The organism is Cuniculiplasma thermophilum, assembly GCF_052315355.1.
GTDB lineage: Archaea > Thermoplasmatota > Thermoplasmata > Thermoplasmatales > Thermoplasmataceae > Cuniculiplasma.
Genome location: NZ_JBLSDF010000012.1, coordinates 1 through 44,506, shown reverse-complemented (window position 1 = coordinate 44,506; position 44,506 = coordinate 1). Strand labels below are relative to the sequence as shown.

Annotated in this window: 43 protein-coding genes and 1 tRNA gene; 22 read left to right on the top strand and 22 right to left on the bottom strand. The window is 38.1% G+C overall.

The window, feature by feature from the left end; all coding sequences use genetic code 11:
• Nucleotides 1-1,068: 1,068 nt before the first annotated feature.
• The 3 genes from ACNF42_RS03240 to acs all read right to left on the bottom strand — a co-directional run bounded on the left by ACNF42_RS03240 (nt 1,069) and on the right by acs (nt 6,086).
• Nucleotides 1,069-2,013 carry a restriction endonuclease gene (locus ACNF42_RS03240; RefSeq protein ID WP_443338932.1) on the bottom strand — a complete coding sequence of 315 codons (945 nt, stop codon included), beginning with the start codon at nt 2,011-2,013 and terminating at the stop codon, nt 1,069-1,071.
• A gap of 883 nt (nt 2,014-2,896) precedes the next feature.
• Nucleotides 2,897-4,045 carry an MFS transporter gene (locus ACNF42_RS03235; RefSeq protein WP_443338929.1) on the bottom strand — a complete coding sequence of 383 codons (1,149 nt, stop codon included), beginning with the start codon at nt 4,043-4,045 and terminating at the stop codon, nt 2,897-2,899.
• Between the two features lie 91 nt (nt 4,046-4,136).
• Nucleotides 4,137-6,086 carry an acetate--CoA ligase gene (acs, locus tag ACNF42_RS03230; protein WP_443338927.1) on the bottom strand — a complete coding sequence of 650 codons (1,950 nt, stop codon included), beginning with the start codon at nt 6,084-6,086 and terminating at the stop codon, nt 4,137-4,139.
• Nucleotides 6,087-6,201: 115 nt separating this feature from the next.
• On the opposite strand from acs, the gene ACNF42_RS03225 reads away from it, so the two are divergent.
• Together ACNF42_RS03225 and ACNF42_RS03220 are read left to right on the top strand one after the other, a co-directional pair.
• A complete protein-coding gene (locus ACNF42_RS03225; protein ID WP_443338924.1) occupies nt 6,202-6,813 on the top strand; it encodes an acetate uptake transporter in 612 nt (203 codons plus the stop codon).
• Nucleotides 6,814-7,075: 262 nt separating this feature from the next.
• Nucleotides 7,076-7,468, top strand: a complete 393-nt coding sequence (locus ACNF42_RS03220) for a hypothetical protein (RefSeq protein WP_443338921.1) — start codon at nt 7,076-7,078, stop codon at nt 7,466-7,468.
• A gap of 67 nt (nt 7,469-7,535) precedes the next feature.
• Here ACNF42_RS03220 and ACNF42_RS03215 read toward each other — a convergent pair whose 3' ends face one another.
• On the bottom strand, nt 7,536-8,405 hold the full coding sequence (locus ACNF42_RS03215; protein WP_443338919.1) for a hypothetical protein: 870 nt from the start codon (nt 8,403-8,405) through the stop codon (nt 7,536-7,538).
• Nucleotides 8,406-8,572: 167 nt separating this feature from the next.
• Between ACNF42_RS03215 and ACNF42_RS03210 the strand changes: the two genes are divergently transcribed.
• The 10 genes from ACNF42_RS03210 (at nt 8,573) to ACNF42_RS03165 (ending at nt 20,072) form a co-directional block, all read left to right on the top strand.
• Nucleotides 8,573-8,902, top strand: a complete 330-nt coding sequence (locus tag ACNF42_RS03210; RefSeq protein WP_443338937.1) for a YidH family protein — start codon at nt 8,573-8,575, stop codon at nt 8,900-8,902.
• A gap of 242 nt (nt 8,903-9,144) precedes the next feature.
• The gene (locus tag ACNF42_RS03205) at nt 9,145-10,974 is read left to right on the top strand and encodes an ABC transporter substrate-binding protein (RefSeq protein ID WP_443338916.1); all 1,830 of its coding nucleotides are present in this window, start codon (nt 9,145-9,147) and stop codon (nt 10,972-10,974) included.
• A gap of 12 nt (nt 10,975-10,986) precedes the next feature.
• Nucleotides 10,987-11,991 carry an ABC transporter permease gene (locus ACNF42_RS03200; protein WP_443338914.1) on the top strand — a complete coding sequence of 335 codons (1,005 nt, stop codon included), beginning with the start codon at nt 10,987-10,989 and terminating at the stop codon, nt 11,989-11,991.
• 1 nt (nt 11,992) lies between these two features.
• Nucleotides 11,993-12,964 (top strand): ABC transporter permease, encoded by a 972-nt coding sequence (locus ACNF42_RS03195; protein WP_443338912.1) that lies wholly within the window; start codon nt 11,993-11,995, stop codon nt 12,962-12,964.
• Nucleotides 12,942-13,733 (top strand): ABC transporter ATP-binding protein, encoded by a 792-nt coding sequence (locus tag ACNF42_RS03190; protein ID WP_443338909.1) that lies wholly within the window; start codon nt 12,942-12,944, stop codon nt 13,731-13,733. Before ACNF42_RS03195 ends, ACNF42_RS03190 begins: the two co-directional genes overlap by 23 nt.
• 9 nt (nt 13,734-13,742) lie before the next feature.
• Nucleotides 13,743-14,735 (top strand): ABC transporter ATP-binding protein, encoded by a 993-nt coding sequence (locus tag ACNF42_RS03185; RefSeq protein WP_443338907.1) that lies wholly within the window; start codon nt 13,743-13,745, stop codon nt 14,733-14,735.
• 36 nt (nt 14,736-14,771) lie between these two features.
• A complete protein-coding gene (locus tag ACNF42_RS03180) occupies nt 14,772-15,803 on the top strand; it encodes a TrmB family transcriptional regulator (RefSeq protein ID WP_443338905.1) in 1,032 nt (343 codons plus the stop codon).
• A gap of 82 nt (nt 15,804-15,885) precedes the next feature.
• A complete protein-coding gene (gene bgaS / locus ACNF42_RS03175) occupies nt 15,886-17,346 on the top strand; it encodes a beta-galactosidase BgaS (protein ID WP_443338902.1) in 1,461 nt (486 codons plus the stop codon).
• Between the two features lie 195 nt (nt 17,347-17,541).
• Complete coding sequence (gene vat, locus ACNF42_RS03170) at nt 17,542-19,788, top strand: VCP-like ATPase (RefSeq protein WP_443338900.1); 2,247 nt, start codon at nt 17,542-17,544, stop codon at nt 19,786-19,788.
• 29 nt (nt 19,789-19,817) lie between these two features.
• Nucleotides 19,818-20,072 carry a PRC-barrel domain-containing protein gene (locus ACNF42_RS03165; protein WP_443338898.1) on the top strand — a complete coding sequence of 85 codons (255 nt, stop codon included), beginning with the start codon at nt 19,818-19,820 and terminating at the stop codon, nt 20,070-20,072.
• Here ACNF42_RS03165 and prf1 read toward each other — a convergent pair.
• The gene (gene prf1 / locus ACNF42_RS03160) at nt 20,064-21,308 is read right to left on the bottom strand and encodes a peptide chain release factor aRF-1 (protein WP_443338895.1); all 1,245 of its coding nucleotides are present in this window, start codon (nt 21,306-21,308) and stop codon (nt 20,064-20,066) included. The two genes, ACNF42_RS03165 and prf1, sit on opposite strands and share 9 nt — an antisense overlap.
• 46 nt (nt 21,309-21,354) lie before the next feature.
• Between prf1 and pyrH the strand changes: the two genes are divergently transcribed.
• Nucleotides 21,355-22,035: a UMP kinase gene (gene pyrH, locus ACNF42_RS03155; RefSeq protein WP_443338892.1), complete on the top strand. Its 681-nt coding sequence runs from the start codon at nt 21,355-21,357 to the stop codon at nt 22,033-22,035.
• On the opposite strand, the gene ACNF42_RS03150 is transcribed toward pyrH, so the two are convergent.
• The 4 genes from ACNF42_RS03150 to ACNF42_RS03135 all read right to left on the bottom strand — a co-directional run bounded on the left by ACNF42_RS03150 (nt 22,032) and on the right by ACNF42_RS03135 (nt 25,875).
• Nucleotides 22,032-22,958 (bottom strand): 2-oxoacid:ferredoxin oxidoreductase subunit beta, encoded by a 927-nt coding sequence (locus tag ACNF42_RS03150; RefSeq protein WP_443338890.1) that lies wholly within the window; start codon nt 22,956-22,958, stop codon nt 22,032-22,034. The genes pyrH and ACNF42_RS03150 overlap by 4 nt on opposite strands.
• A complete protein-coding gene (locus ACNF42_RS03145) occupies nt 22,948-24,852 on the bottom strand; it encodes a 2-oxoacid:ferredoxin oxidoreductase subunit alpha (protein WP_443338887.1) in 1,905 nt (634 codons plus the stop codon). Before ACNF42_RS03145 ends, ACNF42_RS03150 begins: the two co-directional genes overlap by 11 nt.
• Nucleotides 24,853-25,310: 458 nt before the next feature.
• A complete protein-coding gene (locus ACNF42_RS03140) occupies nt 25,311-25,487 on the bottom strand; it encodes a hypothetical protein (RefSeq protein ID WP_443338885.1) in 177 nt (58 codons plus the stop codon).
• A gap of 61 nt (nt 25,488-25,548) precedes the next feature.
• A complete protein-coding gene (locus tag ACNF42_RS03135) occupies nt 25,549-25,875 on the bottom strand; it encodes a hypothetical protein (protein ID WP_443338883.1) in 327 nt (108 codons plus the stop codon).
• Between the two features lie 180 nt (nt 25,876-26,055).
• Between ACNF42_RS03135 and ACNF42_RS03130 the strand changes: the two genes are divergently transcribed.
• Nucleotides 26,056-26,292, top strand: a complete 237-nt coding sequence (locus tag ACNF42_RS03130; protein WP_443338881.1) for a hypothetical protein — start codon at nt 26,056-26,058, stop codon at nt 26,290-26,292.
• Entirely contained in the window at nt 26,282-26,716 is a 435-nt protein-coding gene (locus tag ACNF42_RS03125; RefSeq protein WP_443338878.1) for a PIN domain-containing protein, read from the top strand. Before ACNF42_RS03130 ends, ACNF42_RS03125 begins: the two co-directional genes overlap by 11 nt.
• A 675-nt stretch (nt 26,717-27,391) precedes the next feature.
• Here ACNF42_RS03125 and ACNF42_RS03120 read toward each other — a convergent pair.
• Nucleotides 27,392-27,463, bottom strand: a tRNA-Cys gene (locus ACNF42_RS03120).
• A gap of 137 nt (nt 27,464-27,600) precedes the next feature.
• On the opposite strand from ACNF42_RS03120, the gene ACNF42_RS03115 reads away from it, so the two are divergent.
• Nucleotides 27,601-28,146, top strand: a complete 546-nt coding sequence (locus ACNF42_RS03115; protein WP_443338875.1) for an AAA family ATPase — start codon at nt 27,601-27,603, stop codon at nt 28,144-28,146.
• On the opposite strand, the gene purQ is transcribed toward ACNF42_RS03115, so the two are convergent.
• The 5 genes from purQ to fbp all read right to left on the bottom strand — a co-directional run bounded on the left by purQ (nt 28,143) and on the right by fbp (nt 31,555).
• Nucleotides 28,143-28,931 (bottom strand): phosphoribosylformylglycinamidine synthase subunit PurQ, encoded by a 789-nt coding sequence (gene purQ / locus ACNF42_RS03110; RefSeq protein ID WP_443338873.1) that lies wholly within the window; start codon nt 28,929-28,931, stop codon nt 28,143-28,145. The genes ACNF42_RS03115 and purQ overlap by 4 nt on opposite strands.
• Before the next feature lie 6 nt (nt 28,932-28,937).
• Nucleotides 28,938-29,087: a 50S ribosomal protein L40e gene (locus tag ACNF42_RS03105; RefSeq protein ID WP_443338871.1), complete on the bottom strand. Its 150-nt coding sequence runs from the start codon at nt 29,085-29,087 to the stop codon at nt 28,938-28,940.
• 128 nt (nt 29,088-29,215) lie between these two features.
• Nucleotides 29,216-29,881, bottom strand: coding sequence for a DedA family protein (locus ACNF42_RS03100; protein ID WP_443338869.1), 666 nt, complete (start codon nt 29,879-29,881; stop codon nt 29,216-29,218).
• Between the two features lie 6 nt (nt 29,882-29,887).
• Complete coding sequence (locus ACNF42_RS03095; protein WP_443338866.1) at nt 29,888-30,388, bottom strand: deoxycytidylate deaminase; 501 nt, start codon at nt 30,386-30,388, stop codon at nt 29,888-29,890.
• A gap of 9 nt (nt 30,389-30,397) precedes the next feature.
• Nucleotides 30,398-31,555, bottom strand: coding sequence for a fructose-1,6-bisphosphate aldolase/phosphatase (fbp, locus tag ACNF42_RS03090; protein WP_443338935.1), 1,158 nt, complete (start codon nt 31,553-31,555; stop codon nt 30,398-30,400).
• Nucleotides 31,556-31,689: 134 nt separating this feature from the next.
• On the opposite strand from fbp, the gene ACNF42_RS03085 reads away from it, so the two are divergent.
• From ACNF42_RS03085 to ACNF42_RS03075, 3 genes are all read left to right on the top strand, one after another.
• Nucleotides 31,690-33,252 carry a site-2 protease family protein gene (locus tag ACNF42_RS03085; protein WP_443338864.1) on the top strand — a complete coding sequence of 521 codons (1,563 nt, stop codon included), beginning with the start codon at nt 31,690-31,692 and terminating at the stop codon, nt 33,250-33,252.
• Between the two features lie 187 nt (nt 33,253-33,439).
• The gene (gene hsp20, locus ACNF42_RS03080; RefSeq protein ID WP_443338862.1) at nt 33,440-33,994 is read left to right on the top strand and encodes an archaeal heat shock protein Hsp20; all 555 of its coding nucleotides are present in this window, start codon (nt 33,440-33,442) and stop codon (nt 33,992-33,994) included.
• Between the two features lies 1 nt (nt 33,995).
• Complete coding sequence (locus tag ACNF42_RS03075; protein WP_443338860.1) at nt 33,996-34,577, top strand: ArsR/SmtB family transcription factor; 582 nt, start codon at nt 33,996-33,998, stop codon at nt 34,575-34,577.
• A 90-nt stretch (nt 34,578-34,667) separates the two neighbouring features.
• Here ACNF42_RS03075 and ACNF42_RS03070 read toward each other — a convergent pair whose 3' ends face one another.
• From ACNF42_RS03070 to ACNF42_RS03060, 3 genes are all read right to left on the bottom strand, one after another.
• Nucleotides 34,668-35,633, bottom strand: coding sequence for a methyltransferase domain-containing protein (locus ACNF42_RS03070; RefSeq protein WP_443338858.1), 966 nt, complete (start codon nt 35,631-35,633; stop codon nt 34,668-34,670).
• Between the two features lie 15 nt (nt 35,634-35,648).
• Entirely contained in the window at nt 35,649-35,969 is a 321-nt protein-coding gene (locus tag ACNF42_RS03065; protein WP_443338856.1) for a DNA-directed RNA polymerase subunit L, read from the bottom strand.
• 104 nt (nt 35,970-36,073) lie between these two features.
• Entirely contained in the window at nt 36,074-36,769 is a 696-nt protein-coding gene (locus ACNF42_RS03060) for a S49 family peptidase (protein WP_443338854.1), read from the bottom strand.
• Nucleotides 36,770-36,957: 188 nt separating this feature from the next.
• Here ACNF42_RS03060 and ACNF42_RS03055 point away from each other — a divergent pair, with 188 nt between their 5' ends.
• Genes ACNF42_RS03055 through ACNF42_RS03045 form a run of 3 tightly spaced genes read left to right on the top strand, consistent with a single transcriptional unit; the run spans nt 36,958 to nt 39,029 of the window.
• Nucleotides 36,958-38,100, top strand: a complete 1,143-nt coding sequence (locus ACNF42_RS03055) for an NAD(P)/FAD-dependent oxidoreductase (RefSeq protein ID WP_443338851.1) — start codon at nt 36,958-36,960, stop codon at nt 38,098-38,100.
• 9 nt (nt 38,101-38,109) lie between these two features.
• Nucleotides 38,110-38,598 (top strand): DUF1641 domain-containing protein, encoded by a 489-nt coding sequence (locus ACNF42_RS03050; protein WP_443338848.1) that lies wholly within the window; start codon nt 38,110-38,112, stop codon nt 38,596-38,598.
• Nucleotides 38,595-39,029, top strand: a complete 435-nt coding sequence (locus ACNF42_RS03045; protein WP_443338845.1) for an OsmC family protein — start codon at nt 38,595-38,597, stop codon at nt 39,027-39,029. The genes ACNF42_RS03050 and ACNF42_RS03045 overlap by 4 nt, the downstream gene beginning before the upstream one ends.
• On the opposite strand, the gene ACNF42_RS03040 is transcribed toward ACNF42_RS03045, so the two are convergent.
• From ACNF42_RS03040 to tuf, 4 genes are read right to left on the bottom strand one after another with little or no spacing between them, the layout of a single operon-like run.
• Nucleotides 39,026-40,057, bottom strand: coding sequence for a pyridoxal-phosphate dependent enzyme (locus ACNF42_RS03040; RefSeq protein ID WP_443338843.1), 1,032 nt, complete (start codon nt 40,055-40,057; stop codon nt 39,026-39,028). The genes ACNF42_RS03045 and ACNF42_RS03040 overlap by 4 nt on opposite strands.
• Nucleotides 40,058-40,086: 29 nt before the next feature.
• On the bottom strand, nt 40,087-42,288 hold the full coding sequence (locus tag ACNF42_RS03035; RefSeq protein ID WP_443338841.1) for an elongation factor EF-2: 2,202 nt from the start codon (nt 42,286-42,288) through the stop codon (nt 40,087-40,089).
• A gap of 31 nt (nt 42,289-42,319) precedes the next feature.
• Complete coding sequence (gene rpsJ, locus ACNF42_RS03030) at nt 42,320-42,634, bottom strand: 30S ribosomal protein S10 (RefSeq protein ID WP_443338839.1); 315 nt, start codon at nt 42,632-42,634, stop codon at nt 42,320-42,322.
• A gap of 11 nt (nt 42,635-42,645) precedes the next feature.
• Nucleotides 42,646-43,920, bottom strand: a complete 1,275-nt coding sequence (gene tuf / locus ACNF42_RS03025) for a translation elongation factor EF-1 subunit alpha (RefSeq protein WP_443338837.1) — start codon at nt 43,918-43,920, stop codon at nt 42,646-42,648.
• Between the last annotated feature and the right edge of the window lie 586 nt (nt 43,921-44,506).

The window sequence follows — 44,506 nt, the reverse complement described above, 5'->3', positions numbered from 1 at the left end:
TCTCCATTGTCCTTCCTTCCAACATATTTGTAGTGGTAGCTTGTATTCTTGATTCTGGGATTGTAGTATGGCACCCTCTCATAGACGTATATCTTTCCGTTGACAGTTTTTTCAATTACCTGATTCTTTGATGTAATGGTGAGAAATACCACCATTATTAATAAGCTTTCTCCCTGTTCATGAACCAGTAATAAAGCCGCAAATCAGAAATTAATGGTGGTAAAGATTCGGAAAGTCAGGTTATATCCGCATGTTCCTTCTTATGGTTTCAATGGATAATTAAAGATTCTTTACAGGTCGATCCATTGTTATGTCACGATCCTTTTGCTGTTGATACAATATAGCATCTTATTAATGGAACAGGAATGCTATCATCAGCAATTTTGAGTATTCTGTATTAGGGAATGTTTCATTGTTTTTTGGTGAATGAAACATCCTTTGATCTTCTTGTTTTTCCGTCTCATCCCGGTTCATCACGCTTCACATGTCCAGGATATGATATGATGAATGTTGCATTCTTTGCAGATCCCCTCTTAACTTTGATATTTTTGATTCAAGATGTCTCTGCAACTCATTCCATATGATTCGATCTCTCCTGTTTTTGATAATCTTTCACGGAATAACTATATGGTTCTTGCATCCGGGTACTGATCAGGATAATCATTAAAGTTTATGAAGGATATCCTGTCATAAATCTCATTCTCAGCCTATTCATCTGTTGGGTTGTAAAGGCTCTGAAGGTAGAGAACCTTAACCACGGTTTCACGGGAATGTTTGACATTTTTCCCCTATCCGCATCATTATGACATAGATCATTAAGAAGCGGAGGAAAGGAATCCCGGTCTAATTTTTCCTTTGTAAATGCAAGTGGACCATTTACAAAATACCATCTTTATTTCCCCCTGAGAACTTCGTCAAAGGGGTCACTCATACTGTAACATGGGTGTTTCATGAATAAATGATACGGTGTTTAATGAGGGGGTTATTAGAAATCCTCTTTAAGGTTCTTTTAAAATAACTATTATAATTTTTTGTGAGAATATGTTCATGCATATTCTATACCTTTCCCTACAAAGATTCAAAATAACTTTTGTCTATTTCTCTTAGGGAATATTTTTGAATTTCTCTGATCCCTACCAAACTCTCAATCATTATAGATGCCAATTCATTACCGTCTATTAATTTAAGACTATGGTCAGTATCCCTTTTGGCAGTGTCAATGGCCTCCTTGGTGAATTTAGCTGTAGTTATCAATACTCCCTTTTTGGCATGTTTAGTAGTCAAAGCGCCTATAAAATCTCTAATCTTGTCAGGGCCAACATTATCTTTGCCATAACGCTTTGCCTGAAGATATATCTTATCAAATCCAAGTTTATCTTGTGAGATTTCACCGTCTACTCCTTGATCATTTGGTTGACCAAGAACTTTTGCCAATTCCTCATAGTTCTTTCCATAACCCAGAGCGAGCATCACGTCAATTACAATTCTCTCAAAATCTGCAGGTTTTACGGTTTTCAAAGTGCCTAATAAATCATTCTCTAACATTTTGTTCCTTTTTTCAAATATTTTTTCAATTTCCTCGTCAGGAGTATCGTTCGGAGAGATTTCAAAGTCTTCTTCTATATCTTTATCAATTGATTTAACCTTTATCTTTCGATGTCTAACTTCCTTGAACTCCTTAAAAGGTGGGAATTTTTCTAAATAAGTCCATTTTATTTTTTTAGGTAAAATTTCTGCTACTTCTTTTCCAGTTTCTGAGATTTCGAATTTGGAACGATCTGTCCTTACTAATAGACCAGCTTGAACTAGGTATGTTATAGCCCAAGATATCCTTTCATACATATAAGTTCTTTTTCCGTTCGGCATTAAAAGGCCAATTTGCTCTTTACTTAAATTGAATTGTTTGGACATTTCTTCTAAAGTCTCTGATAATTCGTGTTCCTTGCCATCAAGAGAATATCTAAGGATAGGGGCCAAAAATTCATCAAATTTCGGTAAATCTATTTCTGTCATTAATTCTTCACCTTTTCCCTTTTATAAAGTTTAATGTTTTTACCTCTTTAATCTTTTTCTTTTGTTACCATAGCGTTGATCTGTTTATCTTCAAATATTTCCGTTTATAAGGTTCAATTCCCATTACTCTGTCCTTGGTATTAGTAGTATCATTTCTTGATATCATAATATCGGGTATTTTAAACTCAAGTTCTTTGACCTTTCATAATAAGTATCTACCAAATTCTCTGACATTCTCAAACATTATGTTCTCAAGATTGTGCCGTTTATTCCTGAATTCATAACTCCTATTGCTTATGTCTGTAATTTTCTCAATCATTATCTTTGCATTTTCAGGTTTCATTCTTATGTGCTTAATTTCATTGTCTCAAACAAGTATCATCACTTTCACCTTAGTTTTTCATAAAATTTTATCCCTTAGTTATTTTCTGGCATTTCCCGATTATACCTAACTAATTGCTCTTTATAGAATATATAGCACTACTTTTTTTAACAGTATAATTTCGCTAACCTAGAATGATAGGAGAGTTCTTCATAAACTTAATAAGATTACAAGTCGAAAAGTCCTATGGCCAAAGTATAATCTGCAGCAATCCTCTTAAAAATTAGGATTACCCGATTTCTTGAATTAGAATTTTTTATCATAACCCGCATTCTATTTTTACTATCAGTGGAGTATTTTTTCCTTTCACGCATAGCCTCGGTAAGAGTCTCCAAAAGTAGGCATGATCACTACCCATTAACACTTTTGACTATATCAATCTGTTTCCTTTATCTGAGAGATCGGTTCACATCCTTTACACATTTATCTGTTTTCACTAATAATCAATGTATCTTTGTGTTCTCGCTTTTTTTACCCTCTGGTTTATGGTATATCATAAAGTTATGTTGCAAACCAAGAGTATTTCTTGTATAAAATCAGATCATACAGAGCCTTAATTCCACCAGTTATAAATATGAGTGAAGATGGCATCAATTCTAAGGCAATTCCTCCAAATAGAGGCCCAGGAATCTGTGATGCAGATCTTGCAGAGGTAAAATGGGAGTTAGCTGCAATTCTGGCTTCCTTTGGAATGAATGTATTAATGAAACTGTCCCTCGCAGGAACATCCATTTGGCTTGTAGTCTGTCTAAGATATAGAAACATTTCACTCCAAATAAGGTTGTGTAATACGGGCATAAGGAGAAGAAAACCGTTACTTATTAGGTGTGTAAACACCATAGTTCTTATGAGTCCAATGCGTGTTTGTATCTTTGACGATATGAGTATTGAGAACGCTGTTAGAATGTTTACTATCAGAAATATGTATCCTGCAGTTGACAAGTCAACCTTATAGACGACTTTGAACCATAGGGTAAGCATTGAGGTTGTAATCAATCCTCCACCTATTGAATCCATGGAAAAAAGGGCGGTTAGTGTGAAAACATGACCTCTCATATTCTCTGGAACTCTGGATTTTTCTTTCTTATTTTCCAAATTTGGAAAATTAACGAAAAGATATATAATAAATTGCAAGACAGATAGACCTAGATTTATCATAAATATGTTGGTAAAGGAAATATTGGATCCTGATAGGAACAGTAAGAGTGTTCCAATGGAGGCAGCAGCATAGGATCCAAAATTGTAAATTGAAAATGCCTGGTTTTTTGAGTGCTGATCAGTTTCATAGTGGCTTATGGTAAACTGTTCGATAGGCTGATAAGCAGACAGATCCCTTCCATTGAGCGAAATACCACCAATAATAATTCCAATCACATAGAAAATGGGGTTAGGGAAGATTATGAGCATTGTAAACCCCACGATCAAAAGAGAGGAAAGCAGCATAGAACGAAATCGTAATGAGGCTCTACTCCTCCCATAGATTGCAACAAATATGCTTGATGAGAAAATACTAAGAAAAAGAACTGTACCTATTTCAAAGGCATTGAAGTTGAACTTCGAGAGGAAGTATGGCGAACTGATTGCCATAGTAATAAAGATAAAGGATCTTAGGGATTTTGTAACTGTAAGAAGTGAGGATTCCTTGACCATTTAGTCCTATTGTAAAAAGATATAAAATATTTAGATGTGCGACTTTTTCTATGTTGTCAAATTAAGACTTTACAAGTTGTTTACAGCGACCCTATTTGGACGTTTCTTTTCTGAATTTCTCCATTTCTGACTTAATTTCGTCAACGGAGGCTGAACTTTCCAGTGTACTTATATCCCCAGGTACATCACCAAGAAATACTGCCTTAACGACTCTTCTCATTATCTTTCCGCTCCTTGTTTTGGGAAGGGTATCTACGATGTGAATCTCCTCAGGAACATATATTGGTCCCAGTTCTTCCCTTATTCTCTTCCTCAATGTGGAAACTATTTCGTTGTTTCCTTTGAATTGGTCCTTAATCACTACAAAGGCTACAATAGATTCTCCTTTTGTTTCATCCGGTTTACCAAAAACCGCAGCCTCAGCCACTTCATGGGAAGAAATAAGCGCATCTTCGATTTCTATGGTGCCCAGTCTGTGGCCAGCGACCTTCAGCACTTCGTCTGCCCTGCCAAGTAGCCAGTAGTATCCTTCAGAATCCTTCACAGCATAGTCTCCACAGTAATACATTCCATTGAACTTCTCAAAATATACTTTTTTGAATCGTTCAGGATCATTATTCAGTGTGAGGAACATCCCCGGCCAGGGTCTTCTATAGGCTATGTAACCCTTTTCTCCTGGCGGGACTTCCTTTCCATTTTCATCAAGGATGACTGGATCAACTCCCGGCATCGGAAATGTTGCTGATCCAGGTTTTAATGGGGGAAGCCCAAGTCCATTGGCCGGGGCAATTACGAATCCTCCTGTCTCAGTTTGCCAGTAAGTATCAATTATTGGGCATTTCGATCCCCCAATATTCTCATAGTACCACTTCCAGGCAGCTGGATTTATAGGCTCACCCACAGTACCCAGAACCTTAAGGGTTGAAAGATCGTGCATTTTTGGATATTTCTCTCCAAAACGCATAAGCGTCCTTATGGCAGTAGGTGAAGTATAAAGAATATTAACCCTATACCTTTCAATGATTTCCCACAACCTGTCTGGCTCAGGGTATGTTATAGATCCTTCATACATTATGGACGTGAGTCCAAGTATCAAAGGTGCAAAAACAATATAGCTATGTCCTGTTACCCAGCCAATATCTGCTGCGCACCACCATCTGTCATCCTCATCAGGATTAAAAGCCCATTTTAATGTATTTGCGACCCAAACCGAATAGCCACCATTTCCGTGGACAACTCCCTTTGGCTTTCCTGTTGTTCCAGACGTGTAAAGTATGTAAAGTGGGTCATTTGAATCCATTGGTACAGGCTTTACATAGGTCATGTTGTCCCCAACTATATCGTGGTACCAGATGTCTCTGTCTTCTTCCATTAGCACATTATGGCCGGTCCTTTTAACAACTATAACATTTTTCACACTGGATGTTTGTTCCAATGCCTCATCCATTATTTTTTTAAGTTCAACAATCTTTCCGTTTCTGAAACCTCCGTCGGCCGTTATTACAATCTTTGCCTTTGCATCTTCTATTCTTTCGGCAATTGCAGACGCTCCAAATCCAGCAAAAACAAATGAAAAGGTAGCCCCTATTCTTGCTGCCGCAAGCATTGCAACGGGTGCTTCAAGAATCATGGGTAGATAAATTAGGATTCTGTCTCCCTTTTTGATTCCGAGATTGAGCAGGGCGGATGCAAGATTATTTATCCTTCTGTAAAGGCCATCATAAGTGATTATCTTCTCCTCCCCCTTCTCTCCAATCCATATGTAGGCCGCCTTATTTCTCCTGTGAGAGATAACGTGCCTGTCCACCGCATTGTATGACACATTCAGTTTCCCGTTCACAAACCACTTATAGAAAGGTTTGTTGGTGTCATCAAGAACTCTGTCCCATTTTCTATCCCATTCCACAATAGTAGCAGATCGAGACCAAAATTCATCTGGGTTTTCTAAGGATTCCCTGTAAGCCTTTTCATAAGAGCCAACTCCTGGGTGAAACTTTTCTCCTGTTGGAAGAACTTCCCTTATTTCATCTTTTTCCGACATATACGATCATTAAGAAAATATTACAAATACTTTCCCAAGCTTAGAAAAAGGTTAAATATATTACCTCTTTATATTTTTATGAACACTATAATCCATATATTTGTGGGTGGGAAAAATGAGTGATACAATTGAGGACAATCCCTTCAGTAAAGCTCTGGCAGCAGATCCTGCTCCTCTTGGTTTAGCGGGTTTTGCATTTACCACATTTCTTCTGAGCTTTGTCAATGCTGGTCTAATCAGTTCTGGCGGTGTAAACGTTGTGGTTCCACTTGCTGTTGCCTATGGTGGTTTAGCTCAGCTTATCGCAGGATCCTGGGAGATGAGGCGTGGGAATACCTTTGGATTCACCGCCTTTACCAGTTATGGGGCATTTTGGGAATTTTATGCCCTTCTTAATATTCTTGCAGATATGCATGTTTTAACAGTATTACCTGCAAGCGCAATTGGATGGTCTCTAATACTTTGGGGAATATTCACATTGTATATGTGGTTCGGGGCCATAATGCTTAATACCACACTTAATCTTACATTCTTAACACTTTGGCTTGCCTTTATTACATTGGGTATTGGAGCCATATATTCAAGCAACACCTGGACACATCTTGGGGGCTATTTTGGCATACTTGCGGCATTCTTTGCAGCATACACAAGTTTCGCAATTGTAATAAACAGCATAAGACCAAACACAATTCCTGTTGGTCCTGGAATTAAATTAACTGGTAAATAAATAAATTTTTTTATTCTTTTCAATTACCTTATTCTTTTACTTAGGAATGTCATTTGGCAATCTATATTTTAAATCGCTCATATAATCAAGATAAAAATAATATAATTTTAGATGGGCTCAAAAGGTTGGGATCAAATAGTCAATGAGGAGTCTATGTTTGCAATTACTATAACTTTGGCTATTTGTATATATTTAATAATGTATTTCTTAGAAGTGGAATCTGTATAGAAATAATTAAATATAGATGTATATTTGAGCTTCAATGCAAGGCAAACCTGATCCCTTCTGGTTCATAATCCTATATTTATTGCCTATAATCGGGGCAATTGCAATGGCCATACTTTTCACAAATCTAGAAAGAAGAGATCGCTATCATATGTATCAGTCATCCGTTGAGGGTGTTGTTCTAATTATCCTTTTCATAATCCTCAGGGTTATATCGGCAATGGTTATGGACCAGGCTTTTTCAACGAGTACGTCCTTTAGCACAATAAGTTCAGCTGTTTCTCTAGTTCAAGCAATCGTTCTGATTATAGACCTCATCTCATTTCTGATATGGATATATGGAATATTTGTTGGTTTTAAGGCGAGTCAGGGATCAGATGTAAAAATGGTCTTTGTAGGAAATATAACAGACAAAATTATGGCAGCATGATTAAAATATATTAAATTTCTTTTATATTTTGTTATTGAAATAATTTTGTTAGTTTGTCATTAATTATTTAAAAGAGAAGACCATGAAATTTTCCTTCATTTACGGAATAAACGTGAAATTTTAAATTATAGTCTACTTTGAAAATGCCCCTTTTAATGTGCATTTCACCGTATTCGTCTATGTTACCTTCCCTTTTAATTATGTTGAGTAACTTTGAGGCATTTTCATCGTTACTAAAGAAGTATATCCTCATCCATGCTTCCTTGTATTTTTTTGCCAGGTTTTTTCCGTAAACATCGAGCAATCTGCTAGCCTTGGCAATCGTTTCACTTATTACATGTTCGTCAATGCTTCCATTTAGATTGCACTCGGCCATTATGTAAGGCAGATTTTCAACATCAAAGGCTATTACGTCAACTTTCGCGTTATCGTCTATTTCATATCCTGTTTTTATTTGTTCGATTTCCTTTACCTTAAAAATCAACCAGTTAGAACATATCATTGTGAAGGTTCTGTTATTCTCTTTTTCATTGGGTTTCAGAAATATTTTCTCTAATTCCCTTAGCATTTTATCACTCATTCCATCATAGAGTTGAATTCCTTTTCCAGTTGGAATTTTCTCTCCTAAGTTTTCTGCGAGTTCATTGAGGAGTATCCTGTGAATTCTGTGCTTCTGCAATTCAAGTATCACTTTCTCCCGGTAAAAATTATCTTCGTTTTTCTTTTCCTCCTTGACGGCCACCATTTCATCGTCGGATTTTTTTTCTTCCTTCTTCTCCAAATACTTACTTAATTCATGGGTCGGAATTTGTTCTAGCATGATCTTTATGAGGTCGTCTTTTCTTATTTTCTTAGGAATGTTACTAATATTCTCACTTGCACATATCTCCATTAATTTTGCCACAGTCAATGTTTTCAAAATATCTTCGGTAGACACAATTTTTTATTACTAAATTGTTAATAAGTATTATTGTTTATTTCACTTTGTTATAAAGAGAAAGTAGGTATCTAAATGCAAGAGTGGCAAAACAAATTTTTTATTAAGGGGGTTTCCCTTTTAATAATGTGACACAGGAATTCAACCAAAATAAGATTACTGATCATATGGCCAACGAGAGAACATACTTAGCATGGGTAAGAACAGGTATAGCAATTATCGCCCTTGGATTTGTTGTCGCAAAGTTTGGTATAATTATAAAAGAGTTGGTGCCCAATGCACCGAAAACATCCTATCACCTCTCAACTGGAGTTGGTGTAATCCTTGTAATTTCAGGTGGTTTTCTTCAATTGATGGCAATGCGTTCATTCATCACAAATAAGCGGAACATTGAAAGTGGAACATTCAGACCAAGATCCGCTAACGAGCTAATAGCAGGTATTCTAATACTTTGTATAGCTGCTCTGCTTGTTATATATATGTTATTGACTCTATGAAAATACAAACTTCAAGAAATATGAAAAGATATTCCATTAATATCTCATTATAGAATATAATTAATCTAACAGCACTTTCTGGTTCGCTGGGTTTAGATGGTTTTGAAATACTTCAAAAAGCAAGTAAGCCAGAGTTCTTGATACCCGATGTGCGATACAATATTCTTCATAAAGAACATACTATATCACATAGTATGGCAATTTTGAATAAATTTAAATAAAGACATTCAGTCAAAATGTTCATGGCTTTAAAAGATAAAAAGAAAATAATATTAGCAGTAACCGCAGCCATGTTGATGATCTTCTCATCAATGTTTGTAATAGCGGTCTCTGCCTATGGAAACAACTCTGGTGGTGGAATTTTTGCAACACCTCAGACGTCGAATAGTACGGCAAACTCTACACTATATTTATCTCCTGGACCTACGCCAGCTTTTACAGACAATTTCAATCCATTCAACATCTGGAGCACACCAGCAGGAATAATGGGTTTCATATATGAACCACTTTTCCAGATTAATACATATAATGGAACAGTAATTCCATGGCTTGCAACTTCATACCATTTCTTGAACGGTGGAAGGAATCTTACGGTCGATCTGAGACATAATGTTACATTCTCGAACGGTGAACCGTTCAACGCTTCAAGTGTTGTATTCACATTCAACACGGAAAAGAAGGACTACGGAGAATGGGGAACAGTCAGTAATATTTCAGCTATTAACAACTACGAGGTGGAATTCAACTTCACACAGCCACAGACCCAATATCTATTCTACATAGGTTCAACGGTCATAATACCTCAGAACGTATGGCAGGGTGTAAAGAATCCTGCAAGTCAAACAGTTACAAACCCAATAGGAACAGGTCCTTACATGATACAATCCTTCTCTCCGCAAAAAATAGTACTTGTTAAGAATCCTCACTACTGGCAGCCAAACGAGCCTAAGATCGATCACGTTGTATATGTTGATTACACAAGCAACAGCGCACTTTCATTGGCTCTTGCTGAGGGTAAGGTAGAGTGGGCATCTGTGTTTGAGCCCAATGTTACTCAGCTCTTTGTAGCTAACAACCCGGCACATAATCACTACTGGTATCCACCTGGTCAGCCGGTTACACTACTTCTGAACAACCTGATATACCCACTAAATTTGAGCTATTTCAGGCAGGCAATCAGTCTTGCAATAAACAGAACGGCCATAATGAACATAGGAGAATATGGATATGAAACGCCTGCAAATGCGGCAAACATACTCCAACAGCAGATGTCATATCTTAACGCAACAAATACAAAGATGGCAAATCAGTTAGCACAGTATAATCCATCAGCTGCCTTGCAACTTTTGGAATCCCACGGTTTTACTCTTAAGTCAGGCACACTTTACTCTCCAAACGGTCAACCTGTGCCCAATCTGAATCTCATGTCCATAGCTGGATACTCTGATTGGGATACCGATATAACAATTATTGCAGCGGATCTAAAGCAGATCGGCATTTCAGTGACAACAACAACTCCAACACAGTCCGTGGTTAGTGGAGATGTTACAGATGGAAACTATACAATGGCTCTGGATGTGGATACTGGAATCGGCCCGAACCCATGGTATGATTACAGTGGAATTCAGGGACCCGTTGTTCCAATTGGGCAGAATGCATACATTAATCCCGAGAGATGGAATGTCTCCTCACAGTTTGAGCAGTACTTTAACAACTTCCCATCAGCGGTTACAAATGCAACCCAGGAAGCTGATATAAATGGAATGGCCTCAATAATGCTTCAGCAAATGCCCATTGTTCCACTGGTCTATTCAGCAGACTGGTATGAATATGTCAACACGACCATTGGTGGATGGCCAAATGCAGCACATCCCTATTGGATACCCATGCCTTGGTACCCTGGACCAAGCGAGGTAGTACTGTTGCATCTATATGTGAAAAGTAATGCTCCTAACAGCACCGGAATTAGCAACACTGACTACTACATAATAGCCGCAGTGGTTGTAGTGGTAATTGCAGCAGTTGCATCATTCGGATGGGTGAGATCAAAGAAGATGAAAGCGAAAGAATGAAGGTAGGTATGTTTGAAAATTCCCATAAAATATATTATAAATAAAATTTTTCTTTTTGTAATTGTTCTATTTGGTGCTATAACTTTAAATTTTGTCTTACCCCGATTAATTCCTGGAAATCCTGCTGAAACTATCTATGAAGATGTTGTAAAGGAGTCAGGAGGGGCAGTAAATCCAAAATATCTCCATCAGCTGGAGGCTGAATATGGCCTTTCCCACGCACCAATTTATCAACAGTATTTTTCATACCTAAACGATCTTTTTCATGGGAATCTGGGCGTATCCATAACCTATTATCCGGTTTCTGTTTCAACAATTCTTTCTCAGGCCTTGCCATGGACACTGTTTCTGGTCATAACTTCCATTTCAATATCCTTCTTCATCGGAAACAGGATGGGTAGATATGGTGGAATTAACAGAAATACATGGAAGGATCTTACAGTAGATGTATTCAGCATGTTTATGGCGTCTTTTCCCGCATTTGTGATGGCATTCATAATTTTGGACATATTTGCAGTGGATGGAAAGTTATTCCCACTTGGGGGAGCATATAGTTATACTCTTAATGAAAGTCTATCCATTCCATTCATAATTTCAGTAATGTACCATGCAGCCCTTCCTGTTCTTACAATTGTACTGACCTCCTTGGGAGGGTGGACTCTGGGAATGAGAAATAATATTATTCCAAATCTGAATAGCGATTTTATAAATTATTCCGAAAGTCTGGGAATGAAAGATTATCAGTTGAAAAGTATTGCTTACAGAAATGCCATACTTCCAAATTTAACAGGTTTTTCCATGTCTATTGGTCTATCCATGAGCGGAGTCATAATTGAAGAATCAATATTTTCATATCCTGGAGTAGGAATGTACATGATTACGGCAATAGACAACCTGGATTATCCCCTAATGCAAGGTATATTTTTGATGGTTATAATTGCGGTTCTGGTCGGGAACTTCATAGTCGATTTGCTTTATGGATTTTTGGATCCAAGAATAAGGCAGGAGAGTGCTTAATATGCATAAAATAAATGAAATGGGTATCATTGAAAAAAATGACTCAATAAACATTCTGAGAGGAATATTGGGGAAGATAAGGTCGTATCTGGGTATATTGTTTCAGAACGGTAAATCCACCTTTGGTTTTTTCCTCTTAATGGCAATAGGAGTTTTCGCAATTGCAGGAATATTTTTTACACCTTACAACCCAGACGCCTATATTTTTAAGAAATCATTGCCACCCAACTCAGTGAATTTACTTGGTACCACTGGATACGGTCAGGATGTTTTTTCCCAGCTATTTGCCGGAGCAGCTCCAACTCTAATGATAGGTTTCGCCGTTGGAATTATGGGTACTTTAATATCTGTTTTCGTTGGAGTCATATCTGGTTTTGCCTCAAAGAGAGTTAACGATTTAATAAACTCAATAGTAAACATATTCCTGGTCGTTCCAGGTGTTTTACTGATTATGTTATTCGGAACTTACTTTCTCGGTTTAAAGGAGAATCTTGGATACATACCCACGATTCTCATTCTTATAATAACAGGGTGGGCATTTGGTGCAAGAACATTCAGATCAGTAACACTATCTGTGTCTAAGAGGGATTATATATTATCTTCAATCCTCATTGGTGAATCAAGAATCAGCATCATATTCCGTCAGATAATAAAGGCTATTATGCCAGTTATAGTATCAAACTTCTTTTTCACTGCGATGTATGGGGTTATGGGTCTCACATTTGTGGAGTATCTCGGAGTGGGAAATCTGAGTCAGGTTAACTGGGGAACCATGTTATACTGGGCCATAAATGATGAAGCTTACCTAACCGGTCAGTGGTGGTGGATATTGCCTCCAAGTCTGATGATATCTGCCTTGATGTTTTCCTTTATCCTTCTCAATTTTGGACTAGATGAAATCGCAAATCCATCTCTTAGGGTATACAACAAGAAAAGGAGGAAGATTAAAAATGCAACAAATACTGAGAACTGAGGGTATAGTAAAGCAGTTTCTAGTTAGAAAGGGACTGGTTTCAGGTAATACAATTAATGCCCTTGAAGATGTGAGCATATATTTAAATGAAGGGGAAATACTGGCCTTAGTTGGAGCAAGCGGAAGTGGGAAAAGCACACTCGCCAGGGTTCTCGTACTCCTTTACAGGCCAACTAAAGGAAAAATATATTTTTTAGATCAGGATGTTACAAATTACAAAGGAAGAAAGCTCAAAAAGTATAGGTCAGATATCCAGATGGTATTTCAAGATCCATATGCTTCTTTAGATCCATATCACACTGTTGATTGGCATATAAGGAGACCACTTATATTAACACATTATAAGGGAAATATAGACGAGAGGATAGACGAACTTCTTGAAATGGTAAAGTTAAATCCTCCATCCTATTTCCGTGGAAAATTTCCCCATCAGATTTCAGGTGGGCAAAGGCAGAGGGTCTATCTGGCAAGAGCACTGGCTGTAAATCCCAAGGTCCTGATTGCAGATGAACCTGTTTCCATGTTAGACGTTTCTCTCAGGATAGAGGTACTTGATCTATTGAGCTCCATTAGGGATAATCTTGGAATTAGTGTTATATACATAACTCACGACCTCAACACAGTAAGTGTCATCTCTGATAGAATATACGTCCTTCATAATGGAAAAATAGTAGAGTCTGGAAAGACGCAGGACGTCATCAAGAATCCATCAGATTCATACACCAGGGCGCTTATTGAGGCAGCCCCTGACCCTTATAAAAGGTTATGAGTGATTTTAATGGCAGATAATTCTATAATGAGTGTGAGGAATCTATCAGTTGGGTATTATTCAGAATCCGGATTTAATAGGATAATAAATGATCTCAACCTTGATGTGCACGAGGGAAAAATTCTTGGAATTGCTGGTGAATCAGGTTCAGGAAAAAGCACGCTGGCGCAGGCCATATATCGTTCACTTAAATATCCGGGAGAAATTGAATCAGGAGAAATTTTATTTCAGGGAAAAGACATAATCAAAATGGAACCATCAGAACTAAGAAAAATAAGGGCCGTAGATATTTCATTCGTTCCACAGGCCGCAATGAATGCCCTCAATCCAGTTAAGAAGATTCTCTATCAATTCTTTGATGTTCTCATTGCACATGGGAAAGATCCGGAGGAGAATTTGGACAAAATTAAGGAAGCTGTTAAAATGGTAAGGCTAGATGAATCCATCCTGAACAGTTTTCCTCACGAATTAAGTGGAGGCATGAAACAGAGAACAGTTATTGCCATGTCCCTGCTTCTATCTCCTAAACTGGTAATTTTTGATGAGCCCACAACTGGCTTAGATGTACTCGTGGAACACGATATATTGAAGGACATAAGAAAAATACAGAGGGAAACGAACATATCTATGATATTTATCACACACGATCTATCGATTCTGTATGAAATGTCGGATGAAATTGGAATGTTATATGCAGGTGAGCTAGTTGAAAAGGGGAAGTATGAAGAATTTCTCAATAACCCCATGCACCCATACAACTATTTGCTTACAAAGAGCATACCCAGGATTGGGGTGAGAAGGGAAAATATAATTAAATTAAAGGGAACACCAACCAATTTTGATCCCCAAAACAAAGGATGTCAGTTTATAAGCAGATGCCCTTTCAGCGAATCATTCTGTTCTGAAGCCCATCCTGAATTAATTCAGTCAGATAGAGAAGAGGATCATTACTACAGATGTGTCAATTTCCCAAACTGGAGAAGAAAGGCAGGAATAATGTGATAACTTATTAGGTAGTTTTTACATAGGGATATGGATATGGAAGAGGATATTTTTGACGGTCTCTCAAAATTTGGTCTGTCAACATATGAAATAAAGATATACGAAAGTTTAGTGTTGAAAGGTCCAATGTCCTCCACCGAAATTGTCAAGAGTACGGGTGTTCCTCAGCCAAGGGTTTATGACCTTTTCACATCACTTTTAAAGAAGGGATTCATCGAACAGAGCCTTGGTAAAAAGACAATCTACAAAGCAATTCCAATTTCCACAATAATGCGTCGTCAGAGGGAGTGGCTTGATTCCTATTCTACAAATCTTGAGAGATATGTCCAGAAGAGGATGATGTATTCAAGCAATTACAATTCATTTCTTTCAGTTGTTGAAAAGGATGAAAGGATAACAGAAAAAATTCTCAATATGATCAGTGAAACATACTCTGAATTGATACTTTCCATAAAATATCAGAGACTTTCAGAAATTAAGGAAGAAGTAATAAAGGCATCAAAGAGGGGAATAAGCATTCTAATGCTGGTATATGTTGGAAGCCAGAAAGAGATAAATTCACTTAATTTCGATGGTAAGGTTCTTTTAAGATATTCCCCCGGGCATGGAAATGAGATGACAATATCTGACAGAAGGTCATGTTTAATAACTGTACAGGGGGACGAAGGTTCAAAGGACTACGGTATATATCTGGAAGAGGATGATTTGATACATGTCATGTCATATTACTTCAACCAGTCTCTGTGGAAGGAGGCAAAGATACTGAAAAATTTTGATCCTTCCAAGACATGGGAGTTTTGTAACGTATGGGTAGCTTGTGATGCAATAGATTGCTTTAAGAAGGAATTATATGAAATTGAAGCGACCGTTGAAGGATATTACCACGAAGACAAGAGACACATAAAGGGAATTGTTGATCGAACGGAGAGAATTCCATTTGTCAGAAACACATTCTATGTCAGGGCAGAGGACGGAAAGGTTTATTCCGTGGGTGGAAAGACTGCGTCCCTTGAAGACATAAAAATGACCCATGTTACACTGAAGCCATTCAAGATACAAGCAAATTAAAATTCCTCCTTCTATTTTTTGCTATATTCAGTAGTAAATTTACTTCGATTAATTATAAATAATGTTCTACCTATGTGAAACGATGTTTCCGAAGGATTTTAAATTTGGTTTTTCAGAGGCTGGGTTTCAGTTTGAAATGGGTCTGTCCCATGTTGATGCCAATTCGGACTGGTTCATATGGTCCCATGATCAAAAAAATATTGAAAAACACTATGTATCTGGCGACCTTCCTGAAAATGGCCCCGCATACTGGGACCTTTACAAAAAGGATCATGATTATGCACAGTTTATGGGAATGAACTCCGCAAGAATAGGAATCGAATGGTCGAGAATTTTTCCACAATCCACTGAAGATATAAAGGTTGATGTTGAAAAAGAGGGAGATGCAATCAGAAAAATTGTGATAAATCGGGAGGCAATGAAACAGCTCGCAGAAAGGGCTGATAAGTATGGAGTTCAGCATTACAGTGAAATTTTTAAGGATCTGAAGGAGAGAGGCTTCTATCTGGTCATAAATCTCTATCACTGGACCATTCCAAAATGGCTAAATGATCCTTCACTTATATCTGGTAAAGATAAGGAATGGGCCATAGGTGGATGTTTTGACGAAAGGATAACAATTGAATTCGCAAAGTATGCAGCTTTTATCGGAAAAACCTTTGATTCCTTGGCTGATAGGTGGTCAACAATGAATGAGCCAAACATGGTGTTTCAGGGATGCAGCAGAGATTTTTCAAGAGGCGGTTTTTCCAGAAGAAAAAGGAATTTCGCCCAGGCTCACGCAAGAGCTTACGACGCTCTCAGGCAATATTCTTCAAAGGATGTGGGAATAATATATGCCAACGGTGATTTTCAACCGATGGATGGGAAGGATATGGAACTTAAAAATATGGTAGAATTTCAGATGCGTTATTCTTTCTTTGATGCAATAGTTAAAGGGGATTTGAGCTGGTATAATAAGGATATTGAGGGAGATGAAAGATTCTCAAAGGATCCAGATATAAGGGATGATATGAAAGGCCATCTGGACTGGATAGGGGTCAATTACTATAGCAGGGATGTTGTGGAGAGAAGTTCTGATCCGTCGGGATGGAGGATAGTCCTGGGTCTCGGGCATGCCACAGGAGAGGGAAAAAAATCGAAGGATGGGCGCTCTACAAGTGATACGGGATGGGAAATTTATCCAGAGGGGATTTATAATGTTTTAATGTCCTATCACAACAGATATCACATGAGAATGATGGTAACCGAAAATGGTATGGCAGACGCCATAGATCAATACAGACCAAAATATGTGGTTTCTCATCTTTACAATGTGGAAAGAGCCATTAAGGACGGTGCCAGGGTTGAAGGGTATTTCCACTGGGCACTTACAGACAATTATGAATGGGGAAACGGTTTTTCAAAACGTTTTGGGTTAATTGGAGTGAATCTGGAAACAAAGGAGAGGGAGCTTCGACCAAGCGCTCTTGTTATGAAACACATCATTGAAAACCATGGCGTGCCAGATGACATGATGTGGATGGCAAATCTCAAAATATGAATTTGATCTTATTTTTTAGTCCTTTCAGGACTATGGTTCAAAAATATTCTATTTATTTTTAAAAATTCTTTGTAGATATGATCTTATTGAATAATATTTAAATGGATTGTATGTATTTATTGCGAATTTAGTCAACCGCTAGTTTTCCCATCATTTTTTCTTTAGGATTATATACTCATTTAGCTTTTATGGTTCATGGCATACTCAACAGGAGAAGGTATTATACTTAGAGTAGCAGAGGCCAACGCTACTGATCCTGGAATGTCCAGGGTAAGGCTGGATGAAGAATCAAGAATTGCCCTCGGAGTGGAAATAGGTGATGTAGTTGAGATCGAAAAGAACCCAAAGAAGACCGTTGGAAGAGTATTCAGGGCGAGACCGGAGGATGAAAATAAGCAAATAGTAAGAATTGACAGTGTGATGAGAAATAACTGTGGGTGCTCAATTGGTGATAAGGTAAGAGTGAGAAGAGTTAAGGTCGAGGTAGCCAGCAGGGTTGTTCTGGCACCAATTATAAGAAAGGAACAGAAACTGAAATTTGGTGAAGGGATAGATGATTTTGTTCAGAAAACTCTTCTGAGAAGACCAATGATAGAGCAGGATAACATAAGTGTTCCCGGTCTGACACTTGCAGGTCATTCGGGACTTCTTTTTAAAGTTGTAAAGACGGTGCCATCAAAGGTACCTGTGGAGATTGGAGAGACTACCAGAATTGAAATAAAGGAAGATGCTGCATCAGAACTCCTGGAAGATGTTTCAAGGATCAGCTATGAAGATATAGGGGGATTAAGCGATCAGCTGAGCAAGGTAAGGGAGATAATAGAACTCCCATTAAAGCATCCGGAATTATTTGAGAGATTGGGTATAAGACCTCCAAAAGGAGTCCTCTTATACGGACCTCCCGGAACCGGTAAGACCTTAATTGCAAGAGCGGTTGCAAACGAATCAGGTGCAAACTTCTTCCCAATTAATGGTCCGGAAATAATGAGCAAATATTACGGACAAAGTGAACAGAAGCTAAGGGAGATATTTACAAATGCCGAGGACAAGGAGCCATCCATAATATTCATAGATGAGATTGATTCCATAGCGCCAAAGAGGGAAGAGGTGCAGGGAGAGGTTGAAAGAAGGGTTGTTGCTCAGTTACTAACACTGATGGATGGTTTGAAGGAAAGAGGGCACGTTATTGTTATTGGAGCAACTAACCGTATAGATGCAGTGGATCCAGCCTTAAGAAGACCTGGAAGATTTGACAGAGAGATTAACATTGGTGTTCCGGACAAAAAAGGAAGAAAGGAGATACTATCAATCCACACCAGGGCAATGCCTTTCAGTATGGAGGAGGAGGAAAAGGCAAAGTTCATAGACGAAATAGCAGACCTTACCTATGGTTTTGTTGGCGCAGATCTGGCGGCTCTTGCCAGGGAATCCGCCATGAACGCCTTGAGGAGATATCTTCCTGAAATTGATCTTGATAAGCCAATTCCTACCGAAATACTGGAAAGGATGGAGGTAAATGCGGACGATTTCAGAGAAGCTCTGAAAACCATTGAGCCAAGTTCCCTAAGAGAGGTAATGGCAGAGATTCCAGATGTCCACTGGGATGACATAGGTGGAATGGAAAATGTCAAGAGAGAATTAAGAGAGAGCGTTGAGCTTCCTCTACTTAGACCAGATGTATTTAAGAAGCTTGGAATACGCGCACCAAAAGGTTTCCTCCTTTATGGGCCACCAGGTGTGGGAAAGACTCTGCTGGCAAAGGCGGTGGCAAATGAAAGCAATGCCAATTTTATATCTGTAAAGGGCCCGGAAGTACTTAGCAAATGGGTAGGGGAGAGCGAAAAGGCCGTGAGGGAAATATTCAAGAAGGCAAAGCAGGTTGCACCTTCCATAGTATTCCTTGATGAAATAGACTCAATTGCCCCAAGACGTGGAGGGGGAACGGATTCCGGTGTGACTGAAAGAATTGTGAATCAGCTTCTGACATCAATGGATGGAGTTGAAGTCCTGCAGGGGGTTGTTGTTATAGGTGCAACTAACAGGCCGGATATTCTCGATTCAGCACTCATAAGGGCAGGTCGTTTTGACAAGATGATCTATATTCCACCACCAGACAGAGAGGCGAGACTCTTGATTTTAAAGGTTCACACAAAGAATATGCCTCTGGCTCCTGATGTCAATCTGGAAAAGATCGCTGAATTGACCGAGGGATATGTGGGTGCAGATTTGGAGAATCTATGCAGGGAAGCGGGTATGATGGCATATCGTTCAGACCCTGATGCAACAACCGTGACACAGGAAAATTTCAACGACGCCATGAAGACCATTAAGCCATCAGTTGACGACGAGGTTATTAAATTCTATGAGAACCTCTCCAAGAATATGGGAAAAAGCGTAAGAGAAAGAAGAAAACAGGTAGAGCAGAGTGGACTCTACAATTAAATTTTTATTGTAATAAGCACTGATTGTTCATGAAGATCAGGTTAAGGAAGGTTGTTGGTACTCAAATTGGCACCAGCGATGGAACAATAGTCGGTACAATAGATGACTTTGTTTTTGATCAGAAAACCGGAAAAATACAGAGCATACTTGCAGTACCCAGGGACCCACGACTTGTATCATTGAAGAAGGATGAAAACGGGAGATACATCATACCTTTCGATCTTATAGTAGCGGGGAAGGATTATCTGGTCCTTGATGTAGCAAAATTGAAAATGTTACGATGAGTGTGCCTCTTTTTGTGGTACGTACCTGAGAATTCCCACAACACCACCAAAGGCCTTTTTCAGGAGTTTTCCCTCGTCGCTCTCTTCTCCAATCATTTCTACTGTAGCACCTGAATCTTCTGCAAGCTTGTACAGTGTTTTTACAAAATCGTCCTCGTGATCCAGTTCCATTGCTGATCCACATGCAGGGCAGGTGTTATCCTCAGGTCTTGCGTTAAAAACCTCCTCATGGCCGCAGTTCGGGCATTTATAGTAGTATTTTGTCCTTCTTATTCCATCAGAAATAAGCAAAATATCAACTGCCTTCATTTCCAGAGCTTTATGAACCTCAGATTCACCATAAACCGCAAGGCCTTCATCACCCTTTCTCACCTCTTTCATAAATCTGTTTACAAGGTCCTTTTCTCTTGCAATTTCAAGGTCTTTCATGGATTCTGCTGCTTTTTCAACCAGTTCCCTCAATCCAGATTCATCTGTGTATCCAACGTCATAAAGATCGATCACTTTTTTTGTAATTTCGTTGAACATATATCCATTCTCGAAGAAATAGTTCTTTGTAGATCCAGGTCCTCCTATGAAAATGCCTTTCATATCTTTAATAATTGGCATAAAGGTGTTGTTAACTATTTCGCCTATTTTTTTAAAATATTCATTGGCTGCAATCTCAATAAGTCTTTCATATCTCCTCGAAGACTGACCTCCCTGATGATGCTTGCTCGGTACAAGAGACTGTTCATTTGTTACTGTAACTATGTTTGTTCCGTTTAGGAAGCCAATAGTAGCCTCCTTTCTGTCTATGACAATCAGTCCATAGACATCCTTGGCCTTTAACTGAACAAGCAATGGCTCTGTATAAAACTGCGAATCACATTTGTATATGAATGTCTGAATAGGCTCCGGAGGTTCTATGATCTCACTGAACATCTCAGTCTGATCCCCTCGCTTTTGCACATGACCCACAAAGAATACCAACCCAGTTTCAGGAGGAGATTTATAATATTTCAGCTTCGACATAATTGATTCTATTGCAGATAGAACGTTCTTTCTCGTTGATTTGGATTTTATGTTTGATGAAGTTGAATACTCTTCTCTTAAATATTGAACAACATCCCAAATCTGTTTATCCGGAGGTATGTATAAAGAAATCAGCTCTGTCCCCCGTCCCTTTAAATTTGAAAGCTCCTCCATAGCTTTCTTGAACTCATATCTTCTGAGCTGTTTCTCGTCGTTTGCCATAACTTAGAAAATTTATAATACTATATAACTTTGATGAATCGATTTCATGAAGCAATTTATAATATCCCTTGGGGGTTCTATGGTTAACCCGGATAAGATTGATGTTGATTTCATAAACAACTTCGTTCACACCATAAAAAGAATGGAAACAGGAAGGGTCGGAATAGTGGTCGGAGGCGGTATGACTGCCAGAAATTATGTTAAGGCAATGAGAAACTATACTGGAAATAATTTCTTTCTTGACGAGATAGGTATAAGGGCTACCAGAATGAATGCGATGCTTCTTGTTGCATCCATGGGCACACCTCAGGAGACCATTCCTGAATCCATAACAGAGGGTTTGTCCGTTCTGAACAGAAATGGAATAGTTATAATGGGTGGTACTGTCCCAGGTCATACAACAGATACAGTATCCATGTTGCTTGCCGAATCTGCCGGAATAAGGGATGTAATTAACATTACATCTGTGGATGCAGTTTATAGTGATGACCCAAAGAAGAACCAGGATGCGATCAAATATGAACAACTGACCTACGAGGAGGCCTTTAAAATTTCACTAGCTAGCTATTCAGGAGCTGGAAGTAATCAATTTCTGGACTCAGTTTCACTTCTCATAGGAAAGAGGGCTGGCTTAAATATTCACCTTATGTCAGGAAAAAATTTTCAAAATCTGGAAAACTGTCTTATGGGCAAAAAATATGAAGGTACAATCATAAAAAATGATTAACCTATTATTTTGTCTTCGAATGTTTTTTCAGGATCAACAACTGTGAAGCCTGCGTCAGTTGCTATGACCTGCTCAGCCGGGGTTATGTCCAGGTAGTTGGGCACGTTTCTATTAATTCTCTTTGTAAATGGTTCTATGACGCTGTTTTGATAGAATATTCCAGTCGGTATTTTATCACCCCACTCCTGAGCCTTAAGCATTGCCTTTGAGAATTTGTCCTCTGCCTCTGATGCGTTTTCCTGAGTGACCACAGGGTTCCATGTGTTGTCGTCCTCTAATTTGTAGACTCTCTCCTTGTACCATTCCATTGTATTTATGTTATTGTATGTAGGGCAGGGCTGCAGTATATCAATTACTGCTGATCCTGGATGATTTATGGCCTTCTTTATTATTTCTTTGAGCTGTTTCATATCAAAAGAAAAGCCTCTTGCCACAAAGCTGTAACCGGAAGAAAGAGCCAGCGCAATTGGGTTCAGTCTCGTAAATATGTTAGGTTTTGATAGACTCTTTGTTTTTTCTCCGATTGGCATTGTTGGAGCAGCCTGTCCCTTAGTGAGACCATAAACCTCATTGTCGTATATCATTATGGTTATTCCGGAGTTTCTTCTCCCTTCCGCAACAAGATGCCCAGCTCCGATACCCATCAGATCGCCATCTCCTCCTGTTACCAGCACCTTGAGCTTTGGATTTGCAAGTTTGACTCCAGTTGCATATGGGATGGCCCTTCCGTGGAGGGTGTGCATCCCTGCCACATTTATGTAATGTGGAGTCTTTCCCGAGCAACCTATTCCTGAAACCATAACAACACCCAGTGGGTCCAGGTTAAGCTCTGTCATCGCTGATGTAATGGATGTGACTATTCCAAAATCACCACATCCAGGGCACCAGTCTATTGTAAGATCCGTCTTAAAATTATGCGCCATGTTTCAACACCTTTTCAATCTTATTTCCTTTATTTTTAATTATCTCAATAGCGGATTGATATATTTCATCCTCCGTCATATGTCTACCATTATACTTCAGAATTCTATTTTCAATGTTTATTCCCGTATTTGCCATGATCACTGAAGCGGCCTGACCAATGTAGTTGCTTTCCACGTCAATTATTATCTTAGCCTTGGAAAGAACTTCCTTCACAAATTTTGTGGGGAATGGTATGAACATCCTGAGGTAAAGCAGGTTGGCATTGATACCCTCTTCCTTAAGTAAATCAATTACATCAAGGATGGGTCCTTTCTGACTTCCCCAGGTTACAAACGTAATCTCTGCCTTCGGGTCTCCGTAAAGTATTGCCTTATCCTCTAAAGGAATCTCGAGATCTGCTGTTTCCAGTTTCTTGAATCTCTTTTCCATCATCCTGTCTCTTATGTCACTATCTTCTGTTACGTGGCCGAGTTCATCGTGTTCATCACCTGTCATCCAGAATATATCCTTACCAAATGCTCCAAGATTGGAGATACCATTCTTTGTATCCAGATTATATCTCTTAAAGTTCGTTCCATGTGGTTCTAATTTCTGGGCCATAACAGGCACTTTCTTTGGATCTATAAGTGAGACAAAGTCAGTTGTGTTCGCAAGATTTTTGTCAATTAGGTGCAGAACTGGCATTTGATACCTCTGTGCATAATTCAGAGCCTTCATGGAATCATAGATACATTCTTCCACATCTCCAGAGGAAAGAACTATTCTTGGGAATTCACCATGACCTGTATTCATCGCAAACAAAAGATCTGATTGGCCGTTTCTTGTGGGTAAACCCGTTGAAGGGCCTCCTCTCTGGTAGAGTGTTATGACAAGAGGTATCTCATCAATTCCTGCAAACCCAATGGCCTCAGCCATGAGCGAAAAACCCGGACCACTTGTTGCAGTTGCGGCTCTTGTTCCTGTAACCGCAGCTCCACTAGCCATGGTTGCAGCTGATATTTCATCCTCAGTCTGCACTACAACAACACCCGCGTCCTTAAGCTTGCTTGCCTCTGCATCTATCCACTTAATGTAATTGTGTTCCTCCATTATGGTACTCTCATCACTGGCCGGTGTAATTGGATAGTAAGTCTGCATTCTCAAGCCACCCATAATTTTTCCAATTGCAGCCCCATCATTGCCGGTGATCATGAATCTCTTTGAGTGTTCAATGTATGGTAGTGTTTCTCCGAGTAATCCATTATTTCTGCAGTAATTGTATGCAGCATCAACTACTCTTACATTTTCCTCAATAATCTTATCCTTTCCTGCAAATACTAATCTTATACTCTCTTCCATATATTTTCTGTCAACACCTGCTATTGCAAGTGTCAGTGCAGCTCCAAGAGTATTGAAATATCTACTGGGTACACCTTCCTTTATGGCATCCTGAACAACATTGTTGAAGGGAATGGATAGTGGAACTGCACCCTTTGATTTCATCCACTGTACCGCCCCTGCAATGGTATTGGGGAATTTCTCCTCATCAAGAGTTTCCTTTATCTTCCTGGCGGTATCTCTCATGATCATTCTTGCCTGTGATAATTCAGCTTTTTCAATACTGCTATCATAAATTATCTTTGTACCGGGTCCTATATCCTCCAGATGTTCAAAAATGCTGTCTGGGTCAAGAGCAACCAGAAAGTCCACAGGATATTTTAAGGAACGGGGTCGTTCAGATTTTATCCTTACGTGGGTGTAACTGTGTCTTCCTTTGATATTTGAGTGGTATTCTCTAACACCAAAAACATAATAACCTGACTGTGCAAAGGCCCTGCTGATCATATTGGAAGATGTATCAATACCTCCTCCTTGAGGGCCACCAACTGTAATGTTGATGTCTATTTTTTTCATCATACTGGGTATTGATTCGTTATTAAAATAGTTTTCAAAGTTTTAAAACGCTGAAATTTCAAGTTTGAAATTGGAAGATGAAAATTGATCAATCTATATGTCAAATGTTAACATTCCTACATATATTATTAATTTTCATGTCTCATCACTAGGGCTCTTTTGATTAGATAGAAAACAATTTATTTAAAATTCAATATTGTATCCTAATTTAATATTTGATAGATTTCCACAGGATCAGAATGATCGACTGAGGAAAAACTGTAAAAGTTAAATATAATAATATAAATAAAATTGAAGGGATTTTCAAAATCTCCTTTTTTCATTGATTTGGCATAACAGCAGTGAAATCATATTTCACATGCTTAAACGATACCGGAATAATGCTAGTTTTATTCTAATTCTACCTGAATTTTCCTGAATGTTGAAGGCTTATGCAGTTTTGTTGAGAAATCTTATACTTACAAGCTTGAAGCAAATTCCTTTTGAGAATGTTTCACCTTAAATGTCGGCATTTTTAACATCATTACAGGAAAGAAATGAACCATAAACTTGAAGAATTCATTTAGATCCTTTTGTTGCTGATTTTCCATCTCTCGTTCTGTGCTTATTTGATAACTATAATCCTGATCTGCCATATTCTCCTCTTTCTGACTTGATGAATGAAGCATCTTTCATTGTACCTTTCTTAACGTGGATTCATCTGGCCACAGCCTTATCTTTTATTTTATTGAATATCAGATGCTTCCTATCTGTTTCTATGTAAACGCTCACGGGAATATCATACATTATCTCTGGCGGAAATATTCTCGGAATATGGAGGAAAACTGAGAATGGATTCATGTCTCTAATCTTCATCATTATAGATGAATTAAAGGGATTGTAGCATTGTTGAAGAGGTATTATTTTTAAAATAAGAACCGGATCATAATCTGATCCTCCATTTTTCCCCTTGGCATTTTCATTGAGATCAGATAGGATTTCCCTGAATCTTTCAAATTTAATTCGGTCCCATATGTAGGTCAATGGATCTCAAAATACTTTGAACCTTCGGAATTCCAGAAAAACTGAATGCGGCAGACCATAAATACAGATAATAAAATCAGGAAAGAGGTTTTCGGTATTGTTTTGTGGAATCCTTTGAATTGTGTACATGTATTATTTATCAATGTAAATGTTTATAACATGTAAATCTATATTGAGTCTATGACAAAAACAGTGACTGTAAATCTTGACGAGTCAATTGAAAAGAGGTTCAGGGAGAAGGCAAGGTTGAAGTTCGGCAACAGAAAAGGGTCTTTAGCTAAGGCTTTGAACGAGGCAATGGAAAACTGGCTTAAAGAGGGCAATCAGGATGCACTCAGTGAAAATCTCATGCTGCTTGAAAATGGAATAATGATGAAGAAGTGGGATTTCAAAAGGGAAGATCTCTATGAAAGATGACATTTTTTATGATACAAATATTTTGATCTATGCATATGATCTTAATGAACCAGTTAAAAGGAAAATTTGCAAAAAAATAGTAGAGGATGTTTTTTTGGGGAGGAAGAAAGGGGTCATATCCATTCAGGTCTTGGTGGAATTGTATAATGCCATGACACGCAGGCTTGATGTTAATGAGAATTCGGCTATGGTCATAGTTGAATCGTTCATGGATTGTGAAAATTGGATTAAGATCACTTATAATGAAGCGACCGTAAAGAACGCCCTCAAGAGCTCCCTTGCTTTCAGGGCACCTTTCTTGTATACCTTGATCTCCGAAACGATGAAAGAACACGGAATAAACCTCATAATAACTGAAAATGAGAAGGACTTTCATAAAATACCCGGCATTAGTGTAATCAACCCATTAATTTCAAACGTTTGAGGAATTTAAGTATCACCCATGATTTCATATTTCCTATGAGATCTGAAGAAAATGTTCTATAATTAATTACTTCCATTTTCACTTTTGAGTTTTCCAACAACAAGTCATTTAGAACCACAGCATTTAACTCCTGAAAATCCCGTGTCAAAGTATGAGTGATCTGATTGATCATACCTTGAAAGAGAGATGCAGTTCAATGAAGATAAATGATTCCCTAATATTTGTAAGGAAAATCATAGACTGAGGATCAATTTACAATCCCTTATTGAATGATATGTATCCCATTGATATTTATGCTGGTGGGAGGCCAAATATTTCTGTAAAGATCATGACAAAAGAATCGATCCTTCAAAATTACACCATTAAAAGATGGCCAGATGTGGAGGTAGAAAAAATGAAAAAAACAAATAAATCTATTATTTTTCAGCCTTGGAATTTGTTTACTTTTTGATTTATCAATTGCATGGGATTTTAAATCTTGTGTAATCGTGAATGATATCTTGTTTGAAGCATCTTCATGATCTCACCCATTTATTTAAGCAAATTAATTAGCATTCTATGTGATCATATCTAATTATTTCCAAAACTATGGGATAAATTATTTTCATCAAGCTTTGGAAAAAGAAATCTTTGGTAACTCTAACTCTCGCAAATTAAGGCAAAACATCAAGAAAGAGGACAGGTAGGGATTTGAACCCTAGTAAATGGGATCTGCAGTCCCACGCATGACCGCTCTGCCACCTGTCCCTGGAAAACCATATTACTATACACATATCTATTTTTCGAAATGTGGTATTTATTGGTTTATCTCTTATTGATTTGCTTAACCGAGATTCATCATCAGTGAGAATGTATTATTAACTTTCAAGACATAAACATAGCCAATGCTTATAATTACTGGAATGCCAGGATCAGGGAAGGACGAATTTATTAAGGTAGCAAGAACCCATGGTTGGAAGGATTACCATATGGGTGACATAGTGAGAAAGTATGCGAAAATGAACAATGTCAACGAAAACGATGGGAGTATCGGTTCCTTTTCTAACAGGGAAAGGGAACTGTATGGTATGGATATCTGGGCCCGAAGATTGGTAGAGGAGATAAAGGAAAAAAATCATGTAATTGTGGATGGTCTTCGTAACATGGAAGAATTCAATTATTTCCAGAAAGTCAGTCCAAATCTTGTTCTGGTAGCTATTCATACCGATAGGGATGAAAGGTTGAAAAGGATAATAAGAAGAAGCAGACCTGACGACATAAGGGAAATGGATGAGTTGGTCAAGAGGGATGAAAGGGAGTTATCCTGGGGAATTGGAAAGGCAATATCATTATCAGATTATATGATTGTAAATGATGGAACATTGGAGGAATTCAAGGCAAATGTTGAAAGTCTTTTAGAAAGAATTGAAAAGGAGCACCCAGAAGTCTAATTTTTTCTTTGAATATAGTTCTTAATTGCAGAGAAGAATATTTCTCCAAATGGTCTTGCTTTTTCTCGTCTGCCATTTGTAGAAAGCTGATATGGGTAATATATCCTTTCAGGATGAGGCATCAGACCTATAACGTTTTCATACTCCCCTGAAATGCCGGCTATATCGTGAATTGATCCGTTTGGATTCCAGGGATATTCAGCCTCACCACCCTCTGGATTAACATATGTAAAGAGATTTCTCTCTTCCTCCAGTATCTTTTCCATTATGGAATCATTCATAAATCTTATGTTGCCTTCTTTGTGGGCTACAGGGACTTCAAAAATCTCGTCTCTACTTATTATTCCGTCAAACAATTTGCTTTTACCTGTATATTTTATGAATATTGTTCTGCACTCAAACCTTCCGCTTCTGTTTACATCAAGTGCAATATCTCGTCTACCGTAGGATGAACCTATCATTCCGGTCTCTGTCAAAACCTGGAACCCATTACATGGTCCAATAATTGGTGTGCCATCCTCAACCATCCTCCTTAGGATCGGTTCAGAAGAATTTTTCAATCTGGCTGCAAATATGGCGCCTGCTCTTACATAATCCCCCGCAGAAAAACCTCCCGGTATGAATAGAACATTGAAATCTTCAAGATTTACCTTGGAATGTTCTATTTCCCAAATATGGATGTATTGTGGATCGAGTCCAGCCTCCTGGAATGAACGGAAAGCTTCCGAATCATTGTTCGTGCCCTCCATTCTCAATATTCCCGCTTTCAGAGGTTTACTGTCCACTAAATATCACTGGCCACCGCGCCTTTCCTTTGCCTTCATTCTAAGTCCTGTATAACCACATTTTCTGCATCTGGTGGCCTTGACTGAATTCCTTGCATCACATCTCATACAGATCTTTTTATTTAATCTCCTTTCTATTGATTCTGCAAATGGCATTTATCTAACCTTGACACCCTATTAATTAGTAGATATAAATTCTTTCTAACTGATTTGTTAATCCTTAAAAAAATAACTAATGTATGTTTAATACAAATTGTAAATATTTGTACTACAAATGGGCTCATCTATTCACTATTTGAGTTATTTCTTCGTGTTCTTGCAGAAAGCTTCCGGTAAACATAAATCAGAACTATCAATGCGGCAGCTATTGATATATAGGAATAGTCATTGAAGGCGCTAAGAATAGCTTCCCATTTACTTCCAAGTATGTAGCCAAGATATATCAGCACAGAGTCCCAGATTACCGTCCCGACAAAGGTAAGAATTATGAATTTTTTGAAATTCATTTCGGCAAGCCCTGCTGGAATTGAAATAAACGTCCTAAATACTGGGACTAGCCTTGTAAAGAAAACTGAAATTTCCCCATATTTATTGAACCATTCCTCAGTTTTTTTCAGGGAATTCTGGTCAAGTTTTATGTATTTTCCAAACTTCAAAATGGCCGGTCTGCCTCCATAATATCCTATTCCATAGGCCGCACTGGCACCTACTGCGTTCCCCACACTTCCAGCAATGAGAGCCAGAATTACCGCTGGAACACCAAAGTAATTTGGTAATTCACCAGTAAGCGATAGGTATCCTGCAAAGGCCATTACTACTTCCGATGGGATTGGTAAAAGCAGCCCTTCCAGAAACATTAAAAAAAAGATTCCTGGATAATTAGCAGTTCTTATGACATATATTATCAAATTTACTATATACTCGATTAAACCTGTTATTATTGAACTCATTAAGGATCACTGCCTAAGGTCAGACCCGATCTTAAGCAGTTCAATCAGATCTTCTCTCGTCATCTTGAACTCTCTTGTCTTAACTGTACTCTCCAACAGCATCAGTTGAGACAGCTCGTCAGGGTAACCATCAGCATAAATAATTTCACGTATTTGAGCATTTATGATCATCTTCGCACAAACAACACAGGGGTGAGTCGTTGTATAAATAACGGAATCCTTTATGCTCACTCCGTGAACAGCAGCCTGGATAATGGCATTCTGTTCTGCGTGAAGACCTCTGCAAAGTTCATGTCGTTCTCCAGAAGGAATATTCATATCTATTCTGATACAGCTCACAACGTCGCAATGTTGAGCTCCGCTTGGAGGACCATTGTAACCAGTGGCAAGAACATTTTTGTCTTTAACAATTACCGCTCCAACGCTTCTTCTTACGCAATTAGATCTGAGGGAGGCCAGATGGGCCATCCCCATAAAATATTGATCCCAGTCAGGTTGTCTACTCATTTTGTCTTCTTAGTCCATGTCAAGAGTAGATTCGTGTATTTCACCTTTTTTGTCCTGGCCTTCGATCTCCTTGAATCTACCTTCAAGTTTCTCAAGTACCTTGGGAAGAGTTGTGTATTCCATATCCTCCTCTGGAAGACGATGTGGTTCGAAGGGCCCCATCCTTCTTATATAATCGGCGATATCGTTTGCCTTGGCCCGAGCATTATCATATGCAGGATCGTCAAACATGTCAATCGGTCCGACCAGTTTTTTATCTTTGTAAACAAAGCCAAGTCCCACGACTTTTGGAGGGCCGTCAAACCTTACCATTTTTGACTGATTCATTCCAACAGGCATCAATGGGCCATTAAAAGATCCTCTCATCCATCCAGATACTAGATATGGGTGCGTAAAGGCTTCCATAACTTCCCCTGAAGCAGGTAACCCAGACTGTATCCTGACTATTCCAGCTGGATCATCCTTTCCCACATATTCCCCTGCTATGAATGATAACTTATCAGTTGTAATAACTGCTACATTTTCATTGGGCAATTTCTCGTGGTTCTCTTTCGTAAACACTCTCTTTATAACGTATCTGCCCTTAGTTCCGATTAAGGAAATAATGTCATACATCTCCTCAGGAGCGTCAAGAAAAATTGACTTTGCCTTAACAATGTCCCATATCTCGAATCGGAAACCAGAATGCATATTATTATCTATGACCAGGCCTGGTGTGTTAAAAGGATCGGCAAAGATTCTGAAGATTGGATAGTTAAAAGCTCCAGGTTCGGTTTTATCCATCATGAAAACTATGAATGGTTCACTTTTTCTTGGAGTAATCTCCATTTCAGCCACACCGGGACCCATGCCCTTTATATTCCCGGAAAACGAATCCTTCAAAAGGTCCTGTCCAGCCCCATAAAGACCTAGGTTCTTTGCAACTTCAGTTCCAGCTTTGAATGCGTCCCATGCAAGTTTGTGCACCTCTGATGCATTAACGCCATTCCCATGAGCCGTGGTTATCTGAATATCGTCTCCTATATGACCTACAAAACTGTCCCAAATTATCCCTTTCCCGTGTTCATTTATATGTTTTCTAACAGTATTTTCAACGTCCGGGTGTACGGTTGTATGTCCCGGTAAACTTCCTATATCTGCTTTTATATGACTTAAGGTAGTCTTCATCATTATATCAATGCAGAAGATATATTAAAAGGGTTCGGAATGTAAAAACAAGAATCAAAATTACAACTTAGCAAATTTTTTTATGAAAAGTAATTTAATACTGATTCCCATGCCATTAATGGAATGGATGAAGGATGTCGTATATCGAAATTGCAATTTTGGTCATAATTTTATGGATAATTGGCATGATTCTGGCTCGTCCATATATCAAATCAAGCAAACACTTCCAGACCCTAGGAGGCATTATACTACTCGTTAAAGTAACAAAAAATAGACGTATTTTGGATAGAATTTCCAGTCTTTCTCAGTCAAAATTATTCTCCCGTTTCTCAATTGTTCTTGTTTATTTCCTGTTAATTTCAGGACTCGCGTTGCTGATATATGGAACCGCTCTTTCCTTCACAGTAAGAGCCGTTGTGCCACTTAATGAATATCTGGCCCTCCCAGGAATAAATCCTGACATACCAATCACTTATGGTCTGGTTGCATTTGCATTTTCAATTGTAATTCACGAAATGTTTCACGGAATTGTTGCAAGGAAACATGGAATCAAGGTGAATTCTGTTGGAGTAATGTTTTTTATTGTACCAATCGGAGCCTTTGTTGAGCCGGACGAAAAGGAGATCACGGATGCGGACCCTGTGGTGAGAAGAAGAATAGTTGCAGCTGGAATTGCTGTGAACTTGGTTATCGCGGTGTTTGCATTCCTGATAACCTCTCTAGTCCTATCACATGCAGCAGTTCAAGCAATGCCAGGATCATACATCGATGAAATCGTAGGAAATTCAACAATGAAGAATCTCAATATAAGTGGTCAGGAGCTGATCTCATTTGGAAACGTAACTGGGAATGCAGTTAATAATCTTACTATTTCATCTTATCTTGAACCAGGGATGGAGTATAAGATGACCGTATACAATGGCAAGGAATTTCACGATTATATGGCACCAGCTGGAGTTGAAATTGATTCTCTCATAAATGGTTATCCTGCCCAGAAGGCTGGAGTTAACGCAGGAAGTTTTATAATTTCAATTGACAACAAGACTGCTTACAACGAGCTTATTATAAACGATGTTCTGAATGCAATAAAACCAGGAACAAATATATCAATGGTAACAGAGAGTTTCAACTATTCCAACGGCCATTTTACGGGTGTAACCAATGTCTATCACTTCAAAACAGTTTCAACATATAGTTTTTACAGGACGTACTATCCAAGTCTTGCCAATTCAACACAGAAAAATGAGAGTTTCATAGGTGTCACAACCACTTACGCAGGTTTAGGGTTGATTCCAATATCATACCTCAAGTCAATCGTATTCGGAAGCACCGCCTTCACAGGGGGATTTACAGGTATAATACAGACAATTGCTCTTCCTTTGGAGGGATTAAGTCCGATTCCTGCTTCTTTTACCGCTCTATTTACAGTTCCACTTGGGGGCGCAATCTTTTGGCCGATTGTTAATATGGCATATTGGTTTTACTGGGTAAACATACTTCTAGCCATTACTAATGCCTTACCCTTGGCCATTTTTGATGGAGCTCAATTCTTCAGGGATACTCTGATCATAGCAGGAAGACATAGGAGGCTTTCATATTTCAGCAAAGAGGAAAACATAGCTAAGGTACTTTCTCTGGTTTCGTTTATGGTATTTTTTATGCTGATGCTGGAGATAATTGTCCCTAGAATAATATGATTTTAAAGTTACATTTTTGATCTCTTATCTTAAAAAATTTGTGGGTATTAACCCAATATTTTTCGGTTAAATCCGTTTCTCTAATTTACTGAACTGCTTGGGGTATTGAAGTCTCTTATGGAGAAAGATTTTTATACCTATAAGTAATATGTAGTTGTCAACAAATAGTTGACAAGAGGTGAATGAAATGGTAATAAGAAGAAAGAGAGATGATGACTGGGATGATGACATATTTGACTCAATGTTTGATGACTTTGGGTTTGACTTTGAGAGGATTAACGAGAGGTTTAGAAAGATAATGGAAAGAATGCTCAAAGAGAGTGAAACAAATCAGGTCGGTCAATATGGGCCTTTCATATATGGTTTCACTTATAAGATAGGCCCTGATGGGAAGCCTAATTTCCAAGAATTCGGAAATGTGCCTACTAGACCAGCAATTGGATCTCAGCAGGACACAGTAGCAAGGGAACCATTGACCGATATCAATTACGACGATCAGCACGTTTACGTTACATTTGAGCTACCAGGCGTTTCCAAAGAGGACATAGATCTCAAAGTTTCAGAAGAGAATATTACTATCAGTGTACAAAACTCTCAGAGAAAATACTACAAGAGCATAGATATGAGAGAGGCAATAAAGCCAGAAACCGCCAAGGCTAAATTCTCCAATGGTATACTTGATTTGACTGTTGACCTGTCAAGGGGCAAGAAAGAAAGCGGAAAATCTGTGAAGATAGAATAAAATGACCGACATAGATGATATCCTGGGGGTTCTGGAAAACAGCACAAGGAGGGCTATCCTCAGGAGGCTTCTCCTTGAATCTTCATATGCTCTGGAAATAAGTAAGAGCTTGGGCGTATCTCAGCAGGCAATAAACAAACAACTTGAAGTATTACAGAAGGCCAATTTGATATTCCTTTCTGAGCAAAACCAGAACAGCTTTGGTCCTCCGAGAAAAATTTACGTTCCCACAGGTTTTTCAAGCGTAATAATAGACTATACTCCGTCCTTCATAGATATCAAAAAGTATGAATTAAACGGAATACAAAATAATACTGAAAAAGACACAGATTCCTTAAAAGCACTCATGGAGATCGAACAAAAGATGGAAAGTTTGATGGAAACAAGGAGAAAGCTGATCGAAGAGAAAAATTCAATCGTGAGTGCGCTGAAAAAAAGCGTAATTAATCAAACACCGGATAACATTGTAAGGGATATTCTGTTAGAATACATTGAAACACTGAATCCTGAGAAAGTAGCTCTTGATCACGGACTGGATCAAGAGACTGTAATAAATATAATTGAACGTTTCTTTGATTTTTAATCAAAAATAACATTTTTATTCGTGCGATCTAAATTTATTATAATGTATTCCAGATTCTTCCAAGTATTTCGGGGCATTCGACTCACATTTTCATTTTCTAATCAGCCTGACGAAATGCCTGGTAAGTGATCTGTGAATCCTTTGTTTTAAAATCTTATCAACTTTAAAGTATTCTTTAAAGTACTCAGTATTTTGTTCATCATCTGTGACGATGCAGGCTCTTGAACCTGATCCGAGTACCTGGGCCATTTTTAATGCCCCTAACTCATAGAGGGTTTTTCTTTCCTTAGTAACTTTAGAACTCCTACCATAGGGAAAATCAGTGATTATTCCGTCAAATTTTTCAGTGGGTTCATAATTTATAAAATCCTGTCTTCTTATATCAAAATCTTTTATCCCAAAGAACCTTAAATTTACCCTGGATCCAACTACCATCTCATTAACAATGTCGAATCCAGTTATGGCATAACCCTTCAATGCAGCCTCAATCAATATTCCAGAGCTTCCGCAAAATGGATCAAGAAGTTTTGCTCCTTTAGGAAAATATCCCATATTAACAAGAAATGATGCATATTTAGGGTCCATGGAAACTGGGGTAAAATATGGTCTCATGGGTGCCCTTCTTTCATTTGGATTATTTGGTTTCATTTGTGATTTATGTACGCCTATATACCACAAATCAAAGTGGTAAATATGTATGATAAAATCTGGGTTTTCGAATGAGATACGTCCTTTTCCATTTAGATATTCACCCGCAATTCTTTCATATGCAGTTCCATGGCCATCCTTTTTATCTATGACTCTGACATAAAATTTTCCATCAGGAATAGATAGATTCCTGATCTCCGCCAAGTTTTCCACAGTTCCTATATGATAGGAATATCTCTTTAAAAAGGCCAGATTCTTAATAGTCTCTTCATCTGTTTCCACTAAAAAGAGATCATCCCCTATGCCCTGATAATAACCCCTGCCACTCAAATTTATTGTGGAATTTATATCCTCCAAGGAGAATTGAGAAATTCCACCATACTGTTCAACTAAAAATTTTTCAACCAAAACTATCTTTTGCTCTTAGTTTTGCTTTGCTTCCATCACGTTATCTTCATCTATTTTTTTAAGTTCTTTATTCAGTTCACTGGACAGAGTTTCGAAAACCTTGCTAAGTCTCTTTATAGACCTTTTAACTGCAGCTTGAGGTTTTCCTGACTTAACCCTGACATAAACCCTTGGATTATCTATCACAGGGTGTTTAATAAAGTATCTTGACTCAGTGACCTGTTCATCCTTTTGTATCTCCTCTACAAGAGGTCTGAGTAGGGTATTGTCGTAATTCATTATTTCAAATGTAATTGAATCTTTTTGTTTGTCCACAATATTGATCTTGCTATCCATCATATGGTAATTGAAAACCATTTATTAAAAATTAGCATGCCGTTTACGATTTAAAGGGATTTAAATAGTCCTTTTATACCTTCCTGTATTTTCCTGGAAAGGATTTATATGAATTTTCCTATGATTCTGTAGATAAGAGGTATTTTTGGATCCTCAAAATACGGTTTCTTTACCTCTCCAGTTTCTTTCATAATCTGATTAATTGCATCTTCATAGCTGCACACCACATCTATTAGGCCCATCTCCTTTGCTGTCTCAGACAGATAAACATCACTCTTACTTATAGATGAAATCTGTTCTTCGTTCAATTTCCTATTTTTTTTAACTGCTTGTAGAAATATATTGTATATCCCCTCAATTATCTTCTTTTGTTCGTGGCTTGCTTCTTCATCAGGTGCTTCAAAGGGATTGTATGCATTCTTATGAATTCCTAGTCTCTCCTGCCTTATTTTTATCCCTAACTTATTGAGAAGCTCGCTAAAATCTGGCATTATTGAATAAACACCTATAGAGCCTATAATCCCAGTTTTTATTGAAAAAATTTTCTTGGAGGGGCAAATTATCATATAAGCTCCTGAAGCCGCCATTCCAGTTACCATACTAAATATTGGTTTCTTTCCTGATATCTGCTCTACACGATTATATATCATTTCCGATGCAGATGCACTGCCTCCTCCTGAATTTACATCTATAAGTACTGCCTTAATTTTTTCATTCTTTTCACAAAAATCCAATTTACTTATCAGATAATTTTGCAACTTTTCATCGACGTTTCCATGAAGTTTAAGACCGTATATCATTGTTCATCGAATGGAAATCATTCATAATTAATATTGGCACTCAATTCAGATGGAGTATATTTTTAACTTTCCAAAAAACCAAATGTTAGCCATTATGGATAAGTGCCAATGCACATGATTTTTGTAAAAATTATAATACAAAGAAATAATTTCCGTAAGTATTTCCAGATAAAAAAAGAGGTGTTTAATTGAAAATTGCTGACAGGATAGTTGTATTGGGAGATAATGAGGCAGCTGTAATGGTTGCAAACAAGATTGTACAAAGGGCTAAGAAAGGGGACGTGGAAGTAATTATCCTTGGAAAAAACAAAAGAGTTGAATTTATAGATTCTAATCCTTTCATCCCGGTTTCATTAATAGATCAAAGTTCGTCCATAAGGAGTATGGAATCTGTCTTAAGGATGAGTGTTCAATTCATCAGCGACGAACCTGTGACCATAAATTTAAAGGACAATAATATTAACACTAAAAATGGTAGGCTCATAAGATACGACTACCTGATATTGGCTGATTACGCATTTCCCGATACATCTAAAATAGTTGGCTACAATGAAGATGCAAGAAGCATTGAGACAATTCAAGGCTCACTTCAATTGAAAGAGGATCTTGCCAATTTCAAAAAGGGAGAGATTGTGATATATCACGATGCCACTTCTAAATATAGCCCTCTAAATTCTGTTAATCTCGCTGTTAACATGTTCACATACTTTGATTCAAAGGAGCTAGGCAAAGATATAAAGATCACATGCGCTTTTGGAGGAGATTCTCCTACCGGTATGAACGAGATGGATAGCATAATCGAAAACACATTGAAATCACTGGGTATAAATATGGTTAAAAACTTTGATCTTTCAGCAATTAATGTAAAAAATAAGGAACTTCAATCTAGAGATGGTAAAACCATTAAATACGATATCCCGGTAATTTTCTCACCTTCTTCATATTACCCATACATTGATAAATCTTCATTTCCAAAGGCAGACAGTGGTAATATAGAAGTTAACATCAAAGACCTAACACTAAAGGGTTTTGAAAATATTTATGTAATGGGCTTTGCAGGTAAGAACTTCACAAATTACTGGAAATTAAATCGCACACAGGCCGACTTCATATCTGCAAGAATAGCTCATGAGGTCTCAGGATATCCTGAGCCAGATGTTTACTCCTATAAATATGACATAGTCTTGATAAAGGGCAGGGAATCAGCATCCGATTTGCTTGTAGACATGGAAGGCAAGGTTATAGAGGGAAGAGCCAGTAGGACAGATTATCTTGTAGGTTTATACTCACAGGAATCATTCTTTGGCACTTATGCTATGGGATTTATCTGAGGTGATGAAATGGTAGAAAATAATGAAAATAATGAAAATGAACAGGTGGAAATGGCAATAAGGGAGCTAATGGACGACGATAAAACTGTACTTGCTCTCTTAAACCTGATTAAGGTTTTAAAAAATTCCGGAGATTTGGAAAGTATACAAAAACTTGCTGAGGAGTTTATACCGGGAAATCCCGTAACAATAGTTCAGACGGCAGATCAGCCTGAATTCCATAAGGGTGGAATAAATCTGATAAACTTAATTGTGGCACTGATGGCATCCCTGTCAAACAAAACTTCACAGGAAAGCCTTTCAACAATTCTATACAACAGTGATGAGCTTTGGGCCTCTATGGTAGAAGGAGCCAAGAAACCTGAGAATTTTTCACTCCTCAGACTTATGGGAGTTCTAAAGGATCCTGAAATTGCTTCAGGTCTGACTGCGGTATTAAATGCTCTAAAGGTTCTTGGAAATATGTTAAAGAGGGTTGACAGAGGAGAAGGAGAATGAAGGTCTCTTTTCATTATGAACCAGGTAATGGATTTGTAAGCGACGACAAGGGCAAGGATACCCTAATAATGAAGGATCCGCTTCTTGAAAAAACCACTCGCATATCACCAACAGAGCTTCTTGTATATGCAATGGGTGGATGTTCATCTGCCGATGTGGTTTTGATTCTTTCAAGAATGAGAAAAAATATTAAATCATACAAGGTAGAAGTAGAAGCAGAAAGGGAGGAACTTGAACCAAAAACACTTAAGGAAGCGAATATCCATTATATCATTGATGGGGATATTTCAGAGGAAAATGCAAAACGTGCCATAAATCTGTCACTTGAAAAATACTGCAGTGTTTCCATATTGGCTAAGAGGGGAGGCACACACTTAACATATTCCTTGACCTTAAATGGTGAAAAAGTAGTGCACAAGTCTGAAGCCTAATTTATCACTTTCATATTTTTTATTCCATGGCCAGTCATTAGGGCCATTTTAGTACAATCTCCATCATATTGTGAAGCTGCTGAAAATGATATGGCCGAGCTGAATTCAACATCAATACCTTTCATTAAAAGATATTCTCTTGCCCGGATAATGTCATCTTCTTCAATGAGTCTTATATTTCCGTAATTCGAAATTACTCTTTTTAAAACTTCAGACCTTAAGGGAACAATTCCTGTGAGGGCATCTGCCACGGATGGCTTCCTTTCATAGTTTGTTTCTTTAATTAAATTATACATTCCGCAGGCATTTTTGGGCTGAACTGCAACTAATTCAGGGACCTTTTCAATCTTCCCTGAATCTGCAAGATGACGAAATCCTTCGTATACACCAAGATAAAGGGTACCGGTTGAAAAAGGGATGTATATCTTTTCAGGCATTTCCTTGTAATTCTGGAAAATGTCGTAGGAAATGGTTCTGAAACCATCATAGAATTCAGGCCAGTATTGATGACCTAAATATGTAAATTCTGAATTCTTTGCCTTTTCCTCCACATCCTCTCTAGTTCCCTCTATCATGTGAATTTTGGCACCATATTGAGCAATTTGAGACTTCTTTACGTGATTCGCATTCTTTGATACAAATACATGGGCGGAGTAACCTGCGACTTTGCAAAAAAAGGCAAAGGAGGCACCTGCATTTCCGGAGGAATCTTCAGAAACCGGTTCACCTTTCTTTATTATATTATTTTCCTTTATAAAGGAAAAGAGATTATTCATACCAATATCCTTGTAAGAAAGGGTTGGAGTATGAAAAAGCTCTTTTAAATTTATGCCGTCAACAAAAAGACTCTCTGTTTCCATACTAATATTAAGAATTCTCTTGGAAATATATGGAAAATTATCATCAATCCTATCACTAAATTCGCTTTTTAATTCGATTATGAAAGGAGAACCACAGGAGTTACAAGAAAATTCACTATGTTCTCGAGAAGAATGGCATTTGGAACAAAAAACATCGTATAAGGGCATTTATGGACAATACTTTTAAAAATAAAAAATTATAGTGATGAGTAGTAAGCCTCATCATAGGGCTCAGGCTTAAGTCCCTTTCTTGTCCTGATTTTGGCCACAACATCCTTCTGTAATTCTGGCGGAACTCTCTGATATCCTGAGTTTTCTGAACTCCAGAGAACCTTTCCTCCCGTAGCGCTTCTTATAGCGGATGCAAAGCCAAACATTCCAGAGACCGGGACTTTTGCGACGATGACCATATCGTCACCCTCAAGATTCATCTCTTCTACAACTCCTCTTCTCTGTTGAATTTCATTAGTAACCGATCCCATAATTTCCTGTGGAACATTTATAAAAACTTTCTGGACCGGTTCCATCAAAATTCTTTTTCCCTGGCACATTGCACCATAAAGAGAGTTTCTTCCAGCTGGTATTACCTGCGCAGGACCTCTATGTATGCTATCTTCATGGAGTTTTGCATCTACAAGAAGCGCTTTTACATGAGTTACGCCCTCATTGGCCAAAGGCCCCTTTGAGATCACCTCCTTAAAGGATTCAATAAGAAGTTCCATCGTCTCGTCCAGATACTGTATTCCCTTGGTTACGTCGAAGAAAATATTTTCACCGGTTACACTTATAATTCCCTTGGCTGTATCCCTATCTATTCCGGCTTTCTGAAGGAGTTCTATCACTGTCTTTTTATCCTTAAACTTCTCACCCTGGGGTATGGTTCCTTCTTTAATAAGATCAACAACCTCTTCATTCAATGGTTCAACCTTAAAGTAGAACCTGTTATGCTTATTTGGCGATTTTCCCTCGAAAGGTCCACCAACCTTTTCAACCGTTTCCCTGTAGACCACAATAGGGTCAGAAGTTGTTACGTCGATTTTGTAATCATTCTTGATTCTGTATAGGGTAACCTCAAGATGTAACTCCCCCATACCAGATATCAGATGCTCTCCAGTTTCTTGATTAATGTTAACCTGTATTGAAGGGTCAGCCTTTGAAACCGTCTTTAAAACCTCAATAAGTTTTGGAAGATCAGACGTATGTTTAGCCTCAATTGCAAGAGTTACAACTGGATCGGTATAGTGAGTCATAGGTTCAAAAGGTTCCATGTCAGATGAAGCAGAAACAGTGGATCCTGCGATTGCGCTCTTAAGACCAATCACTGCAGCTATATTTCCCGCCGCAATTGAATCAACCTGAATTCTATCTGGACCTACCATCATCGCCAGGGTTTGAACTTTAAATTTTCCAGAGGCACCGTTAATGTAAAGTTCCTGTCCCTTTGTTAGTGTCCCACTAAAAACTCTACCTACTGCTATTTCACCGGCGTGAGGATCAACTATGATCTTAACTATCATCATCGAGAGTGGGCCCTGTCCATCGCAGGAAGTCATTGCCTTTCCAACAGGTGTCTCTAAATCACCTTTCCATATATTCGGAATTCTGTAGGCCTGGGCCTCTTTTGGATTAGGTAAGTGGTGAACTACCATATTCAAAATGATTTTGTGCAAGGGGGCTTTTTTGGCAAGTTCCTTCTGTTTTTCTCCCCTGACATAGGTGACAATATCATTAAAATTGACACCGTACGTCTTCATAGCTGGAACAGATATTGCCCAATTGTGATAAGCAGACCCAAAAGCTACTTTTCCGTCTGCCACATTAAGTTGCCATTCCTTTCTGAATTTTTCTGGTGCATATTTGCTTAATAATCTGTTAACGTCATTTATAATTTTAATAAACTTCTTCTGCATCTCTTCGCCATTAAGTTTAAGTTCATTGATCAACCTATCTACTTTATTTATAAACAGAACTGGTTTAACGAACTCCTTTAATGCTTGTCTTATCACGGTTTCTGTCTGAGGCATAACACCTTCAACAGAGTCAACAACTATTATACATCCATCCACTGCCCTCATTGCCCTAGTAACATCTCCTCCGAAGTCAACGTGACCTGGTGTGTCTATGAGGTTAATTAAATAATCCTTTCCATCAACAGTATGCACCATTGAAGCGTTAGCGGCATTTATTGTAATTCCCCTTGCCTGCTCCTGCTCATCAAAATCCAGCATCAATTGCTTTCCAGCCAGATCTTCACTCATCATACCAGCCCCAGCAATTAGGTTATCGCTCAATGTGGTTTTTCCATGATCTATATGAGCAGCAATACCTATGTTCCTTATACTTTCAGTTTTAGTTACAAGCAAGCTGGCCTTTGCAATATTATCTTCCTTTCGACCCATAAAATCCACTCTCTTAAATTATAAATAAAAATTAATTTTTCATCTGTATCTCTATCTGTACACCGTCAGGTATTGATATTTTCATTACTTGTTTTAGTGTTCTCTCGTCACCGTCAATATCAATCAACCTTTTGTGTACTCTCATTTCCCATCTATCCCATGTGGGAGACCCCTCTCCGTCGGGAGATTTTCTGACCGGGACAACTAGTCTTTTAGTTGGTAGAGGTACAGGGCCATGTATTTCAACTCCTGTTCTTTCAGCTATGCCTTTTATCTCTCTGCAGACATCATCAACTACCTTATGATCAGTTCCGCTTAGAGATATTCTAGCCCTGTATGAAACCATATTAGTTCACCTTACTTTGACTCTACGTCCTGACATAGTCCAGCAGCTACGGTTTGACCCATATCTCTGACCGCGAATCTACCAAGCTGCGGGAATTCAGAAACCTTCTCTATTACCATGGGTTTATCGGGAACTACTTTCACTACTGCAATATCACCGGTTTTGATAAATTGAGGCTTCTCTTCCTTGGTTGTCCCGTCCTTCGGATTGATTGTTTTTACGATTTCCTCAAATCTGCATGCAACCTGTGTTGTGTGTACGTGAAACACTGGCTTGTATCCAGCTGCAATGACACTTGGATGGTTAAGTACCACAATCTGAGCAGTGAAGGATTTGGCAACTGTTGGAGGCGAATTCAAAGGTCCACATACATCCCCTCTCTTGACATCGTTCTTAGCTATACCCCTTACGTTGAATCCTATGTTATCTCCTGGCTCTGCCTGGGCCATATTTTCATGATGCATTTCAACACTCTTTACTTCTCCCTGTTTGTTTGCGGGCATGAATATGACCTTATCTCCTGGTCTTATGATTCCTGTTTCAACTCTTCCTACTGGAACTGTTCCTATTCCCGTAATTGAATATACGTCCTGAATTGGGAGTCTGAGTGGTTTGGATGTTGGTTTTTCAGGGACCTTCAGTGTTTCAAGGGCCTCTAGCAATGTAGTACCCTTATACCAAGGCATATTGTCCGATTTTTTAACTATGTTATCTCCCTTGTACCCGCTAATTGGTATGATTGGGTAATTTTTGTATCCAACGGAAAGAAGGAATTTCTCGACCTGTTCTTTAACCTCATTGAATCTCTTCTCACTGTAAGGGGGCTGTGTAGCATCCATCTTATTTACGAGTACAATGAGCTGCTGAACTCCAAGCGTCTTTGCCAAGAAAGCATGTTCTCTGGTCTGTGCCATAATGCCTTCTCCATCTCTTGCGGATACTACAAGCATGGCTGCATCTGCCTGGCTTGTCCCAGTTATCATATTTTTTACAAAGTCTCTGTGACCAGGAGCATCTATGATTGTAAAGTAATATTTGTCAGTCTCGAATTTTCTGTGGGATAGATCAATTGTAACTCCTCTTTCTCTCTCTTCTTTGTATCTATCCATAACCCATGCAAACTCGAACGTTGCTTTACCTTTCTCCTCAGCCTGTTTTCTATAATCATCTATGATATGCTGTGGGATTTCACCATGCTCATATAGCAATCTTCCTACTAACGTAGACTTTCCATGGTCGACGTGACCTATTGTAACCAAATTTATATGTGGTTTCTGTGCTGCCATTTTTTCACCTTTTCGACTATTAATTCAAACCGTTAAAGGTTTTAATTTATTAAAGTCTTTGGTAGGTAATTTGTATTGGTTATAAGAGGTTTTCCAATTTAACTATTTAAAAAGTAAAGGCTTTCGTGGTCTAATAGGATTAGACTCAATCTTCTTATCGTCTATTCAGGTTATTTCTCAAATGTCTGTAGTTTATGCCTACCTCCATGTGAATAACTGTTCTTAAGAAGAATCCTTTCTGAATTATTTTTCATTTGTTTTCTGACTCACTATGTCAATAAGAAGAAAGTTTTGTTTTCTCAATATTTTTATTAGGCATTAATTAAAATGGTATATTTTAAAGGGTTAATAAAACGGAAATAACATTTGATAGATTACTTTTTACTACAATAAGTATTATAATATAAACAAATATTTATAAGTAATCAAAAAGTTATAATATTATGAGGTTTTCTATTTTCTACCTTATTCTGTAAATTTTCTGCATAACTTCCTGATTACCGCTGAAGATCAATCTATTTTTGACTGTTTATTTTCTTAATTATCCCTTTTTATCACTATTTCCCATGAAATTTCTTAAATAATT

Bases quoted from the DNA above. Each gene is read 5' to 3' on its own strand.
- ACNF42_RS03125 (WP_443338878.1), top strand. From the start codon at position 26,282: ATGAAAGATGACATTTTTTATGATACAAATATTTTGATCTATGCATAT.
- ACNF42_RS03065 (WP_443338856.1), bottom strand. From the start codon at position 35,969: ATGGATAGCAAGATCAATATTGTGGACAAACAAAAAGATTCAATTACA.
- ACNF42_RS03130 (WP_443338881.1), top strand. From the start codon at position 26,056: ATGACAAAAACAGTGACTGTAAATCTTGACGAGTCAATTGAAAAGAGG.
- ACNF42_RS03085 (WP_443338864.1), top strand. From the start codon at position 31,690: ATGTCGTATATCGAAATTGCAATTTTGGTCATAATTTTATGGATAATT.
- hsp20 (WP_443338862.1), top strand. From the start codon at position 33,440: ATGGTAATAAGAAGAAAGAGAGATGATGACTGGGATGATGACATATTT.
- ACNF42_RS03045 (WP_443338845.1), top strand. From the start codon at position 38,595: ATGAAGGTCTCTTTTCATTATGAACCAGGTAATGGATTTGTAAGCGAC.
- vat (WP_443338900.1), top strand. From the start codon at position 17,542: ATGGCATACTCAACAGGAGAAGGTATTATACTTAGAGTAGCAGAGGCC.
- ACNF42_RS03115 (WP_443338875.1), top strand. From the start codon at position 27,601: ATGCTTATAATTACTGGAATGCCAGGATCAGGGAAGGACGAATTTATT.
- ACNF42_RS03040 (WP_443338843.1), bottom strand. From the start codon at position 40,057: ATGCCCTTATACGATGTTTTTTGTTCCAAATGCCATTCTTCTCGAGAA.
- ACNF42_RS03100 (WP_443338869.1), bottom strand. From the start codon at position 29,881: ATGAGTTCAATAATAACAGGTTTAATCGAGTATATAGTAAATTTGATA.
- ACNF42_RS03205 (WP_443338916.1), top strand. From the start codon at position 9,145: ATGGCTTTAAAAGATAAAAAGAAAATAATATTAGCAGTAACCGCAGCC.
- ACNF42_RS03165 (WP_443338898.1), top strand. From the start codon at position 19,818: ATGAAGATCAGGTTAAGGAAGGTTGTTGGTACTCAAATTGGCACCAGC.
- ACNF42_RS03035 (WP_443338841.1), bottom strand. From the start codon at position 42,288: ATGGGTCGAAAGGAAGATAATATTGCAAAGGCCAGCTTGCTTGTAACT.
- pyrH (WP_443338892.1), top strand. From the start codon at position 21,355: ATGAAGCAATTTATAATATCCCTTGGGGGTTCTATGGTTAACCCGGAT.
- ACNF42_RS03225 (WP_443338924.1), top strand. From the start codon at position 6,202: ATGAGTGATACAATTGAGGACAATCCCTTCAGTAAAGCTCTGGCAGCA.
- ACNF42_RS03210 (WP_443338937.1), top strand. From the start codon at position 8,573: ATGGCCAACGAGAGAACATACTTAGCATGGGTAAGAACAGGTATAGCA.
- bgaS (WP_443338902.1), top strand. From the start codon at position 15,886: ATGTTTCCGAAGGATTTTAAATTTGGTTTTTCAGAGGCTGGGTTTCAG.
- ACNF42_RS03075 (WP_443338860.1), top strand. From the start codon at position 33,996: ATGACCGACATAGATGATATCCTGGGGGTTCTGGAAAACAGCACAAGG.
- ACNF42_RS03150 (WP_443338890.1), bottom strand. From the start codon at position 22,958: ATGGCGCATAATTTTAAGACGGATCTTACAATAGACTGGTGCCCTGGA.
- ACNF42_RS03195 (WP_443338912.1), top strand. From the start codon at position 11,993: ATGCATAAAATAAATGAAATGGGTATCATTGAAAAAAATGACTCAATA.
- ACNF42_RS03145 (WP_443338887.1), bottom strand. From the start codon at position 24,852: ATGAAAAAAATAGACATCAACATTACAGTTGGTGGCCCTCAAGGAGGA.
- ACNF42_RS03235 (WP_443338929.1), bottom strand. From the start codon at position 4,045: ATGGTCAAGGAATCCTCACTTCTTACAGTTACAAAATCCCTAAGATCC.
- ACNF42_RS03180 (WP_443338905.1), top strand. From the start codon at position 14,772: ATGGAAGAGGATATTTTTGACGGTCTCTCAAAATTTGGTCTGTCAACA.
- rpsJ (WP_443338839.1), bottom strand. From the start codon at position 42,634: ATGGTTTCATACAGGGCTAGAATATCTCTAAGCGGAACTGATCATAAG.
- acs (WP_443338927.1), bottom strand. From the start codon at position 6,086: ATGTCGGAAAAAGATGAAATAAGGGAAGTTCTTCCAACAGGAGAAAAG.
- ACNF42_RS03095 (WP_443338866.1), bottom strand. From the start codon at position 30,388: ATGAGTAGACAACCTGACTGGGATCAATATTTTATGGGGATGGCCCAT.
- ACNF42_RS03105 (WP_443338871.1), bottom strand. From the start codon at position 29,087: ATGCCATTTGCAGAATCAATAGAAAGGAGATTAAATAAAAAGATCTGT.
- ACNF42_RS03060 (WP_443338854.1), bottom strand. From the start codon at position 36,769: ATGATATACGGTCTTAAACTTCATGGAAACGTCGATGAAAAGTTGCAA.
- ACNF42_RS03220 (WP_443338921.1), top strand. From the start codon at position 7,076: ATGCAAGGCAAACCTGATCCCTTCTGGTTCATAATCCTATATTTATTG.
- ACNF42_RS03050 (WP_443338848.1), top strand. From the start codon at position 38,110: ATGGTAGAAAATAATGAAAATAATGAAAATGAACAGGTGGAAATGGCA.
- fbp (WP_443338935.1), bottom strand. From the start codon at position 31,555: ATGAAGACTACCTTAAGTCATATAAAAGCAGATATAGGAAGTTTACCG.
- prf1 (WP_443338895.1), bottom strand. From the start codon at position 21,308: ATGGCAAACGACGAGAAACAGCTCAGAAGATATGAGTTCAAGAAAGCT.
- ACNF42_RS03240 (WP_443338932.1), bottom strand. From the start codon at position 2,013: ATGACAGAAATAGATTTACCGAAATTTGATGAATTTTTGGCCCCTATC.
- ACNF42_RS03190 (WP_443338909.1), top strand. From the start codon at position 12,942: ATGCAACAAATACTGAGAACTGAGGGTATAGTAAAGCAGTTTCTAGTT.
- ACNF42_RS03185 (WP_443338907.1), top strand. From the start codon at position 13,743: ATGGCAGATAATTCTATAATGAGTGTGAGGAATCTATCAGTTGGGTAT.
- ACNF42_RS03140 (WP_443338885.1), bottom strand. From the start codon at position 25,487: ATGGCAGATCAGGATTATAGTTATCAAATAAGCACAGAACGAGAGATG.
- tuf (WP_443338837.1), bottom strand. From the start codon at position 43,920: ATGGCAGCACAGAAACCACATATAAATTTGGTTACAATAGGTCACGTC.